Below are 57,671 nucleotides of genomic sequence, written 5' to 3'. Positions count from 1 at the left end.
CCGTGGCCGGCATCTTCGAGCACGGCGGTGCCGCTGTAGTCACCATCCGGCACATCGCGCAACAGCGCCCGCATGTGTCGGTCGGCCATGTTCTTCAGTTCGGCGATGCAGGCACGCACCTGTGCCACGCCGTATTTGTCCAGCAGCTCCAGCAAGTGCCGCTCGCCGACCTTGCAGGCGCCATACTGGGCATTGAGGTCACCTTCCTGATAAGGGCGGGCGCGCATGTTGGTGAGCATGAAGTTGATCACGTCCTCACGACGCTTGCCCTTTTCCCACAGCTTGACCGGTGGAATGCGCAGGCCCTCGGCGTAGATCTCCTTGGCATCGGGGTTGTAACCCGCCGGCACCGGGCCGCCGATGTCGGTCAGGTGGCCCTTGCAAACGGTCCAGAACACCAGCTCGTCCTGGTAATACACCGGTTTGTACATGCAGCAGTCGAGAATATGGCTGCCCTTGTAGGCGGGGTCGTTGTGGTAGATCACGTCGCCTTCGGCGATGTCGTCGCCGAAGAACTCGGCCACGCACTTCATGGCCGGGATCAGCGAGCCCAGGTGGATGGGAATGTCCTGGCCCTGCAGGATCATTTCCGGCAAGTGGTCGAACAGCGAGTTGGAATAGTCGTGGGCGAGGTTGAACACACTGGAGCGCCCGGTCTTTTCCAGGGTCAGGGTCATTTCGCGTTGCGCTGTCTCCAGCGCACCCCGGACAACCGCAAGGGTGATCGGATCTACTGTCTGCATAGGTCACCAACGTTTGTTCTTGTGCTTTAGGTGCGTGCCGCGGCGGGGCGGCGCGTGGTGACAGGCTAAGGGGCGGGGTGGGGGGAAGGCTTGTCGCTGGGTGTACCGGTTGTTGTGTCTGGGCGCACTTCAAGTTCGGGCAGGCGACACAACTATTGCCCCAACATCTGTCGCACCAGCCATTGCCCGGCCGGCCCCAAGGCACGCCGGCTCGACCAGGCCACATCCATATCCACCCGCCGGGGGTAGCCCGCTATCTGCAACTCCACCAGCTCGTTGCCAAACCGTTTTACCAGCGCCCTGGGCAGCTCGGCCCAGCCAAACCCGCGTACGGCGAACTCCAGCAGGGTAAGGTAATCCGGTGCCGACCACGCTTGGCCACGGCCGTGGTGCAGGCTGGGGGCATAGGTCTTGATATACAGCTGTCGGGCGTTCTCCAGATGCTGTGCCTGTACTTGCGGCAGGCTTGCCAGCGGATGCTCGCTGGCGACATACACGCCGAACTCTGCCTGCTCCGGCAAGCGCGCCACGGCCACGTCGGCGGGGTAGCCGGGCTGTGTGGCAAGGATGCCGACATGGGCCAGGCCCTGCTGGATCATCTCGATTACATCAGCGTCCTCCGCCGGGCCGCAGCGTAGCTCGGTATGGGGGTAGTGCTGGGCGAAACGAGTCATCACCGCCCCCTGGAACGTTACGCTGTAGCTGTCCGACATCACCACAGATACCAGCGCCTCGACATTTTGCGCCAGTCGCACTGCCAGCGCATCGAGCTGGGCGCTGGCCTCGAGAATTGCTTCGACATGGCTCAGCACCTGCCTGCCCGCCTCATTGAGCGTGGGGTGGCGGCCATTGCGGTCAAACAGCGGGCAGCCGATATCGGCCTCGAAATTGGCGATGGCGATGCTGACAGTGGACTGGCTTTTGCGCAGCTTGCGCGCCGCCGCAGAAAAAGAACCGAGTGAGGCGGCTTCGGTAAAGGCGACCAGAGCTTCGGGAGAGTAACGCATGGTATTGATAAAACCGATGGTAGCTATGTCGCGAGTATCAGTTCTATCAAAGAAAATGGGAAGCACGACTCCCGCAATGGATGGAATTTGCAATGAAAAACGTGTCTTTCACCGAACGCCTGGTCCACGCCGTTGGCTATGAAGTTTTTGCGGTACTGCTGTGTGCGCCGCTGCTGTCCTGGATCATGGGCAAGTCGTTGGCAACAGCGGGCGCGCTGGCGGTGACCCTGTCGGTGATCGCCATGCTGTGGAACATGGTCTACAACGTACTGGTCGATCGCTGGGTGCAAACCGAACGCATCAACTGGAAGGCCAGTACGCGTTTCGTGCACGGTCTTGGCTTCGAAGCCGGCCTGGTGGTGTGGTGCCTGCCGGTGGCGGCTTGGATGCTGGAGATTTCGCTGCTGCAGGCATTCATGGTGGAGCTGGGCTTCTTCGTGATCATCCTGCCCTACACCGTGGTCTACAACTGGGCGTTCGACAAAGCCCGGCACCTGCTGGTGCAGCGGCGTGTGGCATGATTCTGTCACCCGGCGCGGGCTTGCCCGCTAATGCGGCTGCACTGACAACGGTGATCTCCCAGGCATTATTGGCTGGCGGGTGTGGCCTATTCGCGGGTAAACCCGCTCCTACGAGGGGGCCGTGTAAACACATGAAAAAACGGGGCATGCCATTGCTGGCATGCCCCGTTTTCATTCAGCTGATGCGTCTCAGGCGACCTTGACGATCCAGCCTGCCGGTGCCTCTACATCGCCGCTCTGGATACCGGTCAGCTCGTTGTAGAGCTTCTGGGTAACCGGGCCGACCTTTTCCAGATCGTGGAACACGTGCAGCTTGCCGTTGTACTCGATGCCGCCGATCGGGGTGATCACGGCTGCGGTGCCGCAGGCACCGGCTTCGACGAAGCGGTCCAGCTTGCTGATCTCGACATCGCCTTCGATCACGGTCAGGCCCAGACGCGATTGCGCCAGTTCCATCAGCGAGAGGCGGGTGATGCCGGGCAGTACCGAGGCCGATTTCGGGGTGACGAACTCATTGTTGGCGGTGATGCCGAAGAAGTTGGCCGAACCGACTTCCTCGATCTTGGTGTGGGTCAGCGGGTCGAGGTAGATGGCGTCGGCGAAGTTGGCCTTCTTCGCTTCAGCGCCCGGCTGCAGGCTGGCAGCGTAGTTGCCACCGACCTTGGCCGCGCCGGTGCCCTGTGGGGCAGCACGGTCGAAGCTGGAAATCTGGAAGTTGTGCGGCTTCATGCCGCCCTTGAAGTACGAACCAACGGGGATGGCGAACACCGAGAAGATGAACTCGGGGGCGGTGCGCACGCCAATGTTGTCGCCGGTGCCGATCACGAACGGGCGCAGGTACAGGGCGCCTTTGCCGTGCGGTGGCACGAACTTTTCATTCGCCTTGACCACTTGCTTGCACGCTTCGATGAACACATCGGTCGGCACGTGCGGCATCAGCAGGCGTGCGCAGCTGCGCTGCATGCGGGCCGCGTTCTGGTCCGGGCGGAACAGGTTGATCGAGCCGTCCTTGCAACGGTAGGCCTTCAGGCCTTCGAAGCACTGCTGGCCGTAGTGCAGGGCCGTGGAGCCTTCACTGATGTGCAGTACGTTGTCTTCGGTCAGGGTGCCCTTGTCCCACTCGCCATTGCGCCATACGGACAGGTAGCGTTTGTCGGTCTTGATGTAGTCGAAACCCAGCTTGTCCCAATTAATGCTTTCGTTGCTCATGACACCCTCATTGTCTTGCAAGTGCCCGATCGCTCGGGCTGCTGTTATATGCGCACCATGCCACCTTAATACATCCTTGGCGGATCGGGAACGGCCAGTCACGAATTGATAGGGTGCGAAGCGATACTATCGTCAAACCGCAGGGTCAATGCCCCTGCAGGCGTTTTCCCCAGTCCCCGCCATGCACCCGTGCACAGGCCTCTTCGCTGTCATAGCGTACATGCCAAGCGGGATGGTCCAGCTGTATTCCGGCGTGGTCCAATGCCTGGCAGGTCAGTGCCAGCATACGTGCCTTTGCGTCGCCCGCCACTGCAGCGGCTTTATCGGCCTCTTGCTCGAATACCCAGGTAATACGCAGGCTGCCCGGAAAGTCCTCGGGGTCGAGGCGATGGGTAAGCCAACTGAAGCCGACAATCTCCGCCTTGGCGGTTTCGCAGGCATCGGTCAGGCACGCGACCAACTCCCGCTCCAGGCGGCCCATTTCGCGTTTGCCCAATGCCTTCACGGGTTGGCCTCGTCATCGATCTGTTGGCAAAAGCGCAGGCGGTTGCCGAACGGGTCCCACACCTGCATCTGCAGGCCCCAATCCATGCGCTCGGCCTCAGGCCGGGCGAAACCGTACTGTTTACCCTGCAATTCACGCTCCAGCGCGTGCAGGTCGTCGAGGCGGGCGAACACGGTCGAGCCAGGGCAGGCATCGCCATGGTGCTCTGAAAGGTGCAGGATCAGGCCATCACGGTGGATCTGCATGTACAACGGCAAGTCCGGGCTGAAGCGGTGCTCCCAGTCCAGGCTGAAACCCAGGAAATCGAGGTAGAACTCCTTGGCCTTGTCGATCGAGAATATGCGCAGTACAGGTATGGCGGGGGCGAGGGGCATGGTGCGTCCTTGACCGTGGATAAGGCGCCACTGTAGCGCACTTGCGCCCAGCGTTGTCGACCGGCCCCGCAGCAATGGTTGACCACCCGCCAGCCACTGCGTAGCCTTGCCACTTCGAGGTTCTTCGGCCTGGCCGAAGCTAAGACGGGAACGCGGTACAAGCCGCGGCTGCCCCCGCAACTGTAAGCACCGACAACGGATCGACACAGCCACTGCGCCAACGCGCGGGAAGGCGTCATCCCGCCAGCCCGAACGGGGACATGGAACGGTGCAAGCCAGGAGACCTGCCTCGTCACGTTTTCGACTTTCAACCGGGCGGGGTGATCCGGTGGCGAACAAGCCCGGCCGGCCTGGCCCGCGGCTGTCGTCCTGCATGCCCGCGCCACACTGCCAAGGGCAATGCGACATGAAAACACTGGCCAAGCTCCCCGTCACCATCGTCACCGGCTTCCTCGGCTCGGGCAAGACCACCTTGCTGCGCCACATGCTCGACAACGCTCAGGGGCGCCGCATTGCGGTCATCGTCAACGAATTCGGCGAACTGGGCATCGATGGCGAAATCCTCAAGCAGTGCAGCATCGGTTGCACCGAGGAAGAAGCCAGCGGCCGTGTGTACGAGCTGGCCAACGGCTGCCTGTGCTGCACCGTGCAGGAAGAATTCTTCCCGGTGATGCGCGAGCTGGTAGCCCGCCGTGGCGACCTCGACCACATCCTCATCGAAACCAGCGGCCTGGCCCTACCCAAGCCATTGGTACAAGCGTTCCAGTGGCCGGAAATCCGCAACGCCTGCACCGTCGATGCGGTCATTACCGTGGTCGACAGCCCGGCCGTGGCCGCTGGCACCTTTGCCGCCTACCCGGACCAGGTCGATGCCCAGCGCAAGCTCGACCCTAACCTGGACCATGAATCGCCCCTGCACGAGCTGTTCGCTGACCAGCTGGCCAGCGCCGACCTGGTGGTGTTGAACAAGGCCGACCTGATCGACGCCGAAGGCCTGGCCAAGGTGCGTGCCGAGGTGGCCGAAGAACTGCCGCCGGCGGTGAAAGTGATCGAGGCCAGCAGCGGCAAGCTGCCACTGGAGGTGCTGCTGGGCGTGGGTGCCGAGTCCGAGGCGCATATCGATAGCCGCCGAACCCACCACGATTCGCACCACGATGGCGACGATCATGACGATCATGACCACGACGCTTTCGACTCCATCTCCATCGACCTGCCTGAAGCCGACGAAAGCCTGCTGCTCGATGCATTGACCCAGTTGGTGGTGGAGTTCGGTATCCTGCGCGCCAAAGGCTTCGCCGCCATCCCGGGCAAGCCGATGCGCCTGCTGGTACAAGGCGTGGGCACCCGTTTCGACAAGCACTTCGACCGCGCCTGGCGCGCCGACGAGCCGCGCATCACCCGCCTGGTGCTGATCGGCCAGGACCTCGATGCTGCCCAGCTGGAGGCGCGCCTGCGCCAGGCGCTGGGCGCCTGACCCATGCACCTGCTGCGGACTCAGCCCGGTGGTTTCGTACCGGATGACAGCATTGCCGACCTCGGCCAGACACCCGCCGAGCTGGTGATTCTCTGCAGCGGCGATTCACACCTGGCCTTGCTCGCCGACACCGCAGAGCAATTGCCCGAAGACTTTCCCAGCCTGCGTCTGGCCAACCCGATGCAGGTGCAGAACCATGCCTCGGTCGACCTGTATGTCGACCAGGTGCTGCGCCACGCCAAGGTCATCCTGGTGTCGCTGCACGGTGGCGTTGGCTACTGGCGCTACGGCGTCGAACAACTGGTCGAGCTGGCCGCCCGTGGCGTGCAGCTGATTCTGGTGCCGGGCGATGACCGCCCGGACCCGGAGCTGACCAGCCTGGGCAACGTCCGCGGTGAGCAGGCCGAGCGGCTTTGGCATTACCTGCGCCAGGGCGGCAAGGCCAACGCCATCAACCTGTTCAACTGCCTGGCCAGCCAATGGCTGGGCCGCGACTATGCCTGGGACGAGCCGCAGCCTTTGCCGCGCACGGCGGTCTATCACCCCGCCAAGGGCAGCGCGACACTCGAGGACTGGTACCCACACTGGCACCCCGAGCAGCCAGTGGCACCGCTGCTGTTCTACCGTTCGCACCTGCAAGCGGCCAATACCGCCTTCATCGACGTGTTCTGCCAGCGCCTGCAGGCTGCCGGCCTGAACCCGTTGCCGATCGCCGTGGCCAGCCTCAAGGAAAGCGCCTGCCTGGAACAGGTCGAAGCCTGGCTGGACGAGGTCGGCGCCGAAGTGCTGGTCAATACCACCGGTTTCGCCTTGTCCAGCCCCGAGCGCCCCAACCTGCGCCCGTTTCGCCGCGACATCCCGGTGCTGCAGGCCATCTGTGCGCAGGACAACCAGCCTGGCTGGGAAGCCAGCGAGCAGGGCCTGGGCGCGCGCGACCTGGCCATGCACATTGCATTGCCGGAGCTGGACGGGCGCATTATCACGCGCCCGGTCAGCTTCAAGGACATGGCCTGGCGCAGCGAGCGCAGCCAGTCCGACGTTGTCTGCTACCGCGCCCACCCCGAGCGCATGGACTTTGTCGCCGAGCTGGCCCGCCGCTGGGTCGAGCTGGCCCGCCTGCCCAATGCCCAGAAGCGTGTGGCCCTGGTGCTGGCCAACTACCCGACTCGCGACGGCCGCATTGGCAATGGCGTCGGCCTGGACACGCCCGCCGCCGCACTCAACATCCTCAAGGCGCTGCAGGCCGAAGGCTACCCGCTGGCCGAATTGCCGGGCAGCGGTACGCAACTGATCCATCAGCTGCTCGGTGGGGTGACCAACGACCTCGACCACCTCGACCAGCGCCCCTGTGCCCAGAGCCTGAGCCTGGCCGATTACCAGGTGGCCTTCGAGCGCCTGCCGCAGGCCAACCGCCAGGCAGTGCTGGAACGCTGGGGGCCGCCCGAACAGGATCCGATGTTCCGCAGCGGCCGGCTGATGGTTGCCGGCCTGCGCTTTGGCTTGACCTTCGTCGGTATCCAGCCGGCGCGGGGCTACCAGGTGGACCCCAGCGCGGTGTATCACGACCCTGACCTGGTGCCGCCGCACGGCTACCTGGCATTTCACTTCTGGTTGCGTCACGCATTTGCCGCCGATGCGGTGATCCACGTCGGCAAGCATGGCAACCTCGAATGGCTGCCCGGCAAAGGCGTCGGGCTGTCGGCGCAGTGCTGGCCGGACGCGCTGCTGGGTCCGCTGCCGAACATCTACCCGTTCATCGTCAACGACCCGGGCGAGGGTGCCCAGGCCAAGCGCCGCACCCAGGCGGTGATCATTGACCACCTGATGCCGTCGCTGACCCGTGCCGAAACCTATGGCCCGCTGCGCCACCTGGAACAACTGGCCGACGAGTTCTATGAAGCGCAGTTGCTCGACCCTCGACGTGCCCGCGAGTTGCAGCGTGACATCCTCGAGCTGGTCAAGGCCAACCACATCGACCGTGAATTGCAACTGGAAGGGCAACTGGACGATGCGGCACTATGGCTGCCACGTCTGGATACCTACCTGTGCGACCTGAAGGAGTCGCAAATTCGCGATGGCCTGCACGTGTTTGGTCAGTCACCTGAAGGGCGGCTACGCCTGGATACGCTGCTGGCGTTGTTGCGGGTCGAGCGTGGCGACGGTCGTGGGGGTAATGCCAGCCTGCTGCGGGCTTTGGCCAAAGCACTGGTGCCGGGCTGGGACCCGCTCGACTGCGACCTTGGGCAGCCGTGGCAGGGCATACGCCCTGAACAGCTGCAGGCCATGAGCAATGAACCTTGGCGCACCTGTGGCGACACCCGCGAGCGCCTTGAGCTGCTGGCACTGCAGGTGATCGGGCAGGCATTGGAGGGCACGGCACAGTTACCCGACCTGAGTGAGTGGCAACCGGTGCACGCTGTAGTGCAGGCCCTGCGTGAAGCGGTCGCACCCAGCCTGGACGCCTGCGGCACGGCGGAAATGCATGGCCTGCTGGCGGCACTGGCCGGGCGCTTCGTGCCCGCCGGCCCCAGTGGTGCGCCTAGCCGAGGGCGCCTCGATGTGCTGCCCACTGGCCGCAACTTCTATACCGTGGATGTGCGCAACCTGCCCACCACCACAGCCTGGCGCCTGGGCTTCGCCTCGGCCAGCCTGATCCTCGAGCGCCATCTGCAGGACCACGGCGATCATTTGCGTCAGCTCGGCCTGTCGGTGTGGGGCACGGCGACCATGCGCACCGGCGGCGACGACATCGCGCAGGCCATGGCGCTGATGGGCGTGCGGCCTGTCTGGGCCACCGGCAGCCAGCGCGTCGACGACTTCGAAATCTTGCCGTTGAGCCTGCTCGACCGCCCCAGGGTGGACGTGACCTTGCGCGTTTCCGGCTTCTTCCGCGATGCCTTCGGTAACCTGATCCGCCTGTTCGACGCCGCCGTGCAGGCCGTGGCCGCGCTGGACGAACCTGACGACCTCAACCCCCTGGCTGCCCGCGTGCGCAGCGAGCGGGCCGCGCTGCAGGCTCAAGGCGTGGATGCCGAGCAGGCTGCACGTCAGGCTGGCTGGCGGGTGTTCGGTGCCAAACCCGGCGCATACGGTGCCGGGGTGCAGAACGCCATCGACGGGCGCTTGTGGCACAGCCGCGACGACCTGGCAGAGGTCTACCTCAACCACGGCGGCTATGCCTACGGCGGCAGCGACGACGGCACCCCGGCCCGCGCCCAGTTCGCCCAGCGCCTGGCCAAGGTGCAGGCGGTGCTGCAGAACCAGGACAACCACGAGCACGACCTGCTCGATTCCAACGATTACTACCAGTTCCAGGGCGGCATGCTGGCGGCCTCGGAAACCCTGTCCGGGGCGGTGGTGGCCAGCTACCATGGCGACCACAGCCAGGCCGACCGACCGCGCATCCGTACCCTCAAGGAAGAGCTGAACCGGGTGATCCGTGCCCGTGCGCTCAACCCCAAGTGGATCGACGGGATCAAGCGTCACGGCTACAAGGGTGCCTTCGAGATGGCCGCGACAGTCGACAACCTGTTCGCCTTCGACGCCACCACGCACCTGATCGACGACCATCATTACCAGGGGCTGGCCGATGCCTATGTGCTCGACCCGGCGACCCGCGATTTCATGCGCGAGCACAACCCCGAGGCCCTGCGCGACCTCACCGAGCGCCTGCTGGAGGCCCAGCAGCGCGGCTTGTGGCAGGCGCCGGGCGACTACCGCGAAGCCCTTGAGGACCAACTGCTCGATGGCGAGGAACAGGCTTGAAATGAGTGAACCCGTACAATTTCCGCTGGCGGCCGTGGTCGGTGCAGACGACCTCAAGCTGGCGCTGTGCCTGACCGCCATCGACCCCAGGATCGGTGGTGTGTTGATCGAAGGGCCGCGTGGCATGGCCAAGAGCACCCTGGCCCGTGGCCTGGCCGACCTGCTTGGCGAAGGCCCGTTCGTCACCTTGCCATTGGGCGCCAGTGAAGAGCGGCTGGTCGGCACCCTCGACCTGGATGCCGCGCTGGGGCAGGGCAAGGCGCAGTTTTCCCCGGGCGTGCTGGCCCAGGCCGACGGCGGTGTGCTGTATGTCGATGAGGTCAACCTGCTGCCCGACACCTTGGTCGATCTGTTGCTTGACGTGGCTGCCAGCGGCACAAACCGCATCGAGCGTGACGGTATCTCGCATCGGCACAGCGCCCGCTTTGTACTGATCGGCACCATGAACCCGGAAGAGGGCGAACTGCGCCCGCAGTTGCTCGACCGGTTTGGCCTGAACGTGGCGCTGGAGGGTTTGCCGGAGCCCGAGGCCCGGCAGCAGATCATTCGCCGGCGCCTGGCCTTTGACAGTGACCCTCAGGCGTTCTGCGCACACTGGGCCCAGGCCCAGGCGCAACTGCGCGAGCGCTGCCAGGCGGCGCGCCAGGCCCTGGCCGACATTGCCCTGGATGACCAGGCGCTGGCCTGGATTACCGAGCGCTGCTACGCCGCCGGCGTGGACGGCTTGCGCGCCGACCTGGTGTGGCTGCGCGCTGCGCGCGCCCACTGTGCCTGGCGGGGGGCTGCAGCTATCGAAGAAGTGGATGTCGAGGCGGTGGCCGAATTCGCCTTGCGCCATCGCCGCCGTATGACGCCCCAGGCCAACCCGCCGTCGGCGCCACAGCCGCCCGACCCTCAGCCTGGTGCCGGCAACCCGGGTGAACGGGGCGGGCAGGGCGACTGGGGGGCATTACCGGCACAGCCGGTGGCCAGCGGCGCCCGCCGTGAGGTGCCGAACTGGGCAAAAAAGCCCTGAGCATCCCCCAGCCACCAGCCAAAGGGGCGGATGCCAGAGCGGGCATAGGCAAGCAGAACGGTACCCGCCGTGGCCTCGTGCGAAATGCGGCGGCCGGCCGGGTAGCCTGGCTGCCGACCTTGCTCAAAGGGCGGCCACGCCAGCGACAGGACCTGTGCTGGCAGCAGCGCCAAGGCAGGCCTGCTGAGTTGTGGCTGGTGATCGTCGATGCCTCGGCTTCAACCCGGCGCCATCAGGCGCTGGCGCAGACCAAAGGGCTGCTGGCGGCGTTGTTCGACCAAGCCTATCGACAACGCGCCCGCCTGGCCCTGCTGACTGCCAGCGGGCGCACACCACAGTGGCAGCGCCACGGGCTGAAGGCATCCGCTGCCTTGCAACCCTGGCTGCAGGCCTTGGGAGCAGGTGGGGGCACGCCGCTGATCGCCGCACTGGAACAGGCGCGGCACTGGCTACAGGCGCGGCAGCGAGCCCATCCGCAAGAGGCCTTGCGTTGCCTGGTGTTCACCGACGGTCGCCTGCAGCACAGCAATACCGTGCAGCCGATGCCGTGCGCCACGTTGTTGGTCGATATGGAACTGGCGCCCGTGCGCCTGGGACGCGCGCAGCGTCTGGCAGAACAATTGCAGGCTGATTACCAGCACTTGCAACAATTCAGGGTGATGGATTGAACTGGCAGGTTGCGACACTTTGTCGCAATTGGGAAAGTTGCCACAACAGCAACAGAGAAGTTGTACAAGTGCGTGACCATGCACGCACTTGTTGTGCTGGCCAATATTACTTCGGCATCGACCACGGTTGCAGGTCGTAGCCCTTTTCACACAATTCGGCGCGCACTTCTTCGATCAGGCTGGCCCATTGGGCCGGGTCGGAGTAGATGCGCGACGACACCTGCTTGGCGCCGATGCGGGTGCTGGTCCGGTCGATCACTGCCAGGCTCAGTTCACCAGTACCGTTGGGTGCATCCCAGGCTACGCACTGGAAAGGTTCGAAGGCGTGGTCGGCAATCAGCAGTGCTTCGTTGACACGGAGCGGGGCATTCATGGTTCGGTCTCTCTATGGTCCCAAACATCGAAGTGAAGTCCGCGTTGCTTCAAAGTCGCCTCATTGATCGCGAAGTGCAGCGCGGGGTTATGTCTACTGATGCTCGTTGTTCGTGGGTAAGTCACACATTGGCTGTAAATTTTTTTCAGGGTCGACACTGTTCTTGCCTGCGCCGCCATGTGATGTCGATAAAGTGCGAAAATTCCCGTGGCGGTTTGTAAAAAAATGATTCGGCAGACAGACGGTACTGGGCACCGTCAACTTCGTTGCTACTGTTAAACGGGCGCCACAACTTGCTGTTTTATTTCAAAAAACCAAAAACTGGCGCCAAGGATCGGTCATGCAGCAGCCTGCCGCTCAACGCCGTTTGCTTATCGTCGACCCCTGCGACGATTGTCACCGCTTGTTACCTGGCCTGCGCAACGCAGGGTGGGATGTGGACAGCTGTATGCTCGGGGCCGCGTTGGACCACACGTGCGATGTCGGGTTATTGCGTTTGCAGGCTTCGCACCTGAGGCACCCGGACGCGGTCAAGGACATGATCAAGCGCAGCAACACCGAATGGATTGCCGTGCTCAGCGCCGACCAGCTGCGCATGCCGGCGTTCGGTGATTTTGTGTGTGAGTGGTTTTTCGACTTCCATACCCTGCCGTTCGACGTCTCCCGCGTGCAGGTAACCCTGGGCCGGGCCTTCGGCATGGCGCGCTTGCGCGGCAAGGGGGCCGTCAAGGTCGATGAGACGACCCATGAGTTGCTCGGCGAAAGCCGGCCTATCCGCGAGTTGCGCAAGTTGCTGGGTAAACTGGCACCCACCGAATCGCCGGTGCTGATCCGCGGTGAGAGCGGCACCGGCAAAGAACTGGTGGCGCGCACCCTGCACCGCCAGTCGCAACGCAGCGAGCAGCCGTTCATCGCGATCAACTGCGGGGCCATCCCCGAGCACTTGATCCAGTCCGAACTGTTCGGCCATGAGAAGGGCGCCTTTACCGGTGCTCACCAGCGCAAGACCGGGCGTATCGAAGCGGCCGATGGCGGCACATTGTTTCTTGATGAAATCGGCGACCTGCCGTTGGAATTGCAGGCCAACTTGCTGCGTTTCTTGCAGGAGAAGCACATCGAGCGGGTGGGTGGCAGCCAGCCCATACCGGTGGATGTACGGGTGCTGGCGGCCACCCATGTGGACCTTGAGCGGGCCATCGAGCAAGGGCGTTTCCGCGAAGACCTGTATTACCGCCTGAACGTCTTGCAGGTGGTGACCGCGCCGTTGCGCGACCGGCATGGTGACCTGTCGATGCTGGCCAACCATTTTGCCCATTTCTACAGCGTGGAGACCGGGCGTCGGCCACGGTCGTTCAGCGACCATGCCCTGGCGGCGATGGGGCGGCATGACTGGCCGGGCAATGTGCGCGAACTGGCCAACCGCGTGCGCCGGGGGTTGGTGTTGGCTGAAGGGCGGCAGATCGAGGCGCAAGACCTGGGGTTGCAGCTGCTCGACCCGGAACAACAACCGCTGGGCACGCTGGAAGAATACAAGCAGCGCGCCGAGCGCCAGGCACTGTGCGATGTGCTCAACCGGCACAGCGACAACCTGAGCGTGGCGGCCAAGGTGCTGGGCATTTCACGGCCGACGTTCTATCGGTTGTTGCACAAGCACCAGATACGCTGAGCGGCGCTCTCAAAGGGAAACCACAAGCCCCTGTAGGAGCGGGTTTACCCGCGAAAGAGCCGGGCCTACTAGCCAATGTCCACCTGCCGTTCACCATTGTCGCGGCTACCGTATTCGCGGGTAAACCCGCTCCTACACCTGATCGGGGTGGACACACATCGGTTTAGCGGCCAAGAGGCCCTGCCCGGCGAACTCAGTGCGGTCCGCGTGGGATGGTCTTGAGCAAGTCTTCGGGGCTGATATGCCCCACCACCTGGGCCACCGCGCTGCCCGGGGTCGGCAGGTCGATGATGTGGCTCTTCATCTTGCCGATCACATGCATCTCGCACGGCTTGCAGTCGAACTTCAGGGTCAGTACTTCGTCACCCTGAATCAGCTGCATCGGTGCCACCTTGGTACGCACGCCGGTCACGCCCTTGGCCTGCTTGGGGCACAGGTTGAAGGAGAAGCGCAGGCAGTGCTTGGTGATCATCACCGGCACTTCGCCGTGTTCTTCATGCGCTTCATAGGCCGCATCGATCAGTTGCACACCGTGGCGGTGGTAGAAGTCGCGGGCCTTCTGGTTGTATACGTTGGCCAGGAACGACAGGTGCGACTCGGGGTACACCGGCGGTGGCGTGGTCTCGGCCTTGCGCCCGCCACGCGGATGCGCCTGCACGCGTGCTGCAGTCAGTGCCTCGATGGCTTCGCGGCGCAGGGCCTTGAGCTGCGAGTTGGGAATGAAGTACGCCTGTGGGGCATCCAGTTCGATGCGGTCGGCGTGGTACAGGGTGGTGCCCAGCTGGCCGAGCAGGTCGTGCAACTGCTCCAGTGCCTGCTGCGGCTTGTTGGCTACGCCGAATGGGCCGTCCAGGGCCACCTGCACGCTCACGCCTTCTTCACTGCTGAGGGTAAGCATCAAGCGCTGCTCGCGCAGGACCGCGTGCCACTCCACGCCGACCCGGCGTTCGGAGGAGGTGCGTTGCAGGGCCTGTTGCCAGTTGTGGTCGAGGTTGCGCGACAGCGGGTGGTTGGGCCGCAGCTTGTGCAGGCCTTCGGGCATTTCGTTGGGTTCGACGCGATAGCGGTAGCGCTTCTGGCCGTCTTCTTCGAATTCGCCACGCGGTTCGGCGATGTTGGCGCGGAAGCCCACCACTTCGCGCTTGACCAGCACATTGAGGCCGTCGCCGTTGGTCAGCGGTACGTCGGTGACCACTTGCATGTCACGCTTGCCGACCTTTTCCACTACGCCCACCGGCAGGCCGGTGAAGGTTGGCGAGTCGAAGGCGCCGATATCGACCTTGCGGTCGGTCACGAAGTAGTCGGTGCTGCCGCGGTGGAAGGTTTTATCCGGGTCGGGCAGGAAGAAGTGTTGGGTACGGCCACTGGACGCGCGGGCGTACTGAGGGCGGTCTTCAAGGATGGCATCGAGCTCTTTGCGGTAATGGGCGGTGATGTTCTTCACATAGCCCATGTCCTTGTAGCGGCCCTCGATCTTGAACGAGCGCACGCCGGCATCGACCAGGTCAGCCAGGTTGGCGGTCTGGTTGTTGTCCTTCATCGACAGCAGGTGTTTCTCGAACGCAACCACGCGGCCCTGGTCATCTTTCAGCGTGTAGGGCAGGCGGCAGGCTTGCGAGCAATCACCACGGTTGGCGCTGCGGCCGGTCTGCGCATGGGAAATGTTGCATTGGCCAGAGAACGCCACGCACAGCGCGCCGTGGATGAAGAACTCGATGGCGGCATCGGTTTCGGCGGCGATGGCGCGGATTTGCTGCAGGTTCAGCTCCCGCGCCAGTACCAGTTGCGAGAACCCGGCCTGGTCGAGGAACTTGGCCCGTTCCAGGGTGCGGATGTCGGTCTGGGTGCTGGCATGCAGCTCGATTGGCGGGATGTCCAGCTCCATCACCCCAAGGTCCTGCACGATCAGCGCGTCAACGCCGGCATCGTACAGCTGGTGAATCAGCTTGCGCGCCGGTTCCAGCTCGTTGTCGTGCAGGATGGTGTTGATGGTGGTGAACACGCGTGCATGGTAGCGATGGGCGAACTCGACCAGCTCGGCGATATCGCTGACTTCGTTGCAGGCGTTATGGCGCGCGCCGAAGCTCGGGCCGCCGATATAGATGGCGTCAGCGCCGTGCAGGATCGCTTCACGGGCGATGGCCACGTCACGGGCAGGGCTGAGCAGTTCCAGGTGATTCTTTGGAAGGGACATGTCGTTATATTTTCGGGCTGTCACGGTTTAGGCGGGCATTGTAGCGGTGAAACGGGCTGGCGGCATCATTGGGGTGCCGAGAGGTGCGGGATTGGCTGCGGGTACGCGCAACTGTGGGAGCGGCCTAGCGTCGCGAAAGGGCCGCAGAGCGGCCCCGGCGATTTTGCGACCAATCAGCGATGTCGGGGCGCTGCGCACCCCCACAAGCGCAGCTCAGCGCTTGGCAGCCATCGCCGTCACTTCTACACGCATGCCTTCAAAGGCCAGTGAAGCCACACCCACCGCCGCACGCACCGGCCAGGGCTTGCTGAAGAAGCGCTGGTACACCTCGTTGAACGCTGCGCGGTCGGCCATGTCGGTCAGGTAGATGGTCAGGTGCAGCACGCGGTCCATACCGCTACCGGCCTTTTCCAGGGCCACTTTCAGCGCCTGCAGGGTGCATTCGCTCTGCTCGACGATGCCGCCCAGTTCCAGGCTGCCATCGGCGTGGGTCGGGATTTGCGTGGTGACCAGCACGCCGTTGTACTCGGCAACGTCCGAGGAAATCGACTCGGCGTCCGGGTCCGGGGTGTAGATGATGTCTGCATGTGCCATGGTGTGTCTGCCTTGCAACGTAAGGAAAACGGCAAGCCTACGCGAGCACACCAGCCCGGTCGAGGGTGCCTCGGCGTTTGAAATGCGCGGCGTTCGCCGTCAGAATCGCGGGCGATTGCAAAACCAGAGGTTTACGTTGAACGAACAGACTTTGTCCAGGCGCCTGGAGCGTGTGGCCGCCCATGTGCCACAGGGCGCGCGCCTGGCCGACATTGGCTCGGACCACGGCTACCTGCCGGTGGCCTTGATGCTGCGTGGCGTGCTCGAGGCCGCGGTAGCGGGTGAAGTGGCGCAGACGCCGTTCGCCTCGGCCCAGCGCAATGTGCGCAGAAACGGCCTGCAAGCGCAGGTAACCGTACGCCTGGCCGATGGGCTGGCAGCGGTCGAGCCGCAAGACCGTATCTCGGTGGTGAGCATCTGCGGGATGGGCGGCGACACCATGTGCGAGATACTCGAAGCCGGCAAGCAGCGCCTTGGCGGCGTCACGCGCCTGGTACTGCAGCCCAATGGCGGTGAGCGCGAACTGCGCCAGTGGCTGGCGGGTAATGGTTACCAGATCGTCAGCGAAGAGCTGCTGCGGGAGAACCGCTTCGACTACGAAATCATCGTCGCCGAGCCGGGCAGGGGGGTGTATAGCGCTGAACAGCTGTACTTCGGCCCCGTGTTGATGCAGGAAAAAAGCGAGGCGTTTGTAGTCAAGTGGCGGCGCATGCTGCGGCAGAAGCAGCAGACCCTGGCCAATTTCCAGCGGGCCCGCGATGCGGTGCCTCAGGCGAAGATCGACGATTTCAATCAGCAGGTGGGCTGGATCACCCAAGTGCTGGCCTGACTCACTGCTGCGAGCAGTTGCCCATTTCCCGGTAGTCGATTTCGCGCTTCTGGCCCTGATGGTCGACGTACACCATGTGTGCGGTGCCTACCTGGCAGTCGGCGGCGTTGCTGGCCGGCGTGATGGAGATGACCTTGGCCACGTCCAGCGGCATGCCGTATTCATATTGGCTGCTGACTGGCTGGTTATTGCCTGCATCGGCAAAAGCACCGAACGAGGCGAAGGCAGCGGTAATGGCAAGGACGGCGATCGAGCGTTTCATGACAGGCTCCTTTTTTAATGGATGGCTAATGATCTATTCATTGGTCATCCACAATAAATGGGCTAAACCGTGATAGATTCCTGCCTTTAATGCAGGAATAAAACAAGGAGCACCCCTTCATGGACATGCTGCATGCCATGCGTACCTTCACCCGGGTGGTGGAATGTGGCAGCTTCGCTGCAGCTGCCAATGCTCTGGATATTTCTGCAGCGCAGGTTTCGCGCATCGTCGCCGAGCTGGAGAACCAGCTGCAGACCCGCCTGCTGCACCGCACCACCCGGCGCCTGCGCATGAGCGAGGCGGGTGAGCGGTTTCTGGAGCGTGCGCGGCAGATCATGCTGCTGACCGAAGAAGCCGTGGGCGAGGCGCGAGGGGCGCACCTTACGCCTCGCGGCCATCTGCGTTTGCACTGCCCGCACGGCATGGGGCTGTTGCTGATGCCGCTGGTGGCCGGCTACAACACGCTATACCCGGATGTGGTGATCGAGCTGACGCTGTCGCAGCGCAACCCCGACCCGCTGGCCGAAGGGCATGACGTGGTGATCACCGTGGACGGTGCGCTGCCGGATTCGCAGCTGATCGCTGTGCCGCTGGGCAACATTTTCAGCATCCCCTGCGCGGCCCCCGGTTACCTGGATACCCACGGTGTACCGGAGCGCCCCGAAGACTTGCACGGCCATCGCTGCCTGCGCATGGCTTACCCGATGTACGAAGGCGACTGGGTGTTCCCGCAAGGGGTTGACCAGTGCGTGATTGCGCCGAATGACAGTTTTTCCACCAACGTTGCCGACGCCATGCTGGTGGCCAGCGAGCTGGGCATGGGCATTGGCCTGCTGCCGTTCTACACCGCCAGCGAGGCGATCGAGCAGGGGCGCTTGCGCCGGTTGTTGGCACCGTATCGGTTGAGGGAGAGTGCGCTGTATGCGATGTATCCGTCACGCCACTACCTGGACGCCAAGGTGCGCACCTGGATCGACTACCTCAAGGAGCAGTTGCCGGCGCTGTTCGAGGGGCATGCCAGGGTGGTGGATGACGCGCGGTATTGGCGCTGAGGCGAGAGGGTCCTGTGGGAGCGGGCGCGCCCGCGAACACCGGCAAAGCCGGTGCCAGCCACAGCGTCGCCCGCGCCCCCAAGAACCGCGTTGCCTTTGCGTTACAGCGGATAGTTTTTCAATTCCCGCGCAATCAGCATCCGCTGGATCTCGCTCGACCCTTCATAGATCTGGGTAATCCGCGCATCCCGGTAGTAGCGCTCCACCGGGTAATCTTCCAGATAGCCGTACCCACCATGCACCTGGATGGCCATCGAGCACACCCGCTCGGCCATTTCCGAAGCGAACAGCTTGGCCTGTGACGCTTCCGACAGGCACGGCTTGCCGGCACTGCGCAGGCGGGCGGCATGCAGGATCAGCAAACGTGCGGCGTTCACCTGCACCTGCATGTCGGCCAGCAGGTTGGCAATGCTCTGGTGTTCGTTGATCGGCTTGCCAAACTGTATGCGGTCACGCGAGTAGACCAGCGCCGCTTCGAATGCGGCGCGGGCGATGCCCAAGGCCTGGGCGGCAATGCCGATACGGCCGCCTTCGAGGTTGGACAGGGCAATGGCCAGGCCCTTGCCACGCTCACCGAGGATATTGGCGGCAGGAATGCGGCAGTTGTCGAAGGTGACCGCGCAGGTATCGGAGGCGCGAATGCCCATCTTGTGTTCGCTGCGGTCAACCTTGAACCCAGGGTTGTCGGTGGGCACCAGGAACGCCGACAGGCCTTTCTTGCCCAGCTCCGGGTCGGTCACTGCGAAGACGATCGCCAGGCCGGCACGGCGGGCGTTGCTGACGAACTGCTTGGCACCGTTGATGACCCACTGGCCATCCACCAGCTCGGCGCGGGTGCGCAGGTTGTGCGCCTCGGAGCCGGCCTGGGGCTCGGTCAGGCAGAAGCAGCCAATCACCTCGCCGCTGGCCAGGCGAGGCAGCCACTGCTGTTGCTGTTCGGCGGTGCCGTAGGCCAGCAGCGGACCGCAACCTACCGAGTTGTGGATGCTCATCATCGCCCCGGTGGCGCCGCAGCCGGCGGCGATCTCTTCCACGGCCAGGGCATAGGCGACATAGTCGGTGTAGCTGCCGCCGAAGTCCTCGGGCACCACCATGCCCAACAGGCCCAGTTCGCCCATCTTGCGCACCACGCCATCATCGATCCAGCCGGCCTTTTCCCAGGCCTGGGCATGGGGTGCGATTTCGCCGCGGGCAAAGTCCCGGGCCATGTCGCGGATCATGATCTGTTCTTCGCTCAGTTCGAGGTCTTGCATCTGTGTACTCCCGGGCTCACAGGCCTTCGAAGAATTGTTCGACCCGCTGGCTTTGCAGCGCGGCCAGGGTCGGCGGGTTCCAGCGGGGCTGCTTGTCCTTGTCGATGATCAGGGCACGCACCCCTTCGATGATGTCGCCGTGCTGGAACCACTGGCGGTCCAGGTGCAGTTCCATGGCAAAGCAGTCGTCAATGCCCAGCTCGCGCCCCCGGCGCAGCATCTCCAGCGTAACCGCCATGGCCAGAGGCGAGCGGGTTTCCAGCTGATCGGCGGTGGCCACCGCCCAGGCGTGGCTGTCGCCAAGGCTCACCGCACGCAGTTGCTCGACGATGGCTGGCAGGTCGGGCAGGGCGAAGAAGTGGTCGATGGCCGGGCGCAGCTTTTCCAGTGGCGCGTCACCCAGTACCTGGGTACCGAGCCTGGCCAGCAGGTTTTGCAGGTCCTTGAGCGGGTGGTCGCTGAAGTCGAGCTGGTCGAGGCCCTGGTCGAGGGCGGCGAGCTGGTCGCTGGCCAGGTACCAGTCGGCCAGGCGGCAATACAAGGCGTCGGCCGCCTGGATCTGGGCACCGCTGACACCCAGGTAGATGCCCAGCTCGCCGGGGATACGCGAGAGGAAGTAGCTGCCGCCCACGTCCGGGAAGTAGCCGATGCCGACCTCGGGCATGCCCAGCCGGCTGCGCTCGGTGACCACGCGCAGGTCGCAGCCCTGGGCCAGGCCCATGCCGCCACCGAGGGTGAAGCCGTCCATCACCACCAGTATCGGCTTGCGGTAGCGGTGGATGACCAGGTCGAGGGCGTACTCTTCGACGAAAAAGGTTTCATGCAGCGTGTCGCCGGCCTTGAAGCTGTCGTACAGCGAGCGGATATCGCCACCGGCACAGAACCCCTTGGGGCCTTCGCCGCGCAGGACCACGGCGCGTACGTGCGGGTCGTCGGCCCACTGGTCCAGGTGCTGACGCAGGCTGCGCACCATGTCCAGGGTCAGGGCATTGAGACCGGCTGGGCGGTTCAGGGTCAGGTGGCCGATCTGGTTACGGACCTCGGCCAGTACATGGTCGGTTGCTGCCGGGGTATGAGCGTGTGCAGTCATTGCGTTCTCCCTGCTTTGTTATTGATTTTCCAAGTGAAGTCTGGAGTTCGCTGGAGGATCGCAGGATCCTGGCATGCGAATTTGCCTTGCACAATCGACAATTGTGCAAGGGTACCGTGCGTTTTTACCTTGTGTGAGGCCAGCGCGCGCTTGTGAAGCTGCCTTTGCCCCCACGGGATTCCGTCCCCCGATTCGGGGGAACCTGCTGGGGGATCCTCCCCAATCCGTTGCGGTTGATCGTACAAGTTATTGATTAATATTGAATTTTTCTTCTGGCACACACCTTGCTCCAGCTCCCCGCAGAGATCCTGTGTCCCGGAGGTGCAGCATGTCGACGCCGCTCAAAGGCCCCATCCTGTCATCACTTGTACTGGCCTTGCTTGGCTGGGAAGCAACCAGCGAGGCGGCTGTGCAGTGCCAGCGCACCCTGGTCGCCAACGTGGTGGCACTGGACCAGCCACTGATGTTCAACCGCCTTGGCGCGCAAAACGCCAACGGCATGATGTTTGCCCTGCGCGAGGATGTGGTGGATGACAAGCTCGTCCCGCTGAGCATGGGCGGGGCCGCGGTACCGGGCAAGGTCACCCTGCGCCCGGACAAGCGCCCGCGGCCTATCGTGCTGCGCGTGGCGGCCGGTGACTGCCTCACGGTCAACCTGACCAACCTGCTGGATTACAAGGCGAACCCCAACAAGCACGGTATCGAGGCTGAAGAGCCCGAGGGTGAGGAAGAGGGGCCGGAGGTTGAAAACGAAGGCGGCGAAGGCTTTGTCGCCGACGAACAGGTGGCTGAGCGTATGGTCGGCTTCCAGGTCAACGGGATGCAGGCGGTGAACAGCATTGCCGATATTTCCGCCTATACCGGGCGTAACAGTAACTTCTTCGTCAGCCCCGGCAGCACCCGCAGCTACACCCTGTATGCCGAGCGCGAAGGGGCCTTCGCCGCCACCAGCAAAGCCGCTACGTTCGGCGGCGAGGGCACGGCGGGCAACGTCTCCAACGGCCTGTTCGGCCAGGTGGTGGTCGTGCCCAAACTGGGCCGTACCTACCGCAACACCCTCACTGAAGAAGAAATGCGCCTGGCCACCACGGGTCGAACCGCCACCGGCCAGCCCGTGATCGATTACGAAGCCCGTTATCCGCAGGTCGAACCGTGGATCGCCGAAGGCAAGGCCGGCAAACCGATCATTGCCATGGTCAACGGCAACGAGATCATCAGCAGCGAAACCGATGCCATCGTCATGGGCCCCAACCCCGACGGCAGCTTCCCAAAATCCACTTACCCGCTGGAAAGCGCGGGCAAACGCAACCCGGCGCTGCCCAACCGACTGGAAGCGTTCCGTGATTTCGCCTCGCAGTTCGCCGACGAGGTTGCCGGTACCCAGGCCTTCCCTGGCTACTGGGCCGACCCTGTGATGGGCCACGTGCTGGAGCCGGCGCGCGATTCGTTCATGATCAATTACGGCTCTGGTGGCATGGGTGCCGAAGTGGTGGCCAACCGCTTGGGGGTGGGCCCGATGCACGACTGCCTGTCGTGTGCTTATGAAGAGTTCTTCCTCAGCGCCCACACAGTCGGCGACATAGGCACCCTGGTGGATGTACCGGCCAACGTCGGCCTGGAACACATCCGCCCGGGCGAGGTGCCACCGGCCAGCGCCGTCGGGGTCAAGGCCAGCATGGCTCTTTACCCTTCAGAGCCTGCCAATGTGCACCACAGCTATATCGGTGACTTCACCAAGTTCCGCAACACCCACAACGGGCACGAGCAGCACATCTTCCACTTGCACGGCCACCAGTGGCTGTTCAACCCCAATGACGACAACTCCGACTACATCGATGCCCAAGGCATCGGCGCCGGCGTCGGCTACACCTACGAAATCGCCAACGGTGGTTCGGGCAACCGCAACCGCGTTGCAGGCGATGCCATTTACCACTGTCACTTCTACCCGCACTTCGCCCAGGGCATGTGGGCCATGTGGCGGGTACATGACGTGTTCGAAGAAGGCACGCGCCTGGAGGTAAGCGGGCAGGGCGAGAATGGCTTCCACAGTATCCCGTTTGCCCTGCGTAGCGGTAAGCCGGCCGTTGGCGCCCGGGCCCTGCCCGATGGCGAGATCGTTGCCGGTACGCCGATTCCGGCCATCGTGCCGTTGCCCGGCAAGGCCATGGCGCCCATGCCCGGCAAAGTCGTGGTCGTGCCCAAGCTTTCCGAAGCATTGGTTGCCGCCAACGATGATGACCACGAAGACGAGGATGATGACGACCACGCCAGTGAGGCGCCCGTGCGCAAGGCCGTGGGCTCGCTGGCGCTGGTTGACCGCACCGAGGCCAACCGCAATGCCGACGGTACGCTGAAAAACCCAGGCTACCCGTTCTGGATCGGTGGCATGGAAAGCAGCGTGGGCAACCGCCCGCCAACCCCGCCCCTGGACATGCTCGACCCGGCCCTGGCCCGGCAACTGAAAGACAGTGGTAAAGCCCTGTGGGCCAACCTGGATGCGAACCAGGTCGATGGCTGGGACGGCGGCCTTGGCCGCCATGCACTGGACGGCGTCTCCGCCGGTGGCGTAGCGGATACCACCACCACCAAACTGGACTTCACCAAGGTCGTGCACAAGGCCAAGCCCATCTACCTGCCGGAAGAGGGCACCGATGTCGAGCAGGCAGCCATGCAGTTCCACGCCATGGGTGAACACCCCAGCTATGCATTGATCCCCGGCAGCCAGCCAGTGGCCAGTGCGTTCCGCACCAACGGCGCCTTGCCGACTGCGGGTGCGCCGTTCTACGAGCCCTGCATGGATGACCGTGGAAAACGCCTGACCCAGTCTTCCGGGGTTGGGGAGTTCAACAGTGGAGAGAGCCTGACGGGCGTGAACTTCCGTGGCGCCTCGGCCTTCACTGCCGACCGCCCACGCATCTACAAAGGGGCCAACATCCAGTTCGACGCGGTGTACAACAAAGTGGGCTACCACTTCCCTCAGGCACGCATCATTGCCCTGTGGGAAGACGCCTGGCCGGTCATTACCAAGCAGCGCCCGCCAGAGCCGCTGGTGATGCGCATGAACACCTTCGACTGCGCGATGTACCAGCACACCAACCTGATCCCGAACGTCTATGAGATGGACGATTACCAGGTGCGCACCCCAACCGACGTGATCGGCCAGCACATCCACCTGCCCAAGTGGGACCTGACCGCTGCCGACGGTTCGGCCAACGGCTGGAACTATGAAGATGGCATTCTCTCGCCCGGTAGCGTGGTCGAGCGCGTACAGGCCATTCGGACTTACAACGGTTGCACTGATGGGGATAGCCGCGATGGCACCGCTGCCTGCCCGAAAGCCAGACAGCACCCGTACTTCGGGCGCTTTGGTCGCGCCGACTGGCTGGGCGCGCGTACAGCCATGCAGCGCTGGTTCGCTGACCCGCTGGTGAACGTGCATAACGTCGACCGTGGCCTGGGTACCATCTTCACCCATGACCACCTTGGCCCATCGACCCACCAGCAACTGGGTCTGTACGCCACCGTGCTGGCCGAACCGGCCGGCTCCACCTGGTACCACGCCGAAACCGGCGAGCAGTTGTACAACCCGGCCACGCGCCAGGACGGCGGCCCGACCTCGTGGCAGGCGGTGATCAAGACCGGCGACCACGATGGCGACGGCAAGAACGACAGCTACCGCGAGTTCTTCCTGGAGTACAGTGACTTCCAGCATGCCTATGAAGCTGGGGTGTACGTAGGCGCAGGGCCGGACGGCATTCCCAATGCCCAGTCGTACCCGGCCACTGCCGACAGCTTCCGTTACGCCATCAACCCGCCCGTGCGCGGCAAGGCGTCGAACCTGCTCGAAGCCATCGTCGAGAAACGCGGCGGTCTCAACCCGGGCTGCCCAAGCCGGCCATGCCCGCAGGCGATCTCGGTGGATGACCCGGGGATGTTCGTCGTCAACTACCGCAACGAGCCGCTGGCCCTGCGCGTGTATGACCCGAACAAGGTCGGCCCGGACGGCAAGCGTGGCATGCAGGCCGACGGCCTGGCCGGCGACCTCAGCTATGCCCTGCAAACCCGTACCGACCGCGCCATCCCGGCGATGAACCTGTCGCCATCGGCGATCACCTCGGCAGTCGGCCCTACCGGCGGCACTACGCTGTTCCCGCCGCATATCAACACGGCTGGCGCCGAGCCGGGCGACCCGTTCACCCCGTTGCTGCGTACCTATTCCGGCGACAACGTACGCCTGCGCATGCACGCCGGTGGCCATGAAGAGGAGCATAACGTCACCCTGCACGGCGTGAAATGGCTGCAGAACGGTTCTGGCTTCGGTAGCAGCTCAAACTCGGGCTGGAAGTCGTCGCAAATGATCGGCATCTCCGAGCAGTTGGGCTTCATGGCGCCGGTGTCGATGATCTCCAGTTCGGCAGCCACCAACGGCGACTACCTGTACTCGCTGGACGCCGCCCTTGAAGGCTACTGGAACGGTATCTGGGGCATCATGCGCAACTACACCGCGCAGCGTGCAGACCTGTTCCCGCTGCCCAACAACCCGCAGCCGGTGGCCATGCGCAACACCGTGAACTTCAACGGCATCTGCCCGAAAACCACGGCCAACCCTAACGGCATCGGCACCCGTACCACGGTCAAGCGCAACTACGAGATCGTCGCGGCGCTGGCCAACGACATCCTCGAAAACCGTAATGGCGTCAGCATCAATGACCCGGCGGGCATCGGCCAGCATGTCGGTGGCGCGCTCAAGGCCAACGGCGGCACCCTGGTGTTCAACAGCCGTAGAACCGCCATCCCGCTGGTGAGTGGGGTAGACCCCGAAGATGGGGAGCCTTTCACCATCGGTGGCCACAGTGCGCCGCTGCATGACCCGACCGCGATCCTGTACGTGCGCAAGGCTGACCTTGATGCCACCACCGGCAAGCTCAAGGCGGGTGTCCCGGTAGAGCCGCTGGTACTGCGCGCCAATGCCGGCGACTGCATCAGCATCACCCTGGAGAACCGCTTGCCACTGGTGATGCCCGACCTGCCGAGCACTGCAGTGATGCACAACGTGGTCAAGCGTGACCGCTTCGACAGCGAAGGCTCCACCGCCTTTGCCAACAACCTGATGCGGCCGTCCAGCCACGTGGGCCTGCATGCGCAACTGCTGGCCTACGACATCACCAAGTCAGACGGTGCCAACGTTGGCCTGAACCCGGTGCAGACCGTGCCACCACGTGCCGGCACCAGCGGCGCTTACCCGACCAAGGAGTACCAGTACTACGCCGGCCACCTGGAGCGTGAAGGCAAACCGGTGTCGCAGCTGGGCCGCACAGTGGACAACATAAACACCACGCCTATCGAGTTCGGCGGCCTCAACCTGACCCCGTCAGACTTCATCAAGCAGCCGCAAAAAGGCCTGGTGGGCGCCATGAGCATCCTGCCGCAAACCGCCACCTGGACCGAGGATACTGCTACCCGTACCCAGGCCACGGTGAAGGTCAGCGGCCAGCCGGACTACCGCGACTTCGTCACGGTGTGGCAGCGCGCACTGAACATGCGCTGGGCCGATGGTCGTCCGGTAGAAGGCATCAATACCGAAGGCAACGGCGCTGCCGGTGATCCGCAAGACAACGGCAACATGGCGGTCAACTACAAGACCGAACCGTTGTGGCTGCGCTTCGGCATGGCGCCCGACTCGCCATTCGGCCGCGCCAATGGCCTGGGCTTTGGTGATGTACCCAACGCCCACATGGCCTACGCCAACGCCCTGGTCGGTGGTGACCCGCAAACCCCGGTGCTGTACGCCAAGCCTGGCCAACCGGTGCGCAACCATATCGTGATGCCCAGTGGTGGCAGCCGCGGCATGGTCTACCAGCTGGACGGGCACGTATGGCCACTGCACAACTACCAGGCCGAGAAGAGCGATGCGGACGGTTACCCGATTAGCCTGCCTGGTATCGGTTCGGTGCGCTTTGGCTACAACCCGATGGCCATGTACATCGGTGCGCAGGAAAGCGTACTGCCAGCGGCTCACTTCAGCTTCATGCTGCCGAGTGCCGGCGGTGCGAACGCGGTGGCGGGTGACTACCTGTTCCGCGACTACGCCGCCTACGGCAACCTCTCGGGGCTGTGGGGGATCTTGCGGGTGACCAACGAAGCGCCGCCGGCAACGGCCCCGGCGCAGTGACGGAAGGGGAACGCGAGCATGAACAAAAAGACTCGCCCTGCTTACTTGGGGGTAGTGCTGGGGGTAGCGCTGATCGGCCTGGGCGTGGCGTACGAAAAGCTATGGTGCGACCCGCGCGAGCTGTTGCAGGAACGGGGCGGCTCGCAGGCCTTGCACCGGCTCAGCCGGGACGGCGTGAACGTGGAGTTCGAGGCCCGGCCATTAGCCGGCGGCGAACTGAAGGAGGGCGGCTTCGCCAACATCCGCTTCAAACTCAGCGACCAGACCAGTGGCCAACCGCTGTCGGGCATGGCCCCGGGGGCGTGGATCGACCCGGCACAGTCGGCCCCGGCCGGGGACCGCGAGCAGAGCTGCAAGGCGCGGGTGGCGCTGTTTCTCAAGAGCAGCATCGGGGCCCGGCCGCTGCTCGACCTGAACAGCTACTTCTTGCTGATGCTGAACAATGACGCCAGCCTGACAGTGATCGACCCGACGGTGTCGGTGGGGGGCGTGACCAGCACCATGGCGCGCATCGAGCTGCCAGGGCGGCCCATGGACTGGGCGGCCACCAGCGACGACAAGCAGGTTTTCGTGTCGATACCCGAGCGGGGCAAGGTCTCGGTGATCGATACCGAAACCTTCACCCGCGTGGCCGACCTGGACGCCGGCGACCAGCCGCTGCGCGTGGCCCTGCAGCCGGACCAGCATCGGCTGTGGGTTGGCAACAACAGCAGCGACCCGGCCAAAGGTGGGGTAACAGTGATCGACGTGCCGGGGCGCAGCGCCATGAAGCACTTCAACACCGGTACCGGGCACCACGAAATCGCCTTCAGCGCCGACTCGCGCTATGCCTACGTCAGCAATCGCGACAGCGGCACCCTGAGCGTCATCGACATCCCGGAAATGCGCCTGGCCAAGACCATCAAGGTGGGCCCGCACCCGCTGTCGGTCAGCTATTCGGCGCTGTCCCAGGCCGTGTACGTGGTCGATGGCGAGGAGGGCAGCGTACGGGTGTTCGATGCCCGCAGCCATCAGTTGCGCCACACGGTCCAGGCTGAACAGGGCCTGGGGCCGATGCGCTTCAGCCATGATGGCCGCTACGGCATCGTGCTCAATACCCTTGAGAACCAGGCACTGGTCATCGACGCCAGTACCGACAAGCTGATCCACCACATCCCGGTGGCGGCCGAACCGTACCAGCTGACGTTCACCAAAGGCTATGCCTATGTGCGTGGCCTGGCCTCGCCGAAAGTGAGCATGATCAATCTGGCCAGCCTGGGCGAGGGGCGTTCGCCCATCGTGCAAGGCTTCGAGGCTGGCCCCGCAGCACCGCGCCAGGCCGGTGACCTGCCACTGGCCCAGGGGCTGTCGGTATCGCGTGATGACAATTCGGTGTTCGTGGTCAACCCGGTGGACAACACCACCTACTTCTATGCCGAAGGCATGAATGCACCGATGTCCGGCTACAACAACCGCGGTCACCAGGCCCGCGCCGCCATCGTCGTTGATCGCAGCCTGCGCGAAGTGGCCCCCGGGGTGTATGGCTCGACAGTGAAGCTGCCCGCCGCCGGCAAGTTCGACGTTGCATTCCTGCTCAACCAGCCGCAAATCATTCACTGCTTCAGCACCGAGGTGGCCGCAGGGGCCAGTGCCAGCGAACGCAAAGGTGCGCGTGCCGAGTTCATCGGCCTCGACCAGCCGCTGCCGCAGCACAGCGACTTCACCGCGCGGGTGCGTATTGTCGGTGACGACGGGCAGCCGCGCCTGGGCCTGAACGACCTGAGCCTGCGCTACTTCCTGGCGCCATCGTCGATGCCGCGCAACCTTCGGTTGCAAGAGGTGGGCGAGGGGGTCTACCAGGCGGCGCTGAACTTGCCTGAGGCCGGCGCCTGGTACCTGCATGTGCAGTCGCCCTCGTTGGGGCGCAAGTTTGCCGAAGAAAACTACACCAGCCTGCGCGTTCTGCCGGCTGCTGCAACCAACGCTTCCCAGACTGACGTGAGGAATGTGCGATGAACGCCAAGCCTGCTTGCACACTGTTGGCCCTGAGCCTGGCATTCGCCAGCCACCTGGCCATGGCCCACGCCGGTCACGAGCATGACGGCCATGCCGGGCAGCCCCCGGCGGCGCACCAGGAAAAGACCAGTGTGCGTTTTGCCGATGTGTCGCTGCTGAACCAGGACGGCATGCCGGTACGCCTGGAGAAAGACCTGGTGGGTGACCATCTGGTGGTCATGGGCTTCATTTACACCAGCTGCACCACGGTATGCCCGGTGGTGTCGTCGATCATGGGCAAGGTCCAGCAGCAGCTGGGCGGCCGGGTAGGCGAGGAGGTTCGCCTGGTGTCGATCAGTGTCGACCCTCAGCGTGACGACGCCAAGCGCCTGCAAAACTATGCCAAGGCATTCCAGAAAGGGCCGGGCTGGAGCTGGCTGACCGGTACCCCGTACGCCATCACCGAAACCCTGAAGGGGCTGGGCAGCTTCAACGCCGATCTCAGCCAGCACCCGCCGCTGATACTGGTGGGTGACGGGCGTAGCGGGCACTGGACGCGTTACTACGGCTTCACCGACCCGGGCGTATTGATCGAAGAAATCAACCGCCTCAGTGCGCGCCGGGTACATGCCAAGAGCACCGCCATTGCCGACCATCACGAGGTGCAACCATGAGCACTGCAACCTCCCACCGCGCTGGCATGCGCGCATTCGACTGGCTGGTACTGGGTGGCTGCCTGTGGATCCTCACGTCGGTGGCGTTCGCCCACGAAGGCCATGCGCCGCAAGCCCCCGAGCCGCAGCCAGCACCGCAGGCGATGGCCAGTGGTGGCGGTACCCGCGACGCCAAGACCTGGTTCACCGACACCGTGCTGAAGGACCAGAATGGCCGCGAGCTGCGCTTTTACAGTGACGTGCTCAAGGACAAGGTGGTGATGCTCAACGTGATCTTCACCCATTGCACCGATGCCTGCCCGTTGATCACCCGCAAGCTGCGCGAGGTGCGCGAGGCCATGGGGCCAGCCCTGGCCGCCCAGGTGACCTTCGTGTCGATCAGCAGTGACCCGCTGAACGACACCCCCGAGGCGCTGAAGGCGTTCGCCGCCAAGCAGGGGGTGGATGGGCCGAACTGGTTGTTCCTGACCGGTGACAAGGCCAATGTCGACCTGGTGCTTGGCCGTATAGGGCAGTTCCTGCCGAGTCCCGAGCAGCATTCGACGCAGCTGATTGCCGGTGATGTTGCAGGTAAACGCTGGAGCAAGATTCGCCCGGATGCACCGCCAGCGGCGATTGCCCAGCGCATGCAGCTGTTGACCCAGCCGCTGGCAGGTCGGTGAGTATCATGGGCCGCCTGGTGAGTTGGCCTCTGTGGCATCCGCTGTTGTGGGAGCGGCCTTGCGTCGCGAAAGGAGCGCGCAGCGCTCCCCTCTTTCTGCGCTTGAGCTGCCACTGCCGGGGCTGCTGCGCAGCCCTTTCGCGACGCAAGGCCGCTCCCACAGGGCTTGCGATATGGCTTACCTGCGTGCTTGGCATGGCAACTTCGACCTCAGCCCTGGCCCTGGACCTGACCGACCACGAACAAGCAGGCAAACGCCTTTACCGCGAGGGCGTCTCCAGTAGCGACGCTCAATTGCAAGCCCGGGTCGGCGCCAGCGATATCACAGTCCCCGCCAGCGTGCTGCCCTGCGCCAGTTGCCATGGCAACGACGGCCGTGGCCGTGCCGAAGGCGGTGTGCGCCCCCCCGGCCTCGACTGGCAACGCCTGGCACTCGGTCAGGGCCCGCGCGAGGCCAACGGCCGCCGCTATCCGGCCTACACCGACAGCAGCCTGGCGCGGGCCATCCAGCAGGGCATCGACCCGGCTGGCAATCGCCTCGACCCGGCCATGCCACGCTTCGAACTGACCTTGGCCGACCAGCGCAACCTCACCGCCTATCTCAAACGCTTGGCCGATGAACGCGACCCTGGTGTGGAGGAGGGCGTGCTGCGCCTTGGCACGCTGCTGCCCGCGAGCGGTCCGCTGGCCGAAGCCGGGCAGGTGGTGCGTGCCGTGCTGGAAGACGGCGTGGGTCAACTCAACCAGCAAGGCGGCATTCACGGGCGGCGCCTGGAACTGGTCGTACTAGACCCAGGTTCCGACCCGGTCAGTGCCGAACGCGCCTTGCAACAGTTGCTCGAGCAAAAGCGGGTGTTCGCCCTGATCGCGCCATTGGCGCCCATGCTCGACCAGCGCCTGACGACCTTGCTGGCGCCACAGAACGTGCCGATGGTCGGCAGCACCCCGCGCAGCGGCGGCAGCGCACAGGTCTTCGACCCGCTACCCGGCTTGCCCGAGCAATTGCTGAGCCTGGCAGAGCACGCCCGTGTGGCGCTGGGCCTAGCCCCGGATGAGTTACGTGTGGTGTATGCCGGTAACGAACACGCCGCGTTGGCCGAGCAGGTGCGCGAGCGTTTACGACAGCAGGGCTGGGCGCCACCCGCTATCCAGGCGTTCGACGGCCAGGCGGTGGACGGGCAGGGCATCGTCTTCCTTGGCCGCGCCCAGGCCTTTGCCGAGTTGGCGGCGGCGTTGCAGGTGGCCGGCCGCGAGCCCTACCTGTTCGCTGCTTCCAGTCAGGTAGCCGGCGCTGTGGCGCGCTTGCCGGCGCAGTGGTCGCAGCGGCTGTTTCTGGCCTACCCCTACGTGCCTGAGGACTGGACCGAGCAAGGCCTGGCTGCGCTCGCCGGGCTGCAGCAGCGCCAGGGCCTGGATCCGCGCCAGGCGTCATTGCAGGTCAATACGTTATGCGCGTTGCGCCTGCTGAGCGAAGCGCTGAAGCAGATTGGACGGGATGCCAGCCGCGAGCAACTGATTGCTGCGCTCGAAGGCCTGCACGATGTGCCCACCGGCCTGACCCCGGCACTGGGCTTTGGCCCTGGTCGCCGCCAGGGCATGGCAGGTGCCCATGTGGTGGCGGTGGCCCTGCCCGGGCCACGCTTTACTTCGGTCAGCCCCTACCGGCCAGTGCCGGCCAGCCCTTGAGCGGAGGTTGTCATGCGGATCGTGTGGTTGTGCCTGTTGCTGGTGCTGACCAGCGTGAGCTGGGCCGATGTGCCGGCGGCGCGGGTCAATGGTGTCGAGATCGGGTTGATGCGCCTGGAGCGCTACTTCAGCGAGTACCTGGACGCCCAGGGTAGGGCGGTGACCAGCATCCGCAACCCAGGCCTGTATAAACGCCTGCGCGACCAAGCGTTGGACGAGCTGATCGACAAGGAGCTGTTGTGGCAGGAAGCGCAACGCCAAGGTATTGCTGTCAGCGATGAGCAAGTGTCGGCGCAGGTTGGCGAGATCGAAGCGGCATTTGGCAGCCCGGCGTTATTCGAAAGGCGACTGGCAGAGGCGGGCTTCGACAGGGCGCAGTACACTGAATACACCCGGCATGAGATGGCGGCCCAGCAAGTGTACGCCCTGCTCAGCGCAGTCGACGCGCCGAGCGAGGGCGAAGTGGAGGCATTTTTTGATGCCAACCAGGACAGACTGCAAGGAGCGCAGAACCAAAGTGATAATCCATTGGTCATACGCGAACACGGCCTGGCCTTGGCTCGGGCAACGCTCATCGGGCAGCGGGAGGCGCAGGCGCGCCAATCCGTGCGCCAACGTTTGCGCGAGTCCGCTAAAGTGGAAATCGCCGACTGAGGCCGTTGAGGGCGCTTCCCCCAATGCTGGGGAATTAAGGTTTGGCAATGTGCCATCATTTTCCCCGCTTGTGGGGAACGGGTTGGGTGTGCCTGTTCAGCGTCTGTCGGTTGCTGGCCGGCACCTTAGTAAAATCAGTGGCTTACAGTGGTGCAACATGACTATTCACGCCTGGCACGAAGCCTGCTCAAGTCTCTACAAGGGCGTACTTCGCAGACCGGGGAACCGGGCAGTACTTGGGAGTCGACCTTGGTGAACAGAGTATTGGTAGTCGATGACGAACAGACTCTTGCGCAGAACCTGCAAGCGTATCTGCAGGCGCAAGGCCTGGAAGTTCATGTTGCCCACGACGGTGCCAGTGGTATCGAACAGGCTGAAAGCCTGGCACCGCAAGTAGTTGTGCTGGATTACCGCCTGCCCGACATGGAAGGTTTTCAGGTTCTGGAGGCTGTACGCAAGAACAGGCAATGCCACTTCGTGCTGATCACCGCCCACCCCACCGTCGAGGTGCGTGAGCGGGCCGCCGAACTCGGAGTGAGTCACGTCCTGTTCAAGCCGTTCCCACTGATGGAGCTGGCGCGTGCGATCTTCGACCTGCTGGGCATCGAGCGCCGGCGCAGGGCCACGGACAACCCGGCCGAAGGGTTCGTCGAACGACGCCAGAACAGGAACGAATCGTTCCCCCTGCAGTTGTACGATGGAAGCTGGGTGTTGGCCGACCGCCGCCGTAACGGCGCCAAGCCACCAGGGCCCGACGACGATCAACTGCTCACAGGGGAATAGCGGCGCCCGCACCCCTGGCCGAGCCAGCCTGCGACGCGCCCCTGAGCGGAGTCGCAGGCCATGCCAGAAGCATTCGATGCAACCCCGGAATCTGCAAAGCCTGCACCGACGTCTTCGCGGGCATGCCCACTCCCACAGGATGTATGCAGCCCACAGACCTGTGATGTACCTGTGGGAGCGGGCATGCCCGCGAAGAACCCAGCAAAAATTTCCGCCTACCCCCGCGACCTCCTGGCCCAGGCCCGTCTGCAAGCCACTGACGAGCGCCTGCTCGACTGCCTGGAACGCCTGGCCTGCGACACCCCCGACACCTTCACCCGGCGCCTGGGCCTGACCCTGCATTACCCGGTACTCGACAGCCACAGCCTGCTGGCCAGCACCCCACGCTTCGACAAGGTGGCCTTGGCCCAGTGCATCAAGCGCGAATGTGTACTGATCGAGCAAGGCGGCCAGTTGCTGGGCGTGTTCGCCGACCCTTTCGACCCCGCTCGCCTGGCCTGGATCGACGACGTACTGCAAGGCGCGCCGCTTTACCTGGCCCACGCCGCCGACCTGGCCACCTTCCTGGCCCGTCATGAAGAAAGCTTCCACGCAGTCGATGCCCTTGACCACGACGCCGAAGCCAGCAGCGAGGGAGACCCGCTGCAACGCCTGTCGCTGGCCAGTATCAGCGAAGACCAGAGCCGCGTGGTCAAACTGGTCAACTCCACCCTGTACGACGCCCTCAAGCTGCACGCCAGCGACATCCACCTGGGCATGACTGGCCAGGGCCTGACCATCAAGTACCGCATCGACGGCGTGCTCAACGGTGCCGGCAAGGCCAGTGGCAGCGCCTTCGCCGACCAGGTGATCTCGCGCATCAAGGTCATGGCCGAGCTGGACATCGGCGAAAAACGCGTGCCCCAGGACGGCCGCTTCAAGGTGGCCGTGGGCGACCGGCAAATCGACTTTCGGGTGTCGATCATGCCTAGCATCTTCGGTGAAGATGCCGTGCTGCGGGTGCTCGACAAGCAGGACTTGTCCGACCGGGTCAGCGGCGTGCAGCTGCAAGCCTTGGGCTTTGCCGACGAGACCTTGCGCGCCCTGCGCCGGTTGGCGGCAGAACCCTACGGCATGATCCTGGTTACCGGCCCTACAGGCAGCGGCAAGACCACCACCCTGTACGCCATGATCAGCGAGATCAACCATGGTGTGGACAAGATCATCACCATCGAGGACCCGGTCGAGTATCAATTGCCCGGCGTGTTGCAGATCCCGGTCAACGAGAAGAAGGGCCTGACCTTCGCCCGCGGCCTGCGCTCGATTCTGCGTCACGACCCGGACAAGATCCTGGTCGGCGAAATCCGTGACCCCGACACGGCCCAGATTGCCGTGCAATCGGCGCTCACCGGCCACCTGGTGTTCACCACCATCCACGCCAACAACGTGTTCGACGTGATTGGCCGCTTCAGCCAGATGCAGGTCGACCCCTACAGCTTCGTTTCCGCGCTCAATGCGGTACTGGCCCAGCGCCTGATTCGCCTGGCCTGCCCGCACTGCGCCACGCCCTGCGAACACGATGACGACACCCTGTATGGCTCAGGCTTGACCCGCGAGGGGGTGGCCGGCTGGACGTTCGTCCGCGTCAAGGGCTGCGGCCACTGCCGTGGCAGTGGTTACCGCGGCCGCAGTGCCATTGCCGAACTGCTGCACCTGGATGATGACCTGCGGCAAATGATCGTGGAGCGCCGCCCGCTGGCGCAGATCAAGACGCTTGCCTGCCAGCGCGGCCTGCGCCTGCTGCGGGCCTCGGCTCTGGACCTGGTCCGCGATGGCCGCACCACCCTTGAGGAGATCAACCGTGTCACATTCATCTGACCGTTACTGCGCCGTATTGGGCGCCGAGGGTGTCGGCCTGGGTCGCTGCCACAAGAACCACCACCAATGGCTGGGCAGCCGCGCATTCAGCAGCGACGCCACCCAACCGACCTGGGATGCTGCTGTTGACGGGCTGGCCGCACTGCTGGCCGAGCATGCGGTACGTGGCGCCCAGTTGCGGGTGCTGCTGTCGGCCCGCTACAGCCGCTTCTGCCTGGTGCCCTGGAGTGACGCCATCGGTCACCCTCGCGAGCTGGACGCCTATGCCCGCGCTTGCTTCGAAAACCTCTACGGGCAGCCGTTGGACGACTGGCGAATCGTGCTGTCACCGGAGCCTGCCGGTGCCGCCCGCATCGCCACGGCGCTGCCCGAAGCCTTGCTGCAGCGGCTGCAGGCACTGGGCCGGGAAAGCCGCCTGAGCCTGCGTTCGGTGCAGCCATACCTGATGGCTGCCTACAACCGGTGCTGGGCACAGCTGGAGCAGGGTGACTTCCTGTTCGTGCTGGCCGAGCCGCGCCGCAGTGTATTGCTGCTGGCCGCCGGCGGTGCCTGGCAGCAAGTGCTGGCGCAAGGCTGCGCTGACAGCGACCAGGCCCTGCAGGCACTGATCGAGCGGACCTGTGAGCTGTACGGCGAGCACCTGCCGCGGGTGTACCTGCATGCCCCGGGCCGCTGCGACGTGCCGCAACTGGCGGCGGTGCAATTGTGCCAGCCGGCCAGCGAAGCCGACCCGCTGTGCGCCATGTGGCGGGCGGTGGCCTGACATGCGCCGCCTCGACCTGGAATTCCAGCCACGGCGCAGCGGCCCGTTGGTTTGGTCGCTGCTCGTCCTTGCCAGCGCCATGGTCGCCGGCCTGGTGCTGCTGCAGCAACGCTTGCAGACCGAGCAAGTGGCGCTGGAAGCCAGCGTCCATAGCCTGGAACTGCAACTGGGCCGGCGCCCGGCCATCGCACAACCCAAGAACAGCGCTGCCAGCCGGGAGCAGGCTGAGCGCCTGGCACAAATGCGCAGTGTGTCGCAGCAACTGCAACGCCCTTGGCAGCAACTGTTCGCCATGCTTGAAGCCATGCCGCAGGACGACGTCGCGCTGCTCGGCCTGACGCCGGATGCGCGCAAGGGCCAGGTGCGCATTGCCGCCGAGGCACGCAACCTCGAGGCGATGCTGCAGTACCACCAGCGGCTGGAAGCCAGCGACGAGCTCAGCGACGTGTCGCTGCTCAACCACGAGGTGCTCGCTGCGCGGCCCGAGCACCCGGTGCGCTTCACCCTCACCGCCACCTGGGAGACCGGCCATGCGCGCCCTTGAATCGTTCAGCAGCCTGATCCTCCAGGAGCGCCTGCGCGTTGTCGGCCCGGTAGGCCTGGCTGCCGTAGCCGTAGGCCTGCTCGCCATTGGCGTGGGGTGTGCCGGCGTGCTGCCGCAATGGCAAAGCGTACGCGAACTGCGTGTCACCGAAGCGCAGGCCAGCGAACAGGTAGGGCGTGTCAAGCGGGGTGAGCTGAAGATTGCGGTCCAGCCCGAGCAGCAGGCCCTCGACAGCCTGCGCCAGCAACTGCCTGGTCAGCCCCAGGCCAGCGAGTTGATCGAGCGTCTGTACCGTCTGGCCAGCGCCGAGCGCATCAGCCTGGCCCGCGGTGAATACGCGTTGGGTATCGACCCCAAGACCCAGCTGGCCCGCTACCAGATCGTGCTGCCAGTGCGCGGCAGCTACCCGCAGATTCGCGGCTTTATCAAGGGCCTGCTCAAGCAACTGCCGACGCTGGTGCTGGAAGACCTTGAGCTGCAACGCAAGCGCATCGGCGACAGCGAGCTCAATGCCCGCCTGCGCATGACCCTTTATCTGTCGAGGTCGTGATGAACACACAACGTGCAGTCATCTGGGCCGGCTTCCTCGGCGTGAGCGCGGCGCTGGCCTGGGCACCGGACCATTGGTTTGGCCAGGACGATGGCGTCGCGGCCTTCGCGGGTAAACCCGCTCCTACAACAGAAAGCGCTGCGTCCATTGTAGGCGCGGGCTTGCCCGCGAAAGGGCCGGAACAGGCCTCCCGCGACCTGTTCCCAACCCAGCAATGGACGCAACCCAAAACCCTGGCCACGGTCACCGAACAACCCGTGATGACCGCACCTGTCGTCGCCGCGGCCCCGACGGCTCCGGAACTGCCTTTCCAGTTCATCGGCCGCATGGGTGACCGCGACGACCTGCAGGTTTTCCTGCAGAGCGGCGAAAAACTCTACGTCGTGCGCCAAGGCGACGTGATCGAAGACACCTATCGCCTCGATCGGGTATCGGCCAACGAGCTGAACCTGGTCTACCTGCCTTTGCACCAGTCGCAGACCTTGTCTGTCGGGAGCGCACCATGAAGTCGTCAAAGCTGTGCAAGCCTGCTCCGTTTCTGCTCGTGGCGCTGTGCGTGGCCATTGCCGGTTGCGGCTCCAGTGCGGTTCGCCAGGACAGCGACCAGTTGATGAAAGAGGGCCAGTACGAGGCCGGCATCGCTCGCCTGGAAGAGGCCCTGCGCGACGATCCGCGTGATACAGAGCTGAATATCGCCCTGGCCCACAGCCGCCAGGCGGCGGTCGAGGCCCTGATTGGCCAGGCCGACAGCGACCGCGTCCGCCATGACTTCGCCAATGCCCGGATGGGCTACGGCCGGGTGCTCACCCTGGAGCCGAACAACCGCCGCGCCCAGGAAGGCATTCGCCAGCTGGAGCTGATCCGCACCCTGGACGAACGCATAGCGCTTGGCCAGGCGGCGCTGCGCCAGGGCGACCTGTTCGGTGCCGAACGCTACATGCGCGAAGTCTTGCGTCTGGACCCGCAGAACCAGAAGGGCATGACCCTGCGCAGCGACATCGAAAACGTGCAGGCACGCACCGCGCAGCCGTACCCGCAATTGCGCAGCAAGCTGGAGCGGCCGGTCACCCTGGAGTTTCGCGATGCCAACCTGAAGACCATCTTCGAAGTGCTGTCGCAGGTGGCCGGCATCAACTTCATCTTCGACAAGGACCTGCGCCCGGACATGAAAGCCACCATCTTCGTGCGCGAGGTGCGCATCGAGGACGCGATAGCGCTGCTGCTGGAGCAAAACCAGCTGCGCCAGAAGATCGTCAACGACAACACCGTCATGGTCTACCCCGATTCGCCGCAGAAGACCAAGGACTACCAGGAACTGGTCATGCGCACGTTCTACCTGACCAGCATCGACGCCAACACCGCGTTGAACATGGTCAAGACCATGCTCAAGACCCGCGACGTGTTCGTTGACGAGCGCCTCAACACCCTGACCATGCGCGACACTTCGGACGCGGTGCGCATGGCCGAGAAGCTGCTGCAGTCGCAGGACCAGTCAAACCCCGAGGTGGTGCTGGAAGTGGAGGTGATGGAGGTGGCCACCTCGCGCATCCTCGACCTTGGCCTGCAATGGCCCAACACCTTCGGCGTGCTGAGCGACGATGGCAACCCGGTCAGCGTGCTCGACCAGCTCAAGGGCATCAATTCCAGCCGCATCAGCATTGCGCCTGCGCCGCAGGCCAAGATCAACGCCCAGGACAAGGACATCAACACCCTGGCCAGCCCGGTGATCCGCGTCAGCAACCGCGAGCAGGCGCGCATCCACATCGGCCAGCGGGTACCGATCATCAGCGCCACCTCGGTGCCGTCGACCCAAGGGCCGGTCATTACCGAGAGCGTCACCTACCTGGACGTCGGCCTGAAGCTAGAAGTGCAGCCCACCGTGCACCTGAACAACGAAGTGGCGATCAAGGTGGCGCTGGAGGTGAGTAATGCCACCCCGCTGGAGGCCACCCGCCAGGGCACCATCCCGGTCCAGGTCGACACCCGCAACGCACAGACCAGCCTGCGCCTGCACGACGGCGAAACCCAGGTGCTGGCCGGCCTGGTGCGCAACGACCACAACGCCAGTGGCAACAAGATTCCCGGCCTTGGCGACATCCCGGGCCTGGGCCGGCTGTTCGGCAGCAACAAGGACGACATGAGCAAGAGTGAGCTGGTGCTGGCGATCACCCCGCGCATCGTGCGTAACCTGCCGTACCAGAGCCCGTCGGACATGGAGTTTTCCACGGGCACCGAGTCGGCCATGCAGGTGCGCCAAATGGCGCCACTGCCGCCGATGGACGTGCCTGGTAATGCACCGACCACCGATGAACCGGTCGTGGACAGCCAGATGGCGGTCGCCCCGGTCAACGGGAGCCCCCGGCCATGAACGCCCGGCGTCGCATGCACGGCTTCAGCCTGATCGAGGTGGTGCTGACCCTGGCACTGCTCGGCTTGCTCGCCAGCATGGCCGCGCCGCTGACCGAAACGGTGGTACGCCGCGGCAAGGAGCAGCAACTGCGCGAGGCGCTGTACCAGATTCGCGACGCCATCGATGCCTACAAGCGGGCCTTCGACGCCGGCTACATCGAGAAGCGCGTCGATAGCAGTGGCTACCCGCCGAACCTGCAGGTGCTGGTAGAGGGCGTGCGCGATGTGCGCAGTGCCAAGGGCGCCAAGTTCTACTTCCTGCGGCGTATCCCGCACGATCCGCTGGTGGCGGCAAAGGATGAAGACGAAGGCGGCTGGGGCCTGCGCGCCTACGACAGCAGCCCCGACAACCCGCGCGAGGGCGAAGACGTGTTCGACGTGTATTCCAGGGCCCGCGGCAAAGGCCTGAACAATATCCCTTACGGGCAATGGTGACAGCCATGAAACGCAGCAAAGGCTTCACCCTGATCGAACTGCTGGTGGTGATGGCGATCATCGCCACGCTGATGACCATCGCCATGCCGCGCTACTTCAACAGCCTGGAAAGCTCGCGCGAGGCCACCCTGCGTCAGAGCCTGGCAGTGCTGCGCGAGGCGCTGGACCACTACTACGGTGATACCGGCCACTACCCCGATTCGCTGGAACAACTGGTGGAACAACGTTACCTGCGCAATACACCGGTCGACCCGATCACCGAGCGCAGCGATGCCTGGCAGCTGGTGCCGCCGCCCGAGGGTGTGGCGGGCGGCGTGGCCGACATCAAGAGCGGTGCCACAGGGAGGGCGCGTGATGGCAGCCTCTTCGCTGAATGGTAAGGCCAACGGCGGCTTTACATACCTGGGGGTGCTGCTGCTGATTGCGGTCAGCAGCGTGGCCCTGGCGGCCACCGGCACGATCTGGGCGAGCGCCGCCCAGCGCGACCGCGAACGCCAGTTGCTGTGGGTCGGCAGCCAGTATGCCCAAGCCTTGCGCAGCTACTACCGCGCCTCGCCAGGGCTGGCCCAGTACCCCCAGGATCTGGCCGACCTGCTACAGGACAACCGCTACCCGCAGGCCAAACGGCACATTCGCAGGCTTTACCCTGACCCGATCAGCAACAGCCACGAATGGGGCTTGCTGCGCTCGATCGACGGCCGTATCACCGGGGTGTACAGCCGCTCGGACGCCACCCCTTTCAAGCGCAGTGGCTTCAGCGCCGAATGGAGCGGTTTCGAGGGGATGGAGCACTACAGCGACTGGCAGTTCGTCGCCGAGCAGGCCTTTACCGAAAGTGCACGCGGTGTGCAGACGAATGCAGGCCCGGGAGACACACCATGAAGCGCCTGGCTGCGCTGTGCCTGGGCCTGCTGCTGATGGCAGGGGTGACCACCTGCGCCAGGGCGGGTGCTGAAGACGAGATGCAGGGCTTTATCGTCGACAACACCATCTCGCACATCGGCCACGACTTTTACTACTACTTCGCCGACCGCCTGCGTGCCACCAGCCGTCTGGACTTCAACCTGGTGGTACGCGAACGCCCCGATGCCCGCTGGGGCAGCCTGGTGACGGTGGAGTTCGAGCGTGAAGTGGTGTACCGCCGCTTCCTGCCACCGAACACCACCGAGCTCAAAGACGAGGCCGTCGCCGCCGCCGACCTGGTCAAGCAGCAGATCATTCAACGCAAGCTGCAACGCCTGCTACAGGACACCACCGACTTGGAGAGGGACGAGTTATGAACCACCGCATTCCACGTTGCATTGCCGCCTGCCTGCTGGCCAGCGCCTGTGCTGCCCAGGCCACCGAGCTGGTGTACACCCCGGTCAACCCGGCCTTTGGCGGCAACCCGTTGAACGGCACCTGGCTGCTGAACAACGCCCAGGCGCAGAACGACTACGACGACCCGGACCTCAAGGACCGTGCCTCGGCCTTTACCGGCACCACGGCCCTTGAGCGCTTCAGCAACCAGCTGGAGTCGCGGATGTTGTCGCAGTTGCTGGACAACATCAGCAACGGCAACACCGGCAGCATGGCGACCGATGCGTTTCTCATCGACGTCATCGACGATTCCGGGGCCTTGAGCATCAAGGTCACCGATCGTGCCACAGGAGAAATTTCGATCATTGAGGTCAGCGGCCTGAACCCCTGAGAGGGAAGGGCTTTTATGTTGGGGAGAGAACACCATGAAACGTCTGCTGAGCACGCTGCTGATCCTCACCGCCCTGGGCCTGCAAGGTTGTGGCCTGCGCGAACCGATGCCCGCTGAACAGGATTCGGAAACCCCGACCCTGACCCCAAGGGCCTCGACCTACTACGACCTGATCAACATGCCACGCCCCAAAGGCCGGCTGATGGCCGTGGTGTACGGTTTCCGCGACCAGACCGGGCAGTACAAGCCCACCCCGGCCAGCTCGTTCTCCACCAGCGTCACCCAAGGTGCGGCCAGCATGTTGATGGACGCCCTGAGTGCCAGCGGCTGGTTCGTGGTGCTGGAGCGTGAAGGGCTGCAGAACCTGCTGACCGAGCGCAAGATCATCCGTGCATCGCAGAAAAAGCCGGATGTAGCGGAAAACATCATGGGCGAGCTACCACCGTTGCAGGCCGCCAACCTGATGCTCGAAGGCGGCATCATCGCCTACGACACCAACGTGCGCAGCGGTGGCGAGGGCGCCCGCTACCTGGGGATCGACATCTCTCGCGAGTACCGGGTGGACCAGGTCACCGTCAACCTGCGCGCCGTGGACGTGCGCACCGGGCAGGTGCTGGCCAACGTGATGACCAGCAAGACCATCTACTCGGTGGGGCGCAGTGCCGGGGTGTTCAAGTTCATCGAGTTCAAGAAACTGCTGGAAGCCGAGGTGGGGTATACCACCAATGAACCTGCGCAGTTGTGCGTGCTGTCGGCGATCGAAGCGGCGGTGGGGCACTTGCTGGCGCAGGGGATCGAGCGGCGGTTGTGGCAGGTGGCGGGGGATCCAGCTGATGGCAAAGCCACGGTGGACAAGTTCTTGAGCCAGAATCAGCAGCCGTGATTGACTGTTAGGGAAGCTCTGATCAATTCAGCACAGGCCGCCTGACCTGTGCTGAACTTTCTTGAAAACATTGCGAATTTCAGGTTTCGGGCAACTTGATTGGAGTTTTCCTAAAGCATTTCGAGACTTTAGCTTATTCGATGCAGGCAATAGTATAAGCTACCGGCTAGGCGATCGGCTTTCATTGAGTTAGTGAGGTGTTGAAATGGGAAGAGTGCATGCTGTTTCTTAGTATTTTTACCTGCTCCTGATAGTTGCGCCCGTGAAGCGCACTTGGCCTGCTGATTAGAGTAGTGGAACCCACTGTAGGGGGCTCATATAGGTTACGGATCTCAAGCAATCCACGGTATAGTGGTATGATTTCAGGGTCTGTCGGTGGGGTGCCAAGAGATATCGCATTTCTAGCTTGGTCTCGTTGCTTTGAAGTCACTTTGTCGATGCCTGCTAATATTAAGCGGTCTCGGTGCTCCTTTATTACTAGATGGCTGAAATCTTTGCTTCTAGCCGAAATGAAAGCATCACGTGCCGACTCTCGGATCATGATATCTGTGTGTGGTCCCTTGAATATCTCGAGAGTCTCCATGGTATACAGGTTTGGCTTTTTGTTGTTTAATAGTTTTATGTAATCATCAAACATTAATTGGGATGACCGCAGATTGGATGCTCTTAAATTTCCTGGCCTTGACGAAGGCGGTAATTTTTGCGCGGCCAGAATTTGTAGTGGCAGAACGCCGGAATGGCCACTTGGATCAACAAAGTTGATCGGATCTCCTTGGCAGTAGGCGTAGCTGTTGATGCCGCCTGATTGAAATGGACTTAAATTGTCCGGCGAACAAAAGCGCATCAAGCGCGGCTTGTATCCGCGCCGACCATTCCCGAGTAAATATCCATCGGATGTTTTATCGAACGGCTGATCGTTGAATGCGAGGGTTGAGTGGTTAGCCGCCATGTGCCAACCATAGGGGGTATAGCGTAGCATCGATCATTGCCCCTGGTTTATTTAATATTGTAGGTATATATAGATTAGTGAATAACGGGCCGCAATCGTTATTTTTAACAGTTGACATTTACTGTTGGGGTGTGTGGGCCCCCGGGTAAGTTTCGGCCATAACCCATTGAACTCGTGAAGCGCAATGCGTGCCCGCTATCCGATGCACGAATTGCCCACTCCAGTGAATCAAGGAGCGACACAATGACAAAAGGCTTACCTGATCCTCCTGTACGCGCCACCACGGCGGCCTCCAGTTTCTCCACCTGCGAATGCAGCCATCCACCGTTGTTCGCCGTTCGTTCCGGCGTGGATTACGAAGATGCGCTGGTGCACCTTTCCACGCTGCTGAAAGGGGCGTTTGCGACCAACCTCAAGGCGCTGGAACTGGCCAAGGGCACCTGCCGTGATCTGTTGTTGAGCAATGACCATGGGTTGGATTCGGCCAAGGCGGTGGTGGAGGCGTTGCTGGATGAGAGGCAGCAACTGGCTGGGCGGAAGGCGGCGTCGAGTGCCTGACGGGGCTTGGCTATTGGTGATATCGATCGATATCCCTGATTGACCTCGAGGGCCTCTTCGCGGGCTCGCACGCTCCCACAGGTACAGCGCAGTCCTCAGGGTTGGTGCGAACCCTGGCAAGCCAGCTTCCACAGGGATTGCACCAGCTTCAAGTAACCTGGCCAGCTACACCCCAATCCATCCACTACCAGATGACGCCCAGCCATTTCTCCCGCACACTGCGGAAAATTCCCAAGCCCGTACCCCGTCACATTGCGGGGCACAGCCGGAGTAGAAAATGGCGCGACAACTTATAACAAACGCCCACGACCCGCTGCACGAATCCCGCGAGGCCCGCCTGAAGCTGGCCAGCGAAGGCGAACTACCGCTAGGGATGCTGCGCGACGAGATCGACGCCTCCTGGCGCCGCAGCCTGGGCCACGGCCTGGACTGCCTGCAGGGCGAACAGGTCGGCCTGGGCCTGGAACAGGGCCATGACCTGCGCCTGCTGCTGGAGCGCAACCGCCTGCTGATCGATGCCGTTACCCCCGAACTCGACTACCTGGTCGCGCGCCAGGGCAAGGCTGGCATCGTCATCCTCGGCGATGCCCAGGCCAACGTGCTGGCCATCGAAGGCCAGAAGCACGTGCTGCAACGCGAAGGCCTGCGCGATCTGCACCCGGGCAGTTGCTGGAGCGAATCGCTGCGCGGCACCAATGCCATCGGCACGGCCGTGGTCGAAGGCCGGCCGACGCTGATCAACTGCGGCGAACATTACCTTGACCGCCTCAGCCCGTTCTCCTGTACTTCCGTGCCACTGCGCGACCCGCGCGGCGAGGTGATCGGCGTGCTCGACATCACCCGCGAAGGGGTGATGGCGCAACCGCAGGATAGCCTGTCGACCCTGATGCTGGCGGCGGGCAACATTGAAAGCCGCCTGTTTGGCCTGTGCCACCCGGACCAGTTGGTGCTGGCCTTCCACAGCCGCCCGCAGTACCTCAACAGTGCCTGGCACGGCCTGTTGGCCCTGAGCCTGGACGGCGAAGTGCTGGCTGCCAACGACAGTGCCTGCCAGCTGTTGCAGGTGCCGCGTCACGAACTGATTGGGCGGCGTAGCACCGACCTGCTGGGCGAACGTTCCCCGGCCTTTATCGCTCGCCTGTGGCAGGGCGGGGTCAGCAGCGTGCAGACCGCCAAGGGCGAGTTCTATTTCCGTGCCCTACAGCTGCCGCGCCATGGCCGGGTAACCCCCAGCACACCATCCAGCAAGCCGGCCTTGAGCAAACAGTCGCCTGCACTCGATGCTCTGGCCGGAGGTGATCAACGCCTGGCGCGCAACCTGCGCATGGCTCGCCAGGGGCTGGGCAATGGTTTGCCAGTGCTGCTGCTGGGCGAAACCGGTACCGGCAAGGAAGTGGTCGCTCGGGCCTTGCACCAGGCCAGCCCGCGTGCCGACAAACCGTTTGTGGCGGTCAACTGCGCGGCCATTCCCGAAGGGCTGATCGAGTCCGAGCTGTTCGGCTACCGTGAGGGCGCCTTCACCGGTTCGCGCCGGGGCGGCATGGTCGGGCGGCTGATGCAGGCCCATGGTGGCACGCTGTTCCTCGACGAAATCGGCGACATGCCGCTCGCCCTGCAAGCACGCCTGTTGCGGGTACTGCAGGAGCGCCGCGTAGCACCCTTGGGGGCGGGTGACGAGCAGGACATCGACGTGGCGCTGATCTGCGCCACCCACCGCGACCTCAAGCGCCTGGTGCAGGAGCAGCACTTCCGTGAAGACCTGTTCTACCGGGTCAACGGTGTGTCGCTGCGCCTGCCGGCCCTGCGTGAACGCGACGACCTGGCGGCGATCATCCAGGGCCTGCTGGACAAGGCCGATGCGCGTGGCGTAACCCTCGACCCGGCGTTGACCGCGTTGCTCGAAGGCTTCGACTGGCCCGGCAACATCCGTCAGCTGGAAATGGTGGTACGCACCGCGCTGGCCATGCGCGAGGATGGCGAGCAGGTGCTGACCCTTGATCACCTTACTGACTGCCTGCTGGACGAACTGGCCAGCAGCGCAGCGCCCTCCGGCAGCCTCAAGGACAGTGAACTGGAACAGATCCGCGGTGCTCTGGCGCGCCACCAGGGCAACGTCTCGGCCGCCGCCGCGGCACTGGGTATCAGCCGGGCGACGCTGTACCGCAAGCTCAAGCAGTTGCGCGGCTGACGTGGGCGGCCTGTTCGCAAGGCTGGTGGATTCAAGCGACCCTGTACTCATGCGCCAGGCGTTGGCCTGGCTGTATGGTTTCGTGCGCCCCCATCGGCGTGCCATCGGCCTGTTGCTCAGCTTGTCGCTGGGTGCATCGCTGCTGGCGCTGGCGCAACCCTGGCTGGTCAAGACCCTGATCGATGAGGGGCTGCTGGCCAAGGATTACCAAACGCTTTGGCACATGGCGGCAATCATGATCGGCGCGGGCCTGCTGGGCACTGTGCTGGCTGGGGTCAACCGCTACCTGCATACGCGCTTGTCGGGGCGCATCCTGTTTGCCCTGCGTGACGACCTTTACCGCCATCTGCAGCAATTGTCACCGACCTTTTACGGGCGGCGGCGTATCGGCGACATTCTTTCGCGGCTGGATGGCGATGTGGCAGAGATCCAGCGCTTTGCCGTGGACTCGCTGTTCTCGGCGGTGTCGGCGGTGATCGGCCTGGTGGGCGCGGTGACGTTGATGCTGATGCTGTCGTGGCAGTTGTCGCTGTTGCTGGCGCTGCTGGTGCCGATCGAAGTGCTGTGGCTGCGCTGGATGCGGCGCAAGGTGGAGCGCGAAGTGCGCAACTTGCGTGAGCGCTCGGCGGATGTGTCGTCTTTCCTGGTCGAGACCCTGCCGGCGATGAAGTTCATTCAGGCGGCCGGCCAGCAAGGCCGGGAAGCAGGGCGCCTGGACCAGCTTGGGCAAGGTTACATGCGTCAGCTGCTGAAGGTGCAGGTGACCGAATTCTTCACCCAGGCCATCCCCGGCACGCTCACCTCGTGGTGCCGCGCCTGTGCGTTCCTGGTCGGTGGCTGGTGGGTGATCCAGGGCACCTGGCAACTGGGCGCGTTGATCGCTTTTTCTACTTACATGGGCATGGCGGTTGGGCCGGTGCAGAGCCTGTTGGGCTTGTACGTGGCGGTGCAGCGCATGGCTGTCAGCCTGGGAAGGGTGATGGAATTGAAGCAGGAAGCGGTAGCAGTACATCAGACCGCCAACCCGCAGCCCATCCCCGATGGCCCCGGCGAGTTGCGCCTGGAGGCGCTGAGCTTTGCCCATGAGGGGCGTCAGGGTGCGGTACTGAACAACGTGCAGGTGAGCATCCCGGGTGGCGTGAAAGTCGCCATCAGCGGTGCCTCCGGGGTGGGCAAGTCAACCCTGATCGACCTGCTTCAGCGCTTCTACGACCCGGACGCCGGGCGCATCCTGCTGGACGGCGTCGACCTGCGCGACCTTGACCTGGCTGCGCTGCGCAGGCGAATCGCCGTGGTCAGCCAGGACATCGTGTTGTTCCGTGGCACCCTGGCGCAGAACCTGGCTTATGGCGTGCCCGAGGCCAGCCGTGATGAACTGGAACGGGTGGTGCGCCTGGCGCGGCTGGACAGCCTGGTCGACAGCCTGCCGCTGGGCCTGGATGGCTTGCTGGGCGAGCGCGGCCAGCAGTTGTCCGGGGGCCAGAAACAACGCATCGCCATTGCTCGTGCAGTGTTGCAGGCCCCGGCGATCCTGGTGCTGGACGAGGCCACTTCGGCAGTGGATGAGGCCACCGAGCGTGAAGTGATCGCGGCCATCGACCAGCTGTTCGCCGGCCGCACGCGCATCCTGATCAGCCACCGGGCTTCGACCCTGGCCGATGCCGACCTGCAGCTGCAACTGCATGACGGCCAGTTGCAGGTACTGGCGCAGGAGGTGATCAAACATGGGCACTGACGTGCGCGTTGGCATCATCGACAGCGGCTGCTCGCCGGAGCAGGCCAACGGCTTGCTGGACGCCCGCCGTTTCTGGCTGGAAGACGGCCAGTTGCGCGAAGGTGAAATGCTCCCCGACCAACTTGGGCACGGCAGTGCGGTGCTCGCCAGCTTGCAACACCAGGCCGGTCCTGTGTCGGTGCTGGTGGCCCAGGTGTTCAGTGCCCAGGCCAGCACCAGTGCGTTGCAGGTGGCTGCCGCATTGCTGTGGCTGGTGGAGTCGGGAGCCACGCTGGTCAACCTCAGCCTGGGCTTGCAGCAGGACCGGCCCGTGCTGCACCAGGCCTGTGCCGAGGCTTTGGCCGCAGGTGTGCTGTTGTGTGCATCCAGCCCGGCGCAGGGTGGGCCGGTGTTCCCGGCCAGCTACCCAGGCGTCATTCGGGTCACCGGCGATGCCCGCTGTGCACCGGGCCAGTGGTCGTGGCTGGGTACGCGACAGGCGGATTTTGGCGCTTACGTGGGCGCGGGTGAGCGGGCGGGTGCGAGCCTGGGTTGTGCGGCGTTGAGCGGGAAGATTGCCGCCTTGCTGCGTGATGCCCAGGGGATGGACCGCCAGCAGGTGCATGACTGGTTGCGTGAGCATGCGGCCTTCAAAGGGCCCGAGCGACGAGGAGCCCGCCATGGCTGAGCTGCGCATCGTGGTGCTGGGCGCCGGCCCTGCGGGTGCCGCCACGGCCATTGGCTTGCGGCGGCTGGGTTACTCCGTGACAGTGGTGTCGGAGTGGCGCCGTTTCGCGGCAGTTGAAGGCGTTTCGCAGCGGGTGCTGGAGGGCTTGCGTCATGCAGGCCTTGGCGGGGCCTTGAGCCAGGCGGCCATGCCGGCCACCCGCCAGGTGCACTGGAACGGCCAGCACCTGCAGATGAACCAGGAGTTTTTGCTCGACCGGCAACGTTTTGACCAAGCGCTGCGCGAAGACCTTCAGCGCGCAGGCGTGAGTGTGGTCGAGGGGCGGGTGCGTGAGGTCGTGCAGGGGGGCGGTCATCATGTGCGCCTGGACGATGGGCAGGTGCTGACCGCTGATTTCCTGGTCGAGGCCCGAGGCCGTCAGGCACCCCTGGCCGCAGACCGCCTGCGTGGGCCGGAAACGGTCAGCCTGCTCAATGTCTGGCAGGGTAGCCCCGGTGCGCCTGCGTCGGCGGTGGAGAGCCTGGAAGATGGCTGGGCGTGGATGGCACGGCTGGAAGATGGCCGCTGTTACTGGCAAGTCACCCAGGAGGCTGCCGGGCTGCCGGGGAAAGCTGGGTTGGCAGCTTACTGCGTGACGTTGCGGGGCCGCAGCGCGTTGGTCGCCGAACTGTTCGACGATCAGGCATTGATACCGGCACAGGTGCATGCACGCAGCAGTACCGCCATTCTGGCGGGTGAATGTGTCGGGCAGGACTGGATCCGGGTGGGGGATGCCGCCATGGCCGTTGACCCGCTGTCGGGCAACGGGATTTTTCAGTCGCTCTCTTCGGCATTGCAGGCGCCTGTGGTGATCAATACGTTGCTGCGCAGGCCTGAGCGGGCCGAGCTGGCGCGGCAGTTTCACCAGCAGCGGGTCGAGCAGCTGTTCTTGCGTTTTGCCCGCATTGGCCGGGATTTCTATGCCCAGGAACAAAGCCGGGTGGGGCAACCGTTCTGGGCCCGGCGCCAGGGTTGGCCGGATGCGCAACCCCTGCATGAGGCGCCTGATTGGCAAGCGGTGCGGGTTGAGCGGCGGCCTGTACTGCGTGATGGGCTGGTGGATGCGGCCGAGGTGGTGGTGACAGCGGATCAGCCGTTGGGGGTGTGGCATTTGCAGGGGGTGGAACTGGCGCCGGTGGTGCGACAAATACGCAGTGGGCGGCCTGTTGAGGCGGTATTGTCGGGTCTTGCGGGTGAACAGCAGAGGAGCGTGCGGCGGTGGCTAAGGGAGCAGGGGTTGGCTTGGTTTGAGACCAGGAGGCGGTAAATCAGCCCTACTGGACACCGCACTTGAGGTCTGGGTCATGGGGGGGCACGTTCACTCTTACAGCCGTCTGATGTTATTGCTTAATGAGTAATTATCCCTGGGATGAAGAGCTAAGGCCTCCGTATTGCCTGGAGAAATTGTCACCGGATGGTAGAGAAATTTCTTATGGTTTTCTGAGCCTGGCTTGAAAGTGTTGGACTCGACAATTTCGATTGCATAGCGGTCAGGGGTATACACCTCACGGACGTGTACGGGGCCCTGATATCCCGTCACAGATGATTGAGTCTTGTTCATGAGTTGTTCCATCATCGAAAGTCCACCGCCATGAGGACGGTTTGCAGAGTAACAGGAGATTAGATGGATGGGTTGTTGGGAAGCATCGATGCCCAGCTCATCGTTGAGGGCCGCTAGCATCTTGGTACCCGATATCAGGTTACCCCGACTCATCTGAATTTTTCCTGGTGCTCCATGCCCGTAGATGTTCAAGACGAGCCCGGTGGGACTTGACAAGTCCGAGGTCCAGAAAACTGCAAGATCATCCAACCTCGCAGCCCAGCCTTCATAGCTAAAGGCTATTTTTCCGATACCGATGGGTTGATGCCCAGAAGGGTCTCGTAAGTTTATGGGGTCGCCCAACACGTAGGTATAGGCATTAATTCCACCCCGATCGAATGGAGCATCATGATCGGGACTTTGGAATCGCATAATAACCGGATTGTATAGCCTGTAGCCGTTGCCCAGAAGATAGTTTCCCGTAAGTGTATCGCGGTATTCTCCTTTGAATCCGAAATGGATGGGGTTTTTCAGTCCGTCATGGCCATAAGGGGAATAGGCGATAGCTCTGCGTTCATGTTCAAAAACGGAGTTGGCCACGTCTGTTGGCATTAACGATGTACGCGGCAGCAAACCTGATTGCTGCAGTGCGAGCAGTTGCTCGCCCTGGCGAAAAGCTGTACGGGCAGTGGTTTTCTCGATGCAGCTATGTTGATGTGCGCCTTGATAAAAAAATCTCATGTCAATCTCCGGTTCTCTCAGAAAATCATCCATCGAAGATGAATGATGTGCAGCTTGAGAGACAAGAAGCTACTGGCAAAATTGACAGGGTCTATGGAGGCATTGCCTGCTGAAGCTCAGACCCCACTCGTTCGTGGCTCGATCAATACATTCACCCCGGTTGATTGTCGATTGTTAAATTGCTACCTACATTGCCCGAAGATCTTAAAGTCTGGACGCGACAGGGCGGACCACGAGCGTATTAACCAATATATAGGGGGCTTCCTCGCGGTGTGCCGGTCAGGTACTGCAGGATGAAAAGTATGAGCAAAAAATCGGCGAGCCATTACGCTTGAACGCCTGGTTTGGCAGATGTGCTGATGGGCCGCAAAGCGGCCCGGGATTTCTAATCAGAAAAAGGTCCCGACAATCAACTGCAGGTAAGTCCCGGTATCCCGCCCACCCAGCTGCGTACCGCCATTGGCCGCACTGCGCTCCGGTTTGTAGAACCCCACCACCGGGCTGATCAGCAGGTGGTCGTTGACCATCCATTCCACATACAGGTCCAACTCGCGCCCGCCAAGGTTGCCCTGGTCGGTGTCCAGCGTGTCGAAGTCGAAGTACAGCGCGCCGACGGTCAGGTTGTCCCGTGGCTTGCCCTTCAGCGCTACATGGTGCACCTGGCTGTTCTTGTTGAAGGGCCCGGCATAGTTGGCTGCCACTTCACCCTGGAACCAGGTTCCGTAGCCCCGGCTCAGGCCATAGAACAGCGGGTCTAAGCCTTCGGAGAAGCGGCTGTAGCGGTAGGTGGCGGTGGGTGACCAGGGCAGTTGGGAGAAGGTCCAGTTGCCCTCCAGGTACCAGGCATTCTCGCGCCCGTCGGTCTTGTCCTGAGTCACGTACTCGGCGGCCAGCTCCAGGTCTTTGACGCCCAGGTTGCCGCGCCCGCGCAGGCTGGCGGTGTCCATGCCGTCGCGGTGTTCCAGGCCCATGATCTGCGCGTAGCGCTGGTCCACGTCGAGGCCGCGGATCCAGCTCAGGCCGACGGTGCCGGTATCGGCGACGTGCTCCAGGTTGGCTACCGCCAGGGAAGTGTCGGCCTGGTAATGGTTGTCGGACTTCAACCACATCAGGTCACCGCGCCAGCCCTGGTTGCCGCCCAGGCGCAGCACGGCGGTGCGGTCGAAGGCCTTGCGCGCGGCCAGGTAGTAGGCACCGCCGCGGTCGAAGTTGGCCCCCAGGTCGACCTTGCCCAGGTTGACCGGGTCACCCTGAATCAGGAAACCATCACCCAGGGTGACGACCTGGCGGCCACCGGAAATGTCCACGCCATCTTCACCCAGCGCCGGGAACAGGTTGGCCGAGCGCCAGCCCAGGTACAGGTCTTCGATGGCGGTGCGGCGTTCGTCACCCAGGGTCAGGCCGGCGGCGTCGCCATCGCCCCAGGTGGCGGAACTGAGCAGGCTGAAGGCGCCGTAGAGGGTGCCGCTATCGGCCAGGGTCTGGCTGCCGCTGAGGCCGTATTTTACGTAGCCTTCCTGCCAGGCGGTGCTGCCGGGTTGGCGGTTGCCAGCCTGGTTGAAGCTTTCGTCGCTGTGGAAGACGCCGAACAGGGCTTCGAGGTTGGCGTTGAGGGTGGTGCCATCGTGGTTGTACAGCTCGTAGGCTTGGCTGGCGGGGGCAGTTAACAGCAGGGCCAATGTGCAGGCGAGTGTGTGCCTCATGGGGTTGCTCCATGGTTTTTATTGTTGTTTTTTTGTTGCCTGTGCCGGCCTCTTCGCGGGTGAACCCGCTCCTACAGGGCATGTGATACCTGGTGTAGGAGCGGGTTTACCCGCGAAGAGGCCGGTACAGGAAAAAGGATCAGAGCTTGATCAACACCGATTTCAGCTCCGTGTAATGCTCGATGGCCGCTGAACCCATCTCACGACCAACGCCAGACATCTTGTAGCCACCAAACGGCAGCGCCGGGTCCAGCGCGCTGTGGCAGTTGACCCACACCGAGCCGGACTTGATGCGCGGGATCATGCGGTGCACGGCGGCCAGGTCGTTGGACCAGATGCTTGCACCCAGGCCATAGGGGTTGTCGTTGGCCATGCCGATCACTTCGTCGATGTCATCGAATGGCATCGCCACCAGCACCGGCCCGAAGATTTCTTCCTGCACCAGGCGGTGACGCTGGTCCACATCGACAATCACCGTCGGCTTGACGAAGTAACCAGGCCCGAAACCTTCACCCCCGCAGGCGATGGTGGCGCCCAGTTCGCGGCCTAGCTCGATGTAGCCGGTGACGCGGTCCTGCTGCTTGGCTGAAATCAGCGGGCCCATCTGCACCGCCGGGTCCAGCCCGTTGCCCAGCTTCATGGCATTGGCAATCCCGGCGATGTCGGCCACCACATTGTCGAAGTGCTTGCGGTGCACATACAGCCGCGAGCCTGCGCAGCACACCTGGCCCTGGTTGAAGAAGATGGCCGTGGCCGCACCGGCTGCGGCTTCCTGCAGGTTGGCGTCGGGCATGACGATGGTCGGCGACTTGCCGCCCAGTTCCAGGGTGACGCGGGTCATGTTGTCCATGGCCGCCTTGCCGATCAGCTTGCCGACCTCGGTGGAGCCGGTGAAGGTCAGTTTGTCTACGCCGGGGTGGCGGCTGAGCGCGGCGCCGGCGTTCAGGCCAGTACCGGTAACCACGTTGAACACGCCGGCCGGGTAGCCGGCCTCGTCGACCAGCTCGGCCAGCTTGAGCACGCTCAGTGGGGTTTCATCGGCAGGCTTGAGCACCACGGTGCAGCCGGTGGCCAGTGCCGGGCCGAGCTTCCAGCAGGCCAGCAGCAGTGGGAAGTTCCAGGCAACGATGGCGCCAACCACGCCCACTGCCTCGCGACGCACGAAGCCGTGGAACTGGTCGTTGGGCATCAGCGGCATGGACGCTTCGACGGTGCTACCCTCGATCTTGGTGGCCCAGCCCGCCATATAGCGCAGGAAGTCGATGGCCAGTTGCACGTCCATCACCTGGGCCACGGCTGCGCTCTTGCCATTGTTCAGGCATTCCAGTTCGGCCAGCTGGCGCGCATCGCGCTCCATCAGGTCGGCCAGGCGCCACAGCAGGTTCTGCCGCTCGCGTGGGCGCATGCGGCTCCAGGGCGAGTCGTCGAAGGCCTGGCGTGCAGCGCGCACGGCGCGGTCGACATCTTCGGCCTCGGCGGCAGGCACTTCACCCAGCACTTCGCCGGTGGCCGGGTTGCGGAACGACAGGGTGCGACCGCTGGCGGCGTCCTGCCAGTCGGCACCGATGCGCATCTTCAGCTTGCGTTCGAGAAAGGCGCGGGTGGCGGGCAGGATGGGCAGTTCGGAAAGCATGGGGCTGTGCCTCTTGTCATTGGATGTGACGGGCACTGGCGCAATGCCCGTGCCAACCTGGGCAGATGGCCGCAAAGCGTTGTGGGCGTTGGGTTTTGCCTGAGCGCAAAGGTGCGATTGCCGGGTTGCGCTGTTGCACATTGAGACGCTGTGAGACGGTGGTGAAACAGTGCCTGTTCGGCCTCTTCGCGGGCCCTGTCTCAACATGAAACACCCTGTCGCGAAATGGCACGCTGCAAATGGCCATCCCGGCTCCTGGCCAAGCCCCGAAAACCGCTTAAAGGGTTGAAAGAAAACGCTTTTACCCTAACTGGCACAGTTCCTGTATCACAACCGTCACATGCACACCTGCTGTACCAAAGCGTGCGAAAACGATAAGAACAACAACCGTGGAGGTCTGACCTTGAAGACGACTCGACTCCGGCGGCATGCGGGCAAACTGGCGCTGGTCGCCGCCGCGCTGCTGAGCACCCAGGCCATGGCGGCCGAGCAGGGCCCGAGCCTGTTGCAGAACAAGTGCATGGGGTGCCATATCCCCGAAGGCAACGACACCTATAGCCGCATCAGCCACCAGCGCAAGACACCGGAAGGCTGGCTGATGAGCATCGCCCGCATGCAGGTGATGCATGGCCTTCAGATCAGCGACGACGATCGTCGCACGCTGGTCAAATACCTGGCCGACAAACAGGGCCTGGCGCCCAGCGAAACCGATGGCGTGCGCTACGCCATGGAGCGTCGGCTCAATACTGTCGAGCACTTCGACACCCAGCTCAGCGAGACCTGTGGCCGTTGCCACTCGGGTGCCCGTGTCGCCTTGCAACGGCGCCCGGCCAAGGAGTGGGAACACCTGGTCCACTTCCACCTTGGCCAATGGCCGTCCCTTGAATACCAGGCCCAGGCGCGTGACCGCGACTGGCTGCCGATCGCCCTGCAGCAAGTGGTGCCGGACCTTGCCAAGCGCTTCCCGATGGATAGCGCGGCCTGGGACGAATGGCAGAAGGCCAAACCCAAGGCGGACGTACTGCCGGGGAAGTGGGCATTCAGCGGCCATATGCTGGCCAAGGGCGATGTACGTGGGGTGATGAGCGTCACGGCCGGAGAGGGCGATACCTTCAAGGTCGAGGTCAAGGGCGCTTACGCCGACGGTACACCGTTCAACGGCAGCGGCTCGGCCATCCTGTACAACGGTTATGAATGGCGGGGCAATGTGAAGGTTGGCGATGCCAACCTGCGCCAGGTGTTCGCCGCGCTGGATGGCGAGATGAAAGGCCGTATGTTCGAAGCCGATCACGATGAGCGCGGCCTGGATTTCAGCGCCGTAAAAGAAGGCAAGGCGCAGTTGCTGGCGGTACAACCGGCGTTCATCAAGGCTGGAGGCGAAAGCGAAATCACCCTGGTTGGCAGCGGCCTGACTGGCAAGCCGGAACTGGGTGCCGGGGTGGAAGTGACCGAAGTGCTGGAGCAGACCCCGACCCTGGTAAGGGTCAAGGCCCGCGCCGCGTCCGATGCCAGGCCAGGGCTGCGCGAGGTGGCGGTAGGTGCGCTCAAGGGCGTGAACCTGGCGGTTTACGACAAGGTCGACGAAGTGAAGGTCGTGCCGGCGTTCTCCATCGCGCGCATTGGCGAGAACGGTGCCTCCGTGCCGAAAGTGCAGGGGCGTTTCGAGGCCGAAGCCTGGGGCAAGGATGCCAATGGCCAGCCGCTGCGTATCGGCTACCTGCCGGCCAGCTGGAAGGTCGAGCCGTTCAACGAGCGTGCTGTCGAGGATGAAGACGTCAAGTTCGCCGGGCAGATGCAGGCCGACGGTGTGTTCGTGCCAGGCGGTGCCGGGCCCAACCCTGAGCGCAAGATGATGACCAACAACGCCGGTAACCTGAAGGTCATCGCCACGCTGGCCGACGGTGGCCAGACCGGCGAAGGGCACATGATCGTCACCGTACAGCGCTGGAACAACCCGCCGCTGCCGTAACGGCAGGCTGCAACGGTTTTCCAACGGATCGATTATCGGGAGGTCGCCATGGGCGTACTACTGAACCTGGTCGAACGCAACCTGCACGAAGTACAGGTTGATGCCGACCGCATGCTGTTCCATATCCCCAGCAGTTCGCTGTTCACCGCTGACGCGGTGACCGGCGGCATCATCGACACCTTGCGCCAGCAAGGCTGCTCGGCCGAGGAGCTGATGCAGCGCCTTGGCCAGCAGTTTGCTGGCGACGATATCCAGGACACCCTGCGCGAACTGATCGCGCTGGAGCTGGTCAGCGACGGCTCGCCGCTGACCCCGGAAATCGCCCTCAGGCAAGTCGAGCGCACCGCGCTCAACACCGTGGTGCTCAACGTCAACACCGGTTGCAACCTCAGCTGCACCTATTGCTACAAGGAAGACCTGGACAAGCCTTCCGCCGGCAAGAAGATGAGTACCGCCACCGCCGAAGCCTCGGTGGAGATGCTGCTCAAGGAATCACCCAACGAGCAGCGCTACAGCGTGGTGTTCTTCGGTGGCGAACCGCTGTCCAACCGGCCGTTGATCGAGCACATGGTGGCTTACTGCGAGCGGCGGTTCGCCGAGGCGGGCAAGCAGGTGGAGTTCATCATGACCACCAACGCTACCTTGCTGACCGAAGAAATCATCGATTGGCTCAACGCCCACCGCTTTGGCCTGTCGATCAGCATCGATGGCCCCAAGACCGTGCACGACCGCAACCGTATCACCGTGGGCGGGCAGGGCACCTATGACGTGGTGCGGCGCAAGGCCGACCTGCTGCTGTCGCGCTACACCAGCCGGCCGGTGGGGGCGCGGGTCACGCTGACCCGTGGCATTACCGACGTTGAAACCATCTGGAACCACCTGTTCAACGAAATGGGTTTCGCCGAGGTCGGCTTTGCCCCGGTTACCTCTGGCGACATGGCCGACTTCAACCTCACTGGCGAAGAGCTGGTGCAGGTCTTCGCCAACATGAAGGCACTCGGCCGGCGCTACCTGGAGGCGGCACTGGAGCACCGCAACATCGGCTTCTCCAACCTGCACCAGTTGATCACCGACATCCACGAAGGCCACAAGAAGGCCCTGCCGTGTGGCGCCGGGTTGAAGATGCTGGCGGTGGACCACGAAGGTGAGCTGAACCTGTGCCACCGCTTCACCGGCTCCAGCCTGCCCACCTTCGGTAACGTGCACCAGGGCGTGAAGCAGGCGCAGCTCAACGACTTCCTGTCGCAGCGCCTGGACCGCAGCAACACCGGCTGTGAAAGCTGCCGTATTCGCAACCTGTGCTCCGGCGGCTGCTACCACGAAAGCTATGCGCGCTACGGCGACCCGCAGCACCCGACTTACCACTACTGCGAACTGATGCGCGACTGGGTGGACTTCGGCATTGAAGTCTACAGCCGCATCATGGCCGTCAACCCGGCCTTCATCGATCGCTACATCACCCCGCGGAAGGCGCATTGACATGAAGCACTTGAAGCCCCTGAACAACAAGGCGCGCATCCTGGAGCAGGCCGCCGCCGAAGACCGTGTCGAAGAAGTGATGGCAATGAGCGCGGTGGCAGGCTGCACGGCCACTACCGACCCGGGCTGGGAGGTGGACGC

At 63.7% G+C, this 57,671-nt stretch carries 50 protein-coding genes and 1 riboswitch (2 of these 51 cut by a window edge); of the genes, 35 read left to right on the top strand and 15 right to left on the bottom strand.

The window, feature by feature from the left end; translation table 11 throughout:
* Both ACF8O8_RS12045 and ACF8O8_RS12040 read right to left on the bottom strand, forming a co-directional pair.
* Positions 1-743 carry the 5' end (the start) of a hydantoinase B/oxoprolinase family protein gene (locus ACF8O8_RS12045; protein WP_350297983.1) on the bottom strand. It extends 1,003 nt beyond the left edge of the window, so 743 of the gene's 1,746 nt are visible here — the first part of the coding sequence; the start codon lies at positions 741-743; its stop codon lies off the left edge, out of view.
* Between the two features lie 152 nt (positions 744-895).
* On the bottom strand, positions 896-1,750 hold the full coding sequence (locus ACF8O8_RS12040; RefSeq protein ID WP_010954371.1) for a LysR family transcriptional regulator: 855 nt from the start codon (positions 1,748-1,750) through the stop codon (positions 896-898).
* A 92-nt stretch (positions 1,751-1,842) separates the two neighbouring features.
* Here ACF8O8_RS12040 and ACF8O8_RS12035 point away from each other — a divergent pair, with 92 nt between their 5' ends.
* Entirely contained in the window at positions 1,843-2,271 is a 429-nt protein-coding gene (locus tag ACF8O8_RS12035) for a multidrug/biocide efflux PACE transporter (protein ID WP_392509756.1), read from the top strand.
* 189 nt (positions 2,272-2,460) lie between these two features.
* On the opposite strand, the gene ACF8O8_RS12030 is transcribed toward ACF8O8_RS12035, so the two are convergent.
* The 3 genes from ACF8O8_RS12030 to ACF8O8_RS12020 form a co-directional block, all read right to left on the bottom strand.
* Entirely contained in the window at positions 2,461-3,480 is a 1,020-nt protein-coding gene (locus tag ACF8O8_RS12030; protein ID WP_003247906.1) for a branched-chain amino acid aminotransferase, read from the bottom strand.
* A gap of 145 nt (positions 3,481-3,625) precedes the next feature.
* Positions 3,626-3,985, bottom strand: coding sequence for a hypothetical protein (locus ACF8O8_RS12025; protein ID WP_010954368.1), 360 nt, complete (start codon positions 3,983-3,985; stop codon positions 3,626-3,628).
* Positions 3,982-4,359, bottom strand: coding sequence for a glyoxalase superfamily protein (locus ACF8O8_RS12020; protein WP_350297981.1), 378 nt, complete (start codon positions 4,357-4,359; stop codon positions 3,982-3,984). Before ACF8O8_RS12020 ends, ACF8O8_RS12025 begins: the two co-directional genes overlap by 4 nt.
* Before the next feature lie 100 nt (positions 4,360-4,459).
* Positions 4,460-4,666, top strand: a riboswitch (cobalamin riboswitch).
* Positions 4,667-4,765: 99 nt separating this feature from the next.
* On the opposite strand from ACF8O8_RS12020, the gene cobW reads away from it, so the two are divergent.
* The 4 genes from cobW (at position 4,766) to ACF8O8_RS12000 (ending at position 11,281) form a co-directional block, all read left to right on the top strand.
* Positions 4,766-5,833, top strand: a complete 1,068-nt coding sequence (cobW, locus tag ACF8O8_RS12015) for a cobalamin biosynthesis protein CobW (RefSeq protein WP_392509755.1) — start codon at positions 4,766-4,768, stop codon at positions 5,831-5,833.
* 3 nt (positions 5,834-5,836) lie between these two features.
* Positions 5,837-9,598: a cobaltochelatase subunit CobN gene (cobN, locus tag ACF8O8_RS12010; protein WP_392509754.1), complete on the top strand. Its 3,762-nt coding sequence runs from the start codon at positions 5,837-5,839 to the stop codon at positions 9,596-9,598.
* 1 nt (position 9,599) lies between these two features.
* A complete protein-coding gene (locus tag ACF8O8_RS12005) occupies positions 9,600-10,613 on the top strand; it encodes an ATP-binding protein (protein WP_392509753.1) in 1,014 nt (337 codons plus the stop codon).
* 77 nt (positions 10,614-10,690) lie between these two features.
* Positions 10,691-11,281, top strand: coding sequence for a VWA domain-containing protein (locus ACF8O8_RS12000; protein WP_010954364.1), 591 nt, complete (start codon positions 10,691-10,693; stop codon positions 11,279-11,281).
* A gap of 106 nt (positions 11,282-11,387) precedes the next feature.
* Here ACF8O8_RS12000 and ACF8O8_RS11995 read toward each other — a convergent pair whose 3' ends face one another.
* Positions 11,388-11,654 (bottom strand): hypothetical protein, encoded by a 267-nt coding sequence (locus tag ACF8O8_RS11995; protein ID WP_003247923.1) that lies wholly within the window; start codon positions 11,652-11,654, stop codon positions 11,388-11,390.
* Between the two features lie 340 nt (positions 11,655-11,994).
* Here ACF8O8_RS11995 and ACF8O8_RS11990 point away from each other — a divergent pair, with 340 nt between their 5' ends.
* On the top strand, positions 11,995-13,320 hold the full coding sequence (locus ACF8O8_RS11990; protein WP_019437001.1) for a sigma-54 dependent transcriptional regulator: 1,326 nt from the start codon (positions 11,995-11,997) through the stop codon (positions 13,318-13,320).
* 193 nt (positions 13,321-13,513) lie between these two features.
* Here ACF8O8_RS11990 and ACF8O8_RS11985 read toward each other — a convergent pair whose 3' ends face one another.
* Entirely contained in the window at positions 13,514-15,514 is a 2,001-nt protein-coding gene (locus ACF8O8_RS11985) for a U32 family peptidase (RefSeq protein WP_004577525.1), read from the bottom strand.
* Positions 15,515-15,727: 213 nt separating this feature from the next.
* Positions 15,728-16,108: a RidA family protein gene (locus ACF8O8_RS11980; RefSeq protein WP_004577524.1), complete on the bottom strand. Its 381-nt coding sequence runs from the start codon at positions 16,106-16,108 to the stop codon at positions 15,728-15,730.
* A 136-nt stretch (positions 16,109-16,244) separates the two neighbouring features.
* On the opposite strand from ACF8O8_RS11980, the gene ACF8O8_RS11975 reads away from it, so the two are divergent.
* Positions 16,245-16,937 carry a tRNA (adenine(22)-N(1))-methyltransferase TrmK gene (locus tag ACF8O8_RS11975; RefSeq protein WP_004577523.1) on the top strand — a complete coding sequence of 231 codons (693 nt, stop codon included), beginning with the start codon at positions 16,245-16,247 and terminating at the stop codon, positions 16,935-16,937.
* Position 16,938: 1 nt separating this feature from the next.
* Here ACF8O8_RS11975 and ACF8O8_RS11970 read toward each other — a convergent pair whose 3' ends face one another.
* Entirely contained in the window at positions 16,939-17,199 is a 261-nt protein-coding gene (locus tag ACF8O8_RS11970; RefSeq protein WP_010954357.1) for a DUF2790 domain-containing protein, read from the bottom strand.
* A gap of 119 nt (positions 17,200-17,318) precedes the next feature.
* Here ACF8O8_RS11970 and ACF8O8_RS11965 point away from each other — a divergent pair, with 119 nt between their 5' ends.
* The gene (locus ACF8O8_RS11965; RefSeq protein ID WP_239607783.1) at positions 17,319-18,251 is read left to right on the top strand and encodes a LysR family transcriptional regulator; all 933 of its coding nucleotides are present in this window, start codon (positions 17,319-17,321) and stop codon (positions 18,249-18,251) included.
* 101 nt (positions 18,252-18,352) lie between these two features.
* Here ACF8O8_RS11965 and ACF8O8_RS11960 read toward each other — a convergent pair whose 3' ends face one another.
* Both ACF8O8_RS11960 and ACF8O8_RS11955 read right to left on the bottom strand, forming a co-directional pair.
* Complete coding sequence (locus tag ACF8O8_RS11960; protein ID WP_014590771.1) at positions 18,353-19,504, bottom strand: acyl-CoA dehydrogenase family protein; 1,152 nt, start codon at positions 19,502-19,504, stop codon at positions 18,353-18,355.
* A 16-nt stretch (positions 19,505-19,520) separates the two neighbouring features.
* Complete coding sequence (locus tag ACF8O8_RS11955; RefSeq protein ID WP_392509752.1) at positions 19,521-20,594, bottom strand: enoyl-CoA hydratase/isomerase family protein; 1,074 nt, start codon at positions 20,592-20,594, stop codon at positions 19,521-19,523.
* A gap of 328 nt (positions 20,595-20,922) precedes the next feature.
* Here ACF8O8_RS11955 and mnxG point away from each other — a divergent pair, with 328 nt between their 5' ends.
* The 19 genes from mnxG to ACF8O8_RS11860 all read left to right on the top strand — a co-directional run bounded on the left by mnxG (position 20,923) and on the right by ACF8O8_RS11860 (position 42,329).
* Positions 20,923-26,766, top strand: coding sequence for a manganese-oxidizing multicopper oxidase MnxG (mnxG, locus tag ACF8O8_RS11950; RefSeq protein WP_392509751.1), 5,844 nt, complete (start codon positions 20,923-20,925; stop codon positions 26,764-26,766).
* 18 nt (positions 26,767-26,784) lie between these two features.
* Positions 26,785-28,761 (top strand): cytochrome D1 domain-containing protein, encoded by a 1,977-nt coding sequence (locus tag ACF8O8_RS11945; protein WP_350297975.1) that lies wholly within the window; start codon positions 26,785-26,787, stop codon positions 28,759-28,761.
* Complete coding sequence (locus ACF8O8_RS11940) at positions 28,758-29,414, top strand: SCO family protein (protein ID WP_392509750.1); 657 nt, start codon at positions 28,758-28,760, stop codon at positions 29,412-29,414. Before ACF8O8_RS11945 ends, ACF8O8_RS11940 begins: the two co-directional genes overlap by 4 nt.
* Positions 29,411-30,076 (top strand): SCO family protein, encoded by a 666-nt coding sequence (locus tag ACF8O8_RS11935; RefSeq protein WP_010954350.1) that lies wholly within the window; start codon positions 29,411-29,413, stop codon positions 30,074-30,076. Before ACF8O8_RS11940 ends, ACF8O8_RS11935 begins: the two co-directional genes overlap by 4 nt.
* 194 nt (positions 30,077-30,270) lie before the next feature.
* Positions 30,271-31,761, top strand: a complete 1,491-nt coding sequence (locus ACF8O8_RS11930; RefSeq protein ID WP_061405662.1) for an ABC transporter substrate-binding protein — start codon at positions 30,271-30,273, stop codon at positions 31,759-31,761.
* A gap of 12 nt (positions 31,762-31,773) precedes the next feature.
* Complete coding sequence (locus tag ACF8O8_RS11925) at positions 31,774-32,415, top strand: SurA N-terminal domain-containing protein (protein ID WP_010954348.1); 642 nt, start codon at positions 31,774-31,776, stop codon at positions 32,413-32,415.
* A 249-nt stretch (positions 32,416-32,664) separates the two neighbouring features.
* A complete protein-coding gene (locus ACF8O8_RS11920) occupies positions 32,665-33,198 on the top strand; it encodes a response regulator (RefSeq protein ID WP_019437656.1) in 534 nt (177 codons plus the stop codon).
* A gap of 183 nt (positions 33,199-33,381) precedes the next feature.
* On the top strand, positions 33,382-35,055 hold the full coding sequence (locus ACF8O8_RS11915) for a GspE/PulE family protein (RefSeq protein ID WP_392509749.1): 1,674 nt from the start codon (positions 33,382-33,384) through the stop codon (positions 35,053-35,055).
* Positions 35,039-35,818 (top strand): hypothetical protein, encoded by a 780-nt coding sequence (locus ACF8O8_RS11910; RefSeq protein WP_392509748.1) that lies wholly within the window; start codon positions 35,039-35,041, stop codon positions 35,816-35,818. The genes ACF8O8_RS11915 and ACF8O8_RS11910 overlap by 17 nt, the downstream gene beginning before the upstream one ends.
* Position 35,819: 1 nt before the next feature.
* Positions 35,820-36,362: a pilus assembly protein gene (locus ACF8O8_RS11905; RefSeq protein WP_104961533.1), complete on the top strand. Its 543-nt coding sequence runs from the start codon at positions 35,820-35,822 to the stop codon at positions 36,360-36,362.
* Complete coding sequence (pilO, locus tag ACF8O8_RS11900) at positions 36,349-36,912, top strand: type 4a pilus biogenesis protein PilO (protein WP_010954343.1); 564 nt, start codon at positions 36,349-36,351, stop codon at positions 36,910-36,912. Before ACF8O8_RS11905 ends, pilO begins: the two co-directional genes overlap by 14 nt.
* Positions 36,912-37,418 (top strand): hypothetical protein, encoded by a 507-nt coding sequence (locus tag ACF8O8_RS11895; protein ID WP_274146031.1) that lies wholly within the window; start codon positions 36,912-36,914, stop codon positions 37,416-37,418. Before pilO ends, ACF8O8_RS11895 begins: the two co-directional genes overlap by 1 nt.
* Positions 37,415-39,280, top strand: coding sequence for a secretin N-terminal domain-containing protein (locus tag ACF8O8_RS11890; RefSeq protein WP_350297968.1), 1,866 nt, complete (start codon positions 37,415-37,417; stop codon positions 39,278-39,280). The genes ACF8O8_RS11895 and ACF8O8_RS11890 overlap by 4 nt, the downstream gene beginning before the upstream one ends.
* Positions 39,277-39,756, top strand: a complete 480-nt coding sequence (locus ACF8O8_RS11885; RefSeq protein ID WP_014590786.1) for a type II secretion system protein — start codon at positions 39,277-39,279, stop codon at positions 39,754-39,756. The genes ACF8O8_RS11890 and ACF8O8_RS11885 overlap by 4 nt, the downstream gene beginning before the upstream one ends.
* Positions 39,757-39,761: 5 nt before the next feature.
* Complete coding sequence (locus ACF8O8_RS11880) at positions 39,762-40,136, top strand: type II secretion system protein (RefSeq protein WP_003247965.1); 375 nt, start codon at positions 39,762-39,764, stop codon at positions 40,134-40,136.
* On the top strand, positions 40,111-40,638 hold the full coding sequence (locus ACF8O8_RS11875; protein WP_020191115.1) for a type II secretion system protein: 528 nt from the start codon (positions 40,111-40,113) through the stop codon (positions 40,636-40,638). Before ACF8O8_RS11880 ends, ACF8O8_RS11875 begins: the two co-directional genes overlap by 26 nt.
* Positions 40,635-41,036, top strand: a complete 402-nt coding sequence (csgE, locus tag ACF8O8_RS11870; protein WP_010954337.1) for a curli production assembly/transport protein CsgE — start codon at positions 40,635-40,637, stop codon at positions 41,034-41,036. Before ACF8O8_RS11875 ends, csgE begins: the two co-directional genes overlap by 4 nt.
* The gene (locus ACF8O8_RS11865; RefSeq protein ID WP_003247970.1) at positions 41,033-41,446 is read left to right on the top strand and encodes a curli assembly protein CsgF; all 414 of its coding nucleotides are present in this window, start codon (positions 41,033-41,035) and stop codon (positions 41,444-41,446) included. The genes csgE and ACF8O8_RS11865 overlap by 4 nt, the downstream gene beginning before the upstream one ends.
* Before the next feature lie 34 nt (positions 41,447-41,480).
* Positions 41,481-42,329 carry a CsgG/HfaB family protein gene (locus tag ACF8O8_RS11860; protein WP_010954336.1) on the top strand — a complete coding sequence of 283 codons (849 nt, stop codon included), beginning with the start codon at positions 41,481-41,483 and terminating at the stop codon, positions 42,327-42,329.
* 181 nt (positions 42,330-42,510) lie between these two features.
* Here the strand turns inward: ACF8O8_RS11860 and ACF8O8_RS11855 are convergent, their stop codons facing one another.
* Entirely contained in the window at positions 42,511-43,308 is a 798-nt protein-coding gene (locus ACF8O8_RS11855) for an RHS repeat-associated core domain-containing protein (RefSeq protein ID WP_392509747.1), read from the bottom strand.
* A 297-nt stretch (positions 43,309-43,605) separates the two neighbouring features.
* Between ACF8O8_RS11855 and ACF8O8_RS11850 the strand changes: the two genes are divergently transcribed.
* The 5 genes from ACF8O8_RS11850 to ACF8O8_RS11830 all read left to right on the top strand — a co-directional run bounded on the left by ACF8O8_RS11850 (position 43,606) and on the right by ACF8O8_RS11830 (position 49,732).
* Positions 43,606-43,836: a hypothetical protein gene (locus ACF8O8_RS11850; protein ID WP_049587726.1), complete on the top strand. Its 231-nt coding sequence runs from the start codon at positions 43,606-43,608 to the stop codon at positions 43,834-43,836.
* Positions 43,837-44,113: 277 nt separating this feature from the next.
* A complete protein-coding gene (locus ACF8O8_RS11845; protein WP_392509746.1) occupies positions 44,114-46,024 on the top strand; it encodes a sigma-54-dependent Fis family transcriptional regulator in 1,911 nt (636 codons plus the stop codon).
* A 1-nt stretch (position 46,025) separates the two neighbouring features.
* Complete coding sequence (locus ACF8O8_RS11840) at positions 46,026-47,759, top strand: ABC transporter ATP-binding protein (protein ID WP_350297965.1); 1,734 nt, start codon at positions 46,026-46,028, stop codon at positions 47,757-47,759.
* The gene (locus ACF8O8_RS11835; RefSeq protein WP_049587702.1) at positions 47,749-48,426 is read left to right on the top strand and encodes a S8 family serine peptidase; all 678 of its coding nucleotides are present in this window, start codon (positions 47,749-47,751) and stop codon (positions 48,424-48,426) included. Before ACF8O8_RS11840 ends, ACF8O8_RS11835 begins: the two co-directional genes overlap by 11 nt.
* On the top strand, positions 48,419-49,732 hold the full coding sequence (locus ACF8O8_RS11830; protein ID WP_392509745.1) for an NAD(P)/FAD-dependent oxidoreductase: 1,314 nt from the start codon (positions 48,419-48,421) through the stop codon (positions 49,730-49,732). The genes ACF8O8_RS11835 and ACF8O8_RS11830 overlap by 8 nt, the downstream gene beginning before the upstream one ends.
* Before the next feature lie 57 nt (positions 49,733-49,789).
* On the opposite strand, the gene ACF8O8_RS11825 is transcribed toward ACF8O8_RS11830, so the two are convergent.
* The 3 genes from ACF8O8_RS11825 to ACF8O8_RS11815 all read right to left on the bottom strand — a co-directional run bounded on the left by ACF8O8_RS11825 (position 49,790) and on the right by ACF8O8_RS11815 (position 54,082).
* Entirely contained in the window at positions 49,790-50,746 is a 957-nt protein-coding gene (locus tag ACF8O8_RS11825; RefSeq protein WP_060544951.1) for an RHS repeat-associated core domain-containing protein, read from the bottom strand.
* Between the two features lie 389 nt (positions 50,747-51,135).
* Positions 51,136-52,449, bottom strand: a complete 1,314-nt coding sequence (locus ACF8O8_RS11820) for a hypothetical protein (RefSeq protein ID WP_392509744.1) — start codon at positions 52,447-52,449, stop codon at positions 51,136-51,138.
* Between the two features lie 139 nt (positions 52,450-52,588).
* Positions 52,589-54,082, bottom strand: coding sequence for an aldehyde dehydrogenase (locus ACF8O8_RS11815; protein ID WP_020192690.1), 1,494 nt, complete (start codon positions 54,080-54,082; stop codon positions 52,589-52,591).
* A 403-nt stretch (positions 54,083-54,485) separates the two neighbouring features.
* Here ACF8O8_RS11815 and peaA point away from each other — a divergent pair, with 403 nt between their 5' ends.
* The 3 genes in view from peaA to qhpC are tightly spaced (at most 48 nt apart) and all read left to right on the top strand, a layout consistent with a single transcriptional unit that may run on beyond the window.
* Complete coding sequence (gene peaA / locus ACF8O8_RS11810; protein ID WP_049587725.1) at positions 54,486-56,051, top strand: quinohemoprotein amine dehydrogenase subunit alpha; 1,566 nt, start codon at positions 54,486-54,488, stop codon at positions 56,049-56,051.
* 48 nt (positions 56,052-56,099) lie between these two features.
* Positions 56,100-57,530: a quinohemoprotein amine dehydrogenase maturation protein gene (peaB, locus tag ACF8O8_RS11805; protein WP_084851053.1), complete on the top strand. Its 1,431-nt coding sequence runs from the start codon at positions 56,100-56,102 to the stop codon at positions 57,528-57,530.
* A gap of 1 nt (position 57,531) precedes the next feature.
* Positions 57,532-57,671, top strand: the beginning of a protein-coding gene (gene qhpC / locus ACF8O8_RS11800) for a quinohemoprotein amine dehydrogenase subunit gamma (protein WP_004375838.1). 184 nt of this gene lie beyond the right edge of the window; only the first 140 of its 324 coding nucleotides appear in the window; it begins with the start codon at positions 57,532-57,534; the stop codon falls past the right edge of the window.

The sequence above is a fragment of the Pseudomonas sp. TYF_14 genome (genome assembly GCF_043105275.1).
GTDB classification, from domain to species: domain Bacteria; phylum Pseudomonadota; class Gammaproteobacteria; order Pseudomonadales; family Pseudomonadaceae; genus Aquipseudomonas; species Aquipseudomonas alloputida.
The sequence above is the reverse complement of the archived record's forward strand: the minus strand, read 5'-3'. Positions and strand labels throughout refer to the sequence as shown.

Coding starts and splice junctions, on each gene's coding strand:
- pilO (WP_010954343.1), top strand. CDS start 36,349: ATGCGCGCCCTTGAATCGTTCAGCAGCCTGATCCTCCAGGAGCGCCTG.
- peaB (WP_084851053.1), top strand. CDS start 56,100: ATGGGCGTACTACTGAACCTGGTCGAACGCAACCTGCACGAAGTACAG.
- ACF8O8_RS11905 (WP_104961533.1), top strand. CDS start 35,820: ATGCGCCGCCTCGACCTGGAATTCCAGCCACGGCGCAGCGGCCCGTTG.
- ACF8O8_RS11815 (WP_020192690.1), bottom strand. CDS start 54,082: ATGCTTTCCGAACTGCCCATCCTGCCCGCCACCCGCGCCTTTCTCGAA.
- ACF8O8_RS11830 (WP_392509745.1), top strand. CDS start 48,419: ATGGCTGAGCTGCGCATCGTGGTGCTGGGCGCCGGCCCTGCGGGTGCC.
- ACF8O8_RS11940 (WP_392509750.1), top strand. CDS start 28,758: ATGAACGCCAAGCCTGCTTGCACACTGTTGGCCCTGAGCCTGGCATTC.
- ACF8O8_RS11845 (WP_392509746.1), top strand. CDS start 44,114: ATGGCGCGACAACTTATAACAAACGCCCACGACCCGCTGCACGAATCC.
- ACF8O8_RS11890 (WP_350297968.1), top strand. CDS start 37,415: ATGAAGTCGTCAAAGCTGTGCAAGCCTGCTCCGTTTCTGCTCGTGGCG.
- ACF8O8_RS11930 (WP_061405662.1), top strand. CDS start 30,271: ATGGCAACTTCGACCTCAGCCCTGGCCCTGGACCTGACCGACCACGAA.
- ACF8O8_RS11995 (WP_003247923.1), bottom strand. CDS start 11,654: ATGAATGCCCCGCTCCGTGTCAACGAAGCACTGCTGATTGCCGACCAC.
- ACF8O8_RS11955 (WP_392509752.1), bottom strand. CDS start 20,594: ATGACTGCACACGCTCATACCCCGGCAGCAACCGACCATGTACTGGCC.
- ACF8O8_RS11970 (WP_010954357.1), bottom strand. CDS start 17,199: ATGAAACGCTCGATCGCCGTCCTTGCCATTACCGCTGCCTTCGCCTCG.
- mnxG (WP_392509751.1), top strand. CDS start 20,923: ATGTCGACGCCGCTCAAAGGCCCCATCCTGTCATCACTTGTACTGGCC.
- ACF8O8_RS11985 (WP_004577525.1), bottom strand. CDS start 15,514: ATGTCCCTTCCAAAGAATCACCTGGAACTGCTCAGCCCTGCCCGTGAC.
- ACF8O8_RS11965 (WP_239607783.1), top strand. CDS start 17,319: ATGGACATGCTGCATGCCATGCGTACCTTCACCCGGGTGGTGGAATGT.
- cobW (WP_392509755.1), top strand. CDS start 4,766: ATGAAAACACTGGCCAAGCTCCCCGTCACCATCGTCACCGGCTTCCTC.
- csgE (WP_010954337.1), top strand. CDS start 40,635: ATGAAGCGCCTGGCTGCGCTGTGCCTGGGCCTGCTGCTGATGGCAGGG.
- ACF8O8_RS12040 (WP_010954371.1), bottom strand. CDS start 1,750: ATGCGTTACTCTCCCGAAGCTCTGGTCGCCTTTACCGAAGCCGCCTCA.
- ACF8O8_RS11925 (WP_010954348.1), top strand. CDS start 31,774: ATGCGGATCGTGTGGTTGTGCCTGTTGCTGGTGCTGACCAGCGTGAGC.
- ACF8O8_RS12020 (WP_350297981.1), bottom strand. CDS start 4,359: ATGCCCCTCGCCCCCGCCATACCTGTACTGCGCATATTCTCGATCGAC.
- ACF8O8_RS11895 (WP_274146031.1), top strand. CDS start 36,912: ATGAACACACAACGTGCAGTCATCTGGGCCGGCTTCCTCGGCGTGAGC.
- ACF8O8_RS11820 (WP_392509744.1), bottom strand. CDS start 52,449: ATGAGGCACACACTCGCCTGCACATTGGCCCTGCTGTTAACTGCCCCC.
- ACF8O8_RS11880 (WP_003247965.1), top strand. CDS start 39,762: ATGAAACGCAGCAAAGGCTTCACCCTGATCGAACTGCTGGTGGTGATG.
- ACF8O8_RS11855 (WP_392509747.1), bottom strand. CDS start 43,308: ATGCTACGCTATACCCCCTATGGTTGGCACATGGCGGCTAACCACTCA.
- ACF8O8_RS12005 (WP_392509753.1), top strand. CDS start 9,600: ATGAGTGAACCCGTACAATTTCCGCTGGCGGCCGTGGTCGGTGCAGAC.
- ACF8O8_RS11990 (WP_019437001.1), top strand. CDS start 11,995: ATGCAGCAGCCTGCCGCTCAACGCCGTTTGCTTATCGTCGACCCCTGC.
- ACF8O8_RS11935 (WP_010954350.1), top strand. CDS start 29,411: ATGAGCACTGCAACCTCCCACCGCGCTGGCATGCGCGCATTCGACTGG.
- ACF8O8_RS11885 (WP_014590786.1), top strand. CDS start 39,277: ATGAACGCCCGGCGTCGCATGCACGGCTTCAGCCTGATCGAGGTGGTG.
- ACF8O8_RS11915 (WP_392509749.1), top strand. CDS start 33,382: ATGCCCGCGAAGAACCCAGCAAAAATTTCCGCCTACCCCCGCGACCTC.
- ACF8O8_RS11865 (WP_003247970.1), top strand. CDS start 41,033: ATGAACCACCGCATTCCACGTTGCATTGCCGCCTGCCTGCTGGCCAGC.
- ACF8O8_RS11960 (WP_014590771.1), bottom strand. CDS start 19,504: ATGCAAGACCTCGAACTGAGCGAAGAACAGATCATGATCCGCGACATG.
- ACF8O8_RS11860 (WP_010954336.1), top strand. CDS start 41,481: ATGAAACGTCTGCTGAGCACGCTGCTGATCCTCACCGCCCTGGGCCTG.
- ACF8O8_RS12035 (WP_392509756.1), top strand. CDS start 1,843: ATGAAAAACGTGTCTTTCACCGAACGCCTGGTCCACGCCGTTGGCTAT.
- ACF8O8_RS12030 (WP_003247906.1), bottom strand. CDS start 3,480: ATGAGCAACGAAAGCATTAATTGGGACAAGCTGGGTTTCGACTACATC.
- ACF8O8_RS11825 (WP_060544951.1), bottom strand. CDS start 50,746: ATGAGATTTTTTTATCAAGGCGCACATCAACATAGCTGCATCGAGAAA.
- ACF8O8_RS11835 (WP_049587702.1), top strand. CDS start 47,749: ATGGGCACTGACGTGCGCGTTGGCATCATCGACAGCGGCTGCTCGCCG.
- ACF8O8_RS11875 (WP_020191115.1), top strand. CDS start 40,111: ATGGCAGCCTCTTCGCTGAATGGTAAGGCCAACGGCGGCTTTACATAC.
- cobN (WP_392509754.1), top strand. CDS start 5,837: ATGCACCTGCTGCGGACTCAGCCCGGTGGTTTCGTACCGGATGACAGC.
- ACF8O8_RS11980 (WP_004577524.1), bottom strand. CDS start 16,108: ATGGCACATGCAGACATCATCTACACCCCGGACCCGGACGCCGAGTCG.
- ACF8O8_RS11945 (WP_350297975.1), top strand. CDS start 26,785: ATGAACAAAAAGACTCGCCCTGCTTACTTGGGGGTAGTGCTGGGGGTA.